Consider the following 57,671-nt stretch of genomic DNA (forward strand, 5'->3'; position numbering starts at 1 on the left):
CACAGTTAAGCCCTTGTTGAGTCCATTGATTGATTTGCGAGCAGACTTTTTGTATCACCAAATCCGTTAAACGGCTGATCATTCGGTACTCTTCTGCGATAGGGATAAATACCGCTGGTGATACTGTACCTAAAATGGGACTGTGCCATCGAGCCAACGCTTCAAGGCCGATACATTGTCCTGATGCCGTTACTTTAGGTTGATAATAAACGGTTAGCTCACCTTGCTGTAGTGCTTCATCGAGCAACATCGATATTTCATATTTCTCTAAAAAGCTTTGTGAATTGGTTTGGTCATATAAGCTAAATACATCGTTGGTATTGGCTAATTTAAGCGCCTCGATAGCATGAGCGACAACTTTACAGCTTGCATCCCCGTGTTCAGGGCAATGGGCAATACCAAATAGAAATGATTGCGAAGACTTAATTCCTAGTAAGTTGTAATCTTCATCTAAAGTATGTTTGATTTTAGGTAAGGCGCTATACAGATCGGTTTCGTTAAGGCTACCAAGAATAAAGGCAATTTTCCCAGGTCCAATATGAGCACATAATAAAGGTCCTTCAATATTGTTACGCAGGCGTTTAAAGGCTGTTTTAGTAATGGCTTGAGAATTATGGTTACCAAATTTTATATTTAAATAGTCGTTATTGGCACTTTGAGCCACAACCACATAAAAGCCTTTTCGATATTTTGCAATTAGGCGGTCACATTGCAGTTCAAACCAATCTCGATTCGGTAACTGTGTTTGTGTATCGCGATAACGTAGACGTCTGTTCTCTTGTTCCATGGCGGCCAAATTACCTTTAATGCTCTGTTCTGCACTGCAATCATGAAATTCATAAACACAAAAATTAGCATCGGTCAGTTGCTGATGGACAACACGCTGATAGGTATTGTTGAAGTGCAATATTTGTTCTTGTTTGCCTGCGTTACAGGTTTTGATGTTTGGCATGACAGATGAAAGCAATAACGTTTCGCTTTTTAATGGTTTAGGTAATTTTAGTAAATCAATCGCTTGTTGGTTAGCATCAGTAATCTTTCCCAGATCATCGACAATAATTTTGGGGATAGTCGATTCTGCAAAAAAAGTGCGGTATAGCTCATTTTTGCTTTTCAAATAAGCGTTTGAGCTTAGCGTTGCTTTATTGAGACGTTTAGCCGCGACAATGGTTCTTGCTACTGCTAAAGGCACGCAGATATTAAAAAATAGAAAAACCACTCCAGTAATATACCAACTCGCATCAGGGAGTTGCTTATCTATGTGGGTGTATTGAGACAGGTCGATATCATGCAATATCATATAAAATGGCACGATATTTAATAAGGCGAAACAGATTGCTACTCGGTGCCCTAACAACATTAGCGCAATAGAAGGGCATACAAACATCAGCATACTACCTATTTTGGCTAGTCCTAAGTCTGGAAGCGACAAGTTGATTGCTAAACTCGCCAATACCAATGCAGCGAGGAGGATATGAGCACATAAATGATAGAATCGCTTACTGGCCAGTAACAATAAAAATAACACCGAAGTGAAACCAATAGTAAGCGCGATTATCCATAAGTAATTTAATTGTAAGGCAGAATTGAATGTGTCAAACGCAATAGCTAAGCACAGCAACATTCCCGAAGAGAGGATTATTCGTAGTGCACTTATTCGCCAGTTGGGTATCGATTCATGTGCGTTTTTATCATCGTTTAGCAGGAAAAATTGGTTAATGAAATTCATGAAAACACATATTTTGATTGCCAGAAATTAATTAAATAGCATTTACTTTTATAAATCAATGGACTGTATGATTATTCGTGACAGTAAAATGTAAATATCTATTATATGTAATGCTATTTCTTTGAGGGGACAGTTTTGTGGTTAAAAATTGTTCATCGATTTAATGCGCAGAATATTTTTGCTCGAAGGTCTACCTGTATGAACAATAAAATGACAGTGAAGATTTAAAGTATTGATGCTGAGTCGGTGGGGTATAACCGTTATTACCTATATTTAGCAGCAATCTTTCGTTTGCGAAGGGGCTGCAACATTGTGTCAATTAAATAGCCATATGTTGCGACCTAGATGTGTATTTAGCCTAAAGGATAGGGGCAGTTATTTAATGGCGCTAGTTATGCGAATGTTCTCGCTTTAGTTTTACGCATCACTTCTTTTTGTGGGTAAACGGCATCCATAACAAGCCTGTTAACCATGCATTTTGTTTCGCGTTTGGGTATTCGATTAATCCTATGTCGATATCCTCGTCTGCTTTACTGGCCTTAGCAGAATAACTACCAAATAACCGATCCCACCACACAATACTAAAACCAAAGTTAGTGTTACTTTCGGCCATCACTTGGCTGTGATGTATGCGGTGCAGTATTTGGGTTACCACCACATATCGGGCAATATGTTCCATTTTTTTAGGTAAGCGAATATTAGCGTGGTTAAAAATGGCAAATCCATTAAGCAAGATCTCAAACAGTATCACCGCCTCAGCAGGTATACCTAATATGATAATCGCTAGCGCTTTAATCCCAAGACTAGCGATGATTTCTAAGGGGTGAAAGCGCAAAGCCGTACTGCTGTCGACATGGCGATCTGCGTGGTGCACTTTATGTAAACGCCACAATAACGGTATGCGATGAAATAACCTATGTTGCCAGTAAATAAGCATGTCCAGTAACAACAGACTACTTATAATATTGACCCAATGGGGCAGATTAACCCAGTGCAATATGCCCCATTGTTGTTGTGTGGTGTACAAGGCAAACCCAGCTAAACCCAGTGGTAATAGTAATCTTGCTACCACAGAAGCGATTATTAATAAGCCAAAATTGCCAAACCAACGAGTGACTATAGAGGCTGTTTGTGGTGTTTTGGTTAGTTTCCTTGCCGGGAATAGGCATTCTAGACTCATCATCAATGCCAGAATCGTTAAAAACACACCTAAGCGTATCGCTACCATCTCATCTATCATGTTGTTGGCTCCTTAACGGCTGATTTCTGAGTCTTTGCTCCTTTGACAAGCTGATTTTTAAGTGTGTAGTAGCCGCCATGAATGCGAGTAAAAATGGTAATGGCCCCTAAAAAGGCAAAACTATAGGCAAGTTGTGGAAAATAAGTTGGCCATAAACAAAATGCCACAAAGAAAGCGATGGTTTCGGTGCCTTCGGTTAAGCCATTTAAAAAATAAAAGCTCTTATTGGCAAATTGTGGTCGAGGCAAATTCAGCTTTTCAGCCGGTATGGCAAAGGCTAAAAAGCTTGAGCCTGTGCCGATGAATACGCTTAACAACACAGCTGCGGCTAAGGCGTTTTCATTAGGGTTGGCCAAGGCGAACCCTAGCGGAATGGCGGCATAAAATAAAAAATCGAGGCAAATATCCAAATAACCACCCGCGGCACTGGTGTGTTTTTGGTGGCGAGCAAGCGCGCCATCAAGGCCATCGATAATTCGATTAAGTGCGATAAAGAACAAGGCGCCGTACCAAAATTGTAATGCCAACAAGGGAACAGACAACATGCCTAAACCGAAACCCACTAAGGTGAGCTGATCAGGGTGGACATTTTTTTTATCGAGTAACAGCACCGCAGGCGCTAACAGTGGCTTTATTACTGGGGTGATAAATCTATCTAGCATGATGTCATTCCAATTAATCTATTGATTATCGTTCAATTCTTTAACGTCGCGATTTTGTTACGTCACGGCTTATCTATATCTATAACTGTTCTACCCATATCAGTACTGCTGATTACAGTATCATTTCTCAAAGTGAAATGACTTGGCCTTGGGCTGCGTCGGCATCAGTTTGATCGTGAGTCACCATAATCGCGGGTAGCTGGTGCTGGCGTATTTGATCAAAAACGAGTTGCCTGATTTCTTGGCGTAATTGACTGTCGAGCTTACTAAAGGGTTCGTCTAATAAAATGGCTTTAGGTTGGCTAAGCAATACCCGCAGCAATGCTACTCTAGCTTGCTGGCCGCCAGATAAACTTTGTGGATTACGCTGCTCTAATCCGCCCAGACCGACTTGGGTTAATGCCTCACTAATTGCGGTTTGTCGCTGTGCTTTAGGGCTCGGCGGCATGGCAAAGCCGATGTTTCCTGCCACAGATAAATGCGGAAACAATAATGGGTCTTGATAGAGCAAACCAATATGGCGTAAATGACTGGCTGTCGTAGTGATATTTTGGCCGTTTAAATGCAATTGTCCTTCAGCACTAAAACCCGCTGGTAACATGCCAGTTAACCAGTTTAATAACGTCGATTTTCCGCTACCAGATGGTCCCATAATCGTCAGTATTTCACCGCCACGAATGGTTGCACTTAATGATAATAAGTCTTGTTGCTGACGACGCAAGATCAGCCCATCAATGGTGAGAACTGATGCTGTAGTTGTACTTGAGCTTTTGGCTGTACTGGCGAATGTTTGCATTATTATCCTTGTTGGTGGCGCTTGATTAACATTTTGGTAATCATTTTTGGCAATAACCAAGCTAATAAAAAACCTAAAGCGGGGAGGATCATTTGCATTAACGCATATACAGCACTAATCCTGCGGCTTCCACCATTGGCGAGTGCAACTGCTTCAGTGGTAATGGTGTTAATTCGCCCGCCACCAGTAAGCAAAGTGGGTAAGTATTGGCTAAAGCTAATGGCTAAACCGAGCGCGCAAGCAATGAATATCGGCCCAATTAACATGGGCAGTTTAATCCTAAAAAAGATTTTCGCTTTGGTCGCACCAAGACTGGCGGCAACAATACTAAAGCGTGGGTCTAAACGTCGATAGCTGCTAGCCAGTGATAAAAACACATAAGGTAATACAAACAACAAATGGGCCAGTACCACATTGGTAAAGGTATGCTGACTGTTGACTTGCTCAAGTAACCACACCAGACCAAATAAAAACGCGATGCTTGGAATAAGCAAAGGCAGATAAATTAATACACTCCCCAGTAGCGATAGCGATTTTCCGCTGTGCTGCTCCGCTTCTAAAGTGAGTAAGGTTAAGCTTATCGCTAGGGCTGTGGCGCAAAGGGCAATCAGTACCGTGTCGATAAGTGGCGTGTGCATTTGTTGTAATGCCGTTTGCCAATGCAGCATGACAACTTGTTGCGGCAAGGTATCAGGGAAATGCCAGAAACCAGCAAAAGACCATAGTAGCATTCCCACTAATGCCAAACCTATGATGGTCATCATTAAGGCGGTGATCACATGGGTTATCTTTTGGATGATGGCGCCGCCGTAATCGCGCCGGCCATTGGTTAACATCGATTTAGCGAATTGACACACTAAGCCTTCTAGTAGCCACCAGCAGGCTAATACGAATAAGGTGAGTTGAATTTGTAATATTGCCCCTGCTGATGCTTTAATCCGTAGGCTTAAGTCCACATCATGAAACCACTGCATAATCGCTACAGCCAATGTCGGTGGATTGTTAGGGCCTAAAATTAAGGGGATTTCGACGCTAGCACTGGCGTAGGCCATTACTGCTAATATTGGTAAGCGTAGGTGAGGATAGAGGCTTGGCAACACCACTTTAAAAAATGCGGTTATTGGGCAATAACCTAAGCTCAATGCCACTTTATGTTGTGCCCGCAATGTTTGCCCAAGATCGGGTTGCGCTAACACGCCCAGCGCCATCAGCAATAAAAAAGGCAGCTCTTTTAATGTTAGGCCAAGAATAATACTCAGCCCCATCGCATCGTGTGGGTATAACCAATCGGGAGGTGCATTCCAACCACTTAACCAAGGTGAGACTAAGCGCGATATCATGCCCGACGGGGTGATAAGAAATCCAATAGCAATGGCCGCCGCGGCATGAGGGATAACAAGGATTGGCCCTAAAAGCCGTTGAATATAACCCAGCCAAGGACTGGTAAAGTAACTTGCTAGGATAAGTATCGTGATCAAAAAGGCTAAGAAGGTGCTGACAAAGCTGGTGCCGATGCTCAATAACGCCATGTGACCAATACCCGGTGTTTGCCATAATTGGCTAAAACCATTCAAGCTCAACGAGGTTTGATCTAATGCTGGGATCCAACCAAATGCAGGCAACATTACGCCAATCAAGCCACCCATTACCGGCATAACTAACAATGCCATCATGATGAATGGACTGATGCGTACAATAGGATTAAACAACCTAGCTACCGTGCTCATTGCATCACTCCATAGCGTTGTAACCATAGCTTTGCAATCACTTTACTCCAGCTTGGATCGGGCTCGCTCAACGCTGGGCTGATTGCTTGGTTAGCGATAGTTGCACTGGGATGTGACTGAGCGGATGGATTAAACCAGGCTTGTTGCTCGGCAGTCAGCTTAGATGTTGCCAACACGCTGATGTCGCCCCATACACTGGGTTGTTGTTTTTTTGCTTGTGCTTGTGGGCTAAGTAAAAAATTGACGAGCAGTTTAGCGCTATTAGCGTGAGCAGCATTATAGGGGATGGCGATAAAATGGACATTACTCAAGCTGCCATCTTGCATACGATAGCTGCGGCTACTGTCGGGTAATTCAAAACGCGCCACTGCCGCCGGAATTTCGGCGGCAGAAAAAGTAAATGCTAGGGCAAGTTCGCCATCGCCGATTAAACGACGTAATTCCATGCCGCTGGACATAAAGTGGCGGCCTTTGCGCCATAAATACGGGTGTAACTCATCTAAATATTGCCACAACACCGGCAATAACAGAGCTTGGCTTTGTGCCGTGGCAGGTTGATAAAGTCGATTTTTGATTGCCTCAGGTTGAGCGTTATTCAGTACAATCAGGGCATACTTTAAAAAGCTGGTGGCCAAAAAGTCTGGTGGCTTAGGGTAGGTGAACCTGCCTGGATGTTGTTTGACCCATTCGCTTAATTGTTGCAAGGTTTGCGGTGGTGATTGTGTCGCTAGGCTGTCGTAATAAAAAGTCAGTGCAGCTTTACCCCATGGCGCTTCCATGCCTTGTGTTGGTACGCCAAAGTCGCGGGTCATTGCTGGGTTGTTGTCTGGGTCAGTTAAGCTAAAGTTGGGTAATTGTGCGACCCAGTTTGGCGCAAGGAGTTGATGCTTGGCCATGGCGGCAAAGTTTTCACCGTTAATCCACACTAAATCGACTTGGCCTTGAGTGTTATTACCTGCTGACTTTTCTGCTAATACTCGACTGACCGCTTCGCTGGTGTCGGTGAGTTTTACATGGTGTAAATTGATCTGATACTGCTGCTTAACTTGCTTGGCAACCCACTGAATATAACGATTGATTTGTGGATCGCCGCCCCAAGCATGAAAGTATACGTCTTGGTTTATTCCACGAGCTTCAATATCTGACCATGTTGCTGAACCAGTAGTTTTGGCATCAGCTTCACCAGTCCAAAGACAGGCGCATACACTGATAATTAACGCCGTTATGGCAATGATATGCACTTTAGGTTTAGGTGTTTTGCTGAATAACATCCACTTAGCGAACCGCATTTAATGACCAGTCATAATCTAAAAAATCGATATTCAATTGCTGTTTTTGTGCCGCGGTTTGAAGTGCCGGACTGAGCTTTAGCCCACTAGGATAGAGTAATAAAAATGCGTCAACAGAATCAGCTCCGCCAAAGCCTTTGGTAAAATCGTCGCCATACCATTTAAAAATTGCAGACAAATAGACTGTGTCGCCTTTGGCGTAGTTGCGGCTGCTATCGGCAAGGAAACGTTGGGTTTGCGCATCGAGTTGCATGTCGAGTTTAGCGCCAGTGTAAGCTTCTTCGCGCAGTGCAGGGCAACCAATGCTGGCACAATTTACCGCAAAATGAATTCTAGGATCATTGTAACGATCGCTGCCGCGGATCAGTTTATGCTCAATATCATTGAGACTGCGGGTTTTACCCAGTAATGGGATAAAACTCTTGTCCCATGGTGAGCTGAAAAATCCACCTAAGTCTTTGATTGAGTCGATATCAGGGTACTTGGTTAAGATAAGTTCAACTGTCCAGGCGTTGTAAGCATTGATGAGCATGGCCAGTTGTGCCGGCTTATTCCAAGCATCAAATTGAGTTTGAGTAATTTGACCGAGTTGTTTGAGATACAGGGTCAATATCGTTCGGTCTTGCTGCATGGCGGCGTAGTCTACCGCGCTACTGTGACCTTGGTTTATCGGCTTAACATGACGGCTGAGTAATGTATTCCAGTTATCGTGTAGCGCCATGATCTGGTTATCTAGTGTATTGTTATCAGCAGCTTGGTTGTTGATCGCCTGACTAATAGCCGGACTCTTTATAGCAGAAATAACGTCAGACTGATCCACTGCCGCAATAGCCGCATGACTAGCAAGCAAACTCAGCAATAAACCGACAGTCAGCATAAACGATTGAGCATATCGCGTTAATCTTTTCATTATCTGAGACCTATTCTTGTTATATAGAGTCGCTTTATAACAGCCATTATCGAGAGTTATGTTCTAAGAATCATCATCAGAACGATTATTTAAGGCCTATAACCTAAGGCCCATTTTCATAAACCCAAGTGATTACTCAGTAGGGTTAGCCACGACGCCAAGTGTGGTATTTTTCTAACCAGCGCAGCACAGTTGCTGGAGCATGGTTTCGCTTCCATTCACCAGCGGCGTACTTGTTGCCTTCGGCCCATGTTGGGTAGCTGTGAATTGTGCCCAAAATCTTATTCAGTCCCAAGCCGTGTTTCATTGCCAACACAAATTCTGCAATTAAATCGCCAGCGTGTTCTGATACCACGGTCACGCCTAAGATTTTATCTTTACCTTTAGGGGTAATCACTTTAATAAACCCTTGGGTGGCACTGTCGGTAATGGCACGATCAAGTTCAGCAAAATCAAAGCGAGTTACTTCGTAATCAATGCCTTGCTGCTGGGCTTCGTATTCATTTATACCCACTCGAGCCACTTCTGGATCGATAAAGGTGGTCCACGGGATCACGCGATAATCGACTTTGAATTTTTTCAAATGACCAAACAGTCCATTGACTGCCGCGTACCAGCCTTGATGCGCTGCCACGTGAGTAAATTGATACGGGCCAACAATATCGCCTGCCGCATAGATATTTGGGTATAAGGTTTCTAAGTATTCATTGGTGACGATAGTGCGCTTTGTCTCAATGCCTAGCTCTTCCAAACCGTAACCGCTTAAGCGGGCACTACGACCAACAGCACATAATAGCTGGTCGTACTCTAACGCTAATTCTTGCTGTTGATGCTCAACGATAAGGTATTTTTTACCATCGCGTAGTTCACAGCGCAGTGCTTGATGAGAGGTTAAAATATTCACGCCACTTTTTTGTAAGGCTTGGGTGGCAAACTCTGACACTTCACGATCTTCTTTGATCATGATGCGTTCAGCCATTTCAACTTGAGTGACTTGCGATCCTAAGCGGGCAAAGCTTTGCGCCAATTCAGATCCTATAGGGCCGCCACCTAATACCACCAATTTTTGCGGCGCAGTGTCGAGTTTGGCAAATTCATCCCACAAGGTATCACTGGTGACATAGCCGACTTCTTCTATGCCTGGTAACGGTGGCACAAACGGGCGAGCACCTGTTGCGATGACAATACTGCGCGCGGTTAAGCGGCTAGTGTTACCGTCTGGGTGGCTAATTTCTACTGTCCATGGGTCGACTAATTTTCCGTAGCCTTTGACGACGTCGACACCTAAATTGGTGTAACGCTCAATGCTGTCGTGGGGAGCAATATCGGCCACCACTTGATGCACGCGCGCCATGACTTTTTTAAAAGAAAACTCAGGTGTAGTGTCTTCTAGGCCGTAATGATGGGCGTTTCTTATTTGCTGAGCAATTTTAGCGCTTTTAATAATCGCTTTACTGGGCACACAGCCATAGTTTAAGCAGTCGCCGCCCATTTCTCCGGCTTCAATTAAGGTTACTTTGGCTTTTACTGCGGCAGCAATATAGCTAGTAACTAGGCCTCCGGCACCTGCACCAATTACAATTAAGTTGCGATCAAACTTAGCGGGTTTAGTCCATTGACTGTATACGCGGCGTTTTTTAATGGTATTGACTATCGCTTTAGCAATAAGAGGGAATAAGCCTAATAGTGCAAATGATATAATCAGATTAAACGATAAAATGTTCGTTAAGCTGTCAATCTGCGCCAGCTGAGTACCGGCATTAACGTACACAAAGGTGCCCAAAAACATACCAACCTGGCTTACCCAGTAAAAAGTCCACGATTTAAATGAAGTGACGCCCATCAATAAATTAATCATGAAAAATGGGAATATGGGCACTAAGCGTAAGGTGAATAAATAAAAGCCCCCCTCTGTTTCAATGCCTTTATCAATCGCCGCTAAACGTTCAGGGAAGCGCTTTTTGATTGAGTCGCGCAATAAGTAGCGTGAGACTAAAAAGGCCAATAATGCGCCAATACTTGAAGCAAACGAAGCAATAATCAACCCTTCAACAATACCAAATAGTGCTCCAGAGGCAATGGTGAGAATGGCTGCGCCGGGAAGAGACAATGCCGTCACAGTTACATACAGTATAAAGAATCCGCCAATAACTAATAATGGCGATTGCTCGCGCCATTGGTGGAAATCATTCATCGAGGCTTTTAAGCCTTCTAAGGTCAGTAAATGATGCAAGTCGAAGTAGAAAAACAGTACTACTAATAATGTAGCAATGAGTAATAGGATAATTTTTTTAATCATAAACAGTCGCCTTAAAATGAATGTTGCAAGGTCAGCGTGGCGTTAACAGGTAGCTCAGGGAAAACCAAGGTTGAGCCAAAATAACCGCCTTCAAATACAGGGCGCCAGTTGTTTTGATTGGTCACATTATTCACGTCCAGCCTTAAGCTTGTTTGCGGTGTAAAGTCATAGCGAGTGTTGATATTAAGCGTGTATTGATCGCGGATGTACACAGTCGCTAAAAAATCTAATGGGTAACTCTTGGTATATAGACCGGAGAAACCTGCTTGCCATTTTTCTGTAATGGCAATACCACCATTAATTGTCAATGTCTGCTCAGGCAAGCCTTGAACTCGACGATTTGACGGTGCAAATGAGGCAAAGTTTGGCGCTCCAATTCCAGTGCCTTGGATGATATCCGGGCGCGAATTGTCAAAGCTGTCGGCCACTTGCACTGTGTCTTGGCTACTTGCTGAGTCATCATAGCGAGCGTCTAAATAGCTGTAACCTGCGCTAAACCAATATGGATCGGCATCAAAAAAGGCTTGAGCCTCAAATCCCTTGGTGCGAATGCCGGTATTGCTGCCATCTCGGTTACGCAGGCTGCGTTTTTGATCAAACACAGCGGCATCGACATACCAAGCGCTGTCTGTTGGTGAGTATTTTATACCGACTTCATTAAGGGTATTTTCAGTGGCAAAGTTTTGACGACTAATTTGGTTGTTTGCACCTAAGGTATTGCCACCGCCCATACTGTTTGAGGTTGATTCATTATAACTAGCGCTGGCATAGGTGGTGATAGCATCGGTGAGTTTATAGCTGAGACTAATTTGTCCAGACTCTAGCATTTCATGAATAGAATCGCTGGCCGCAATTTGACCTTGTGGCGCAATAGGATCGCGTGCCTGGACATCATAAAAATCAGCTCGATAACCTATGCTGGTCGAAAACTTATCTGTCCATTGACTGTTGTGTTGGATCGCCAAGCCGGTTTGCCAACTGCTGGAGTCTGTGGTGTCAGACAATGAAAAGTTGCCACTGCCATCACCGTTGGTATCGTATTGGGCTCCGGGTGACACAAACACACCTGGGCGCAGCTCAACTAGCCTTGCTTGCTGCTCAGCAGTCAGTGGAATACGGCGGTTTTCAATTGGACCCGTCAAGTCGATAGGTAAGTCAGCTTCGGTGGTAAATTGGCTGTAACCTAACACTTTGTTGTAGCGAAGATCCACCGCGGCAATGGTACTTTGGCTGTCATTCCATTGATAGGCTAATTCAAGGCGGTTTTGGGCTGTGTCAGCACCATCAATGATTTCAACAAAACTGTTTTGAGCGATTTCTTCACGTTCTAAATGCTGATAATAAGTGATGTTTTTAAGAGTGGCGTTATCACTAAGTTGGCGCACATATGTGCTGTGCAGCAAAAAGGTTTGTGCGTCGTTAGTGTTATCGGGATCGGTTAATACTTGGCTGCGATCTATCTCAACTAAGCCGGTTGGCGATACGATGGCATTGGCTCCAGCAATAGTACTGCCATTAGGTTGAACACCTTGACCAGTAATATATAAACCGTTGTCGATTAATGCTTGAGTAGGGCGATTAATCCCCGCGTTGTCGGTAAATTCAACATCATAGTATTCGACGTTAATATCCCAAGTACTGACATCGTCGGGCAGTAATCGAAATGCCACAAAAATACTGTCACTTTTAAAGCCTGAGTAATCGTAATAGCTGCCGTTATCTATGTGTTCAGCGCTTAAACGTATGCCACTTTGGTTGGCGACTAGGTCTGTGGCGACATCTAATTGAGCGCGATAATGGTCCCAACTGCCACCCGATGCCGTGATCTTGCCAAATTTACTGTCAGTTGGCGCAGTTTTCGAATGTAAATTAACAAAACCACCGTTACGTTGACTGGTACCGAGTAGCACTGGTGGTGCACCTTTGACGACATCAATTTGCTCTACTGCATTAAACGACATGGGAATCCCAAAGCCGTTATTACCGGCCTGGCGACGAACACCATCTTGGTACAGTTCACCTAATTGACCGCGAATGGTTGGCAAACTCGATGCACCGAAGCCGCTGGCTGAATAACTGTTAGGGCTGACTTTTTGAATGTCTGATAAATCAGTGATATTAAGCTGTTCAATCATTTCACTGGTGATAGGCGTGACCGAGCGGGCAATATCTTTTAATGCTATGCCATCCCCAAAGGGGCCGTTGATCTTAGTGCTTTTAGGTGACATGCCTTTATCGTTAATCGCTTTACCTGATACTTGAATCACTTCGATAGTGGAAGTGTCTTCAGCTGCAGTTGTCAAAGATGAATACAAGGCTAGGCTAACCGCTAGCGCGATAAGTGAACGATTTTGATGGCGATGAGTAGGCATAATATTTTCTGCTGTGATGAACATGGTTAAAGAGACCTTCTAATTAACTTTTTTGTTTCAACCATGTTATGCCTATTTTTATAGGCTTAGGTCTAAATGGCATAGATGACAGTGCAACATAGTTGCGCGTTACTCGGTCAATTAGTGGCAAATGCGATTTTTGATTAAAAAGTCAGTTTAGCCTATTAAAAGCTCATTAGTTTTAGATAGATACCACTTTATTATTATTTTTTAAGGAATGATGATGCAAACAACACTTAGCGGCGATGTTCAACGCAAATTGCAATGGTCATTACTGGCTTTACGTTTAGGCGTATTTTTGGTGATGCTAGTGTGGACATTGGATAAGTTTGTTAATCCTGGCCATAGCATGAAGATATTTGAAAAGTTTTATGGCATTAGCGGCATGAATGAAGTTGCCGCCTATATTATGGGCGCACTGCAATTAACCTTAGTATTTGCGTTTGTATTGGGGTTTAAAAAGCATATTACTTACGGGATTATCTTTCTCATGCATGGCGCTTCAACCTTGTCGGCATTTAATCAATATTTTGATGCGTTTAATAACTTATTGTTTTTTGCTGCATGGCCAATGTGGGCCGCGTGTTTTGCGCTGTACATGTTAAGAGATGAAGATACTAAGTTTACTGTGCAATAAATGACTAACCGCTTTTAGGCACAAAAAGGCCGGCTAAATATATTTAGCCGGCCTTTTTATTGGCTGCTCAATGTTAAACTCGAATACAAAACACCAAACTTAAGGGGTAAGCACTCAAGGTCATGCTGTCAATTTTGGATATTATTTGGCGTAACGATTACGAATAACCAAAAAGCTAAATAACACCACAATTACCATTTGCGTACTTAAGCCTTGCCATGTCGACGCTATACCTAACCAGCTAATCGACACATCTAAAGGGAAGGGCGTAAGGCTAATTACCGCAGCTTCTTGTAATGCTGAAATACCTTTGCCTGCCAAGATAAACGCTAGAACCAACATGAAGTATGAACTCACCGCAAAGAAGCGGGCTAATGGCAATTTAACTGAGTAGCGCATCATTAACCAAGCAATCACAGCTAAAATAGCCATACCGGCTAGCAAGCCGTAAACTAGGTAACTGACTTGTTCATTACTGCTATCAGAGCCTATGGCTTGAGTCAGTAATGACTGATAGAACAAAATGGTTTCAAAGACTTCACGATAGACCGAAATAAACGCAAGCCCTGTGAGACCCCATAAGGTACCAGTGTTTAAATGACGATCAACATTATTTTTAATGTAACTTTGCCATTTGGAACCTTGGGTTTTACTGTGCATCCAATAACCGACATAGAACAACACCAGAGCAGCCATTAATGCGGCGCCGCCTTCCATTAACTCCCTCGATGCGCCGCTAATGCTAATCAGATTATCTGCTGCCCACCAGGTTAATACTCCCGCAGCGAGTGCCGATATCCAACCAAAATGAACAAATTTAATCGCATCATGGCGCTCGGTTTTAATTAACACTGTCATTAAGGCAATGATCACCAACAGTGCTTCTAAACCTTCGCGCAACAGAATAATTAATGCCGCCGAAAACATGGCATTATTTGATAACGATTGGCCTGTTAATACAGTGTCAGCTTGATTAAGCTGAGTCATTATACTGGCAAACTCTTGATTAATCTGTGTGGTTTGGCCTGGTACTTTCAGTAAGTTTCTAAAGTTAAGCAGTTGGCTCTCGATCGATTTTCGTAAACTACTGTCATGAGCATCTAAGGTATTTTCAATTAACTCAAATCCATCTAAGTATGCACTTACCGCCAAGGTTTGTGCTTGCGCTAACTCATTGGCGTGATAAGCCTCTACTGCAGCTTGCAAGTTTGTGCGTGCAGTTGAAATCGGCGACTCGGCGTGTTGAAACAGTAATTCAGGTTGTGAGCGTAATAACTCAAGTTGGCTACGATCAATGCCGACATCTTGCTGAAGTAATTGTATTGGATTGTTATTGACCCATTGTTGTAATTCAACATTAGTATCATGTTTGCTATGTTCAGTTGCCGTGGCCGTTGGCTCAAATGCTAAGCTGCCAACATAGAAAGCCAGTGACCAACGTTGTTGATCATTTAACTCACTAAAAGCCCGCATCGCGCTGCCATCTAAACCATCAGAAATTGCGTCATACAGTCCCAGTAACGAACGATTTAACGCACGTTCTTGATCGGTGAAATTGGTTGGTTCAGGTGCTAATGATTTGGCTAATGGCCCATTGCCTTGGCCTAAATCACCGTGACAGCTTGAGCAATTTTCGATAAACAATTGCTGAACATGATCTTTGGTTAATAGCTGTGATGGCAGTATTAAGGCCGGAGACTGGCTTAATAACTGTTGGCGGATTTGTTGGCTAAATCCTTGAATAACAGCCAGTGGCGCTTTGTCTTCAATGGCTTGTTGTAATTGCAATGCATCTGTCATTACTGAATTTTGCATATCATTCGCGAGCAGGTTGGTTTTTTCAATAATAATGCTGGCAAATTGCTGCATTTCAGCAAATTCATCAGGATTAGTAATATTACCTGCTGTAACCGCTTCTGAGTAGTCCACCCCAATATATTCAGCTAACTGGAGAATTTGTCGTGTTTGTTTGACAATATCGTCAGATGTCATTGCCGGGCTCTGCGCCCATAGCGTCGTTGAAAAAATCGCACTAATAGCAAGCAATAGGCATCGATTGAAGAAGGATGAGTTGAGCCATTGCCGTCTTAACGTCAAGCTGTTTAAGAAAGTATTCAAGGTATTGCCCCAATAGGAATAAAAGAATTATTCTCTAAAATAAACCAAGTAAATGATAATGATTTGTATTCTACTTATTTGTTAGTAGCTTATCAATCACTGTGAAAGCTTGTTGGTGAGGCTGGTGAGTATTAATCCAGTTTATTTGCGCAAGTATGATCTGATTTCAGGGGGAGGAAATGATTCTGCAATAAATTATTTATTATTATAGTCACTAAAACATTGAGTTATGATTAGTTGCTGTGCAGTATTCATTATTACTGTTTGGTATAAGTCACATTCATTTAAGATAATAAACGGTGTGGCAATCGTCCTTTATCTTGCCGTCTGCGTTATCTGGCCATTTATCCGATTTGAATCTGGCTCGGGTTAGCTATAATGAGCAAAATAAGATTATTCTGTTTATTATAGCTATTCTGACGAGATGTTTTGATAACACACAGGCCGATAATGACGAGTTATATAAGAGCAGGTAGTCAATGACTACCCCAGCAAGCGCTCCAATTTATGGTGATCTTAGTTTGATCGACATAGGCATGGATTTATTTATTGAAATTCATTTTGCCAATGGCAAAACCGTCCAATCACGTTCGAGTATGATTGGTTATCAACTTGGGCGTTTTATCTTAATTGAGTATCCAAACAAAGGTCTTTCTGAGGCTTATCAGCATATGCTAGTGAATGCTGAAATTGTTGTAAGAGCCATGACCAATAGCGGCTTTAAAGACATCATTGCGTTTAAGTCATCTATTTTATCTATCGTTAATCAACCTATTAAGATGTTATGTCTCAGTGTTCCGAAAATCATCATTAAGAAAAAGTTACGCGATCAGCTCAGAGTTAATATTGAACAAGATGTATTTGTTATTCACAATGACGCTAAAGTGAGCACCAAAATGGTTGATTTTTCATTTTCGGGGTGTTTGCTGACCTTAGATGCCAACGCGGTAAGTTTTGCCGAAGGCGAGCAAATACACGTGTCTATTTCGATCAATACTGAACTTTCTGGCATTTTATCTGGCAGTGCGGTAAAAGTTAAAAATGTTCAAGGGCTATTACACGTGGGGATCAAATTTTCAGATGATAATTCGTTATTAAAAGACAATATCTTCAGCTATTTTTTAGTTAATTCGACTCGACACTCATAATTAACAGTGAGTCATAGTAAAAATAAACTAAAAAAAGCGCATCATAAGATGCGCAAAAATTCACAAGCAAACACGTTATAACAGCTTGTTATTATCAAGCTAACCTAGAATGTCTATCCTGTTAGGCTAGCAAGCTATTAATCTAAATAGTTTAAAATCCCTAATGCCGCATCTCGACCTTCTGCAATCGCTGTCACGACTAAGTCAGAGCCTCGCACCATATCTCCGCCAGCAAACACTTTTGGATTGGTGGTTTGAAACGGGTTGTCATCTGTTTTATTGGCTTTCACTAGGCCCCATTCATTGGTTTCGATACCAAAATCACTAAACCATGCGGCAGGGCTAGCTTGGAAACCAAAGGCAATAATCAGCGCATCAGTTGCTAACACTTGCTCACTACCTGGAATGATTTCAGCGCGTTGACGTCCGCTGGCATCAGCTTCGCCCATTCGGGTTTCAACGCACTCAATCCCGACCACTTGACCGTTTTCAGCTTTAATGGCCACAGGTTGACGATTAAATAAGAAATTAACGCCTTCCTCGCGAGCATTTTGTACTTCACGACGTGAACCCGGCATGTTGGCTTCGTCACGGCGATAAGCACATGTCACGCTTTTAGCACCTTGACGAACAGCTGTTCGTAAACAGTCCATTGCAGTATCACCGCCGCCTAGCACCACGACATCTTTACCTTCGAGGCTTAGATACGGTGTCGCTTCGTCTTGAGTACCCATAATGTGATGAGTATTACCAATAAGATACGGCAGGGCTTGGATCACGCCTTGGGCATCTTCATTAGGCAGTTTTGCTTTCATGGCGGTGTAAGTACCCATACCCAAGAATACAGAATCGTATTCGTCTAACAGGCTTTGGAAGCTCACATCTTTTCCGACAGTGACACCCATTTTGAATTTGATGCCCATACCTTCAAGCACTGAGCGACGTGTCGCCATGACCTCTTTATCAAGCTTAAATGACGGTATGCCGTAAGTGAGCAAACCACCAATTTGTGGATACTTGTCATACACTACTGTTTGCACACCATTGCGTGCCAGAATATCAGCACAACCAAGACCTGCAGGACCCGCTCCAATGATGGCAACACGCTCTTTACGAGGAGTCACTTGAGTCATGTTTGGGCGCCAACCTTGTGATATTGCAGTATCGGTAATGTATTTTTCAACACTACCAATAGTCACGGCACCAAAGTCATCGTTTAAGGTACAGGCACCTTCACATAAGCGGTCTTGTGGGCACACTCGGCCACAAATTTCTGGCAGCGTATTGGTTTCATGCACCAAGTCTGCCGCCTCCATAATCCGGCCTTCTTCTGCCAGTTTTAACCAGTTTGGAATGTAGTTATGCAGTGGGCATTTCCATTCGCAATACGGGTTACCACAGTCCAGACAACGATCGGCTTGCTGCTTGACTTCTGGTTGTGTAAACGGCTGATAAATTTCAATAAATTGTGTGGCACGTTTCTTGGCTTCATGTTTAACCGGGTCTACTCGACCCACTTCGATAAATTGAAAGTCATTGCTCATAATAATTACCCTGCTTTTACCACTAATTCCGGACTCTTCTGCTCAATTTTTAGCAGGTCAGCAACGGCAATATTCGTTGGTTTAACTAATACGAAACAATCCAACCAGTTTTCAAAATCACTCAATATCATTTTGGCATGCTCACTGCCTGTTTCTTCATAATGAGTTTCAATAAGACCTTTTAAGTGCTGCTGGTGGATTTTTGATTCTACTTTATGGGTGTCGACCATTTCGGTGTTTACCCGACGATTAAAACGCCCAAATTGGTCAAACACATAAGCAAATCCGCCTGTCATACCTGCACCGAAGTTAACTCCAGTTTTACCTAGGATAACCACGATACCACTGGTCATGTATTCGCAACAATTATCGCCACTGCCTTCAACGACAGCGATGGCGCCAGAGTTACGCACAGCAAAACGCTCACCCGCTTGGCCTGCGGCAAATAATTTACCGCCCGTTGCGCCATACAAACAGGTGTTACCCATAATGGCACTGCGTTCACTCTGGAACGGGCTACCAATAGGCGGATGAATAACGATTTTACCGCCTGACATCCCTTTACCAACATAATCATTGGCGTCGCCGCAAAGCCTAAGTTCAAGGCCTGGGCTATTCCAAACCCCAAAACTTTGTCCTGCGCTACCGCTAAAACCAAGGGTTAACGGTTGTTTTGCGCCCGCGACCCCGACTTTAGTGGCAATATAGCCTGACAGTGTTGCGCCAACAGAGCGATCGGTATTATTAATTTGATATTGATAAGTAAACGGTTCACCGAGATCAACTGCCGTACGACAATCAGCTAACAAGGTTTGGTTTAACTGACCCACATCGGATGGCGGATTGATTTCTTTCCATGTCAGTGACGTATTTGGCTGCACTTTAGGCTTGTATAAAATCGGCGCTAAATCTAAGCCACGTTGCTTGTCTGTTTGACCTTCAATCGCATACAACCAGTCGCTGCGTCCAACTAAATCTTCGAACTTGGTGACACCTAATGCTGCCATCCATTCACGCACTTCTTGAGCAACAAACTCAAAGTAGGTCATGACACGTTCTGGTAAGCCGTGATAGTGATTATCACGTAAGTTTTTATCTTGAGTCGCAACACCTGTGGCACAGTTATTAAGATGACAAATACGTAAGTATTTACACCCAAGCGCAATCATAGGCACAGTGCCAAATCCAAAGCTTTCAGCCCCGAGTAATGCAGCTTTAATCACATCAGTACCGGTTTTTAAACCGCCATCCACTTGTAAGCGAATTTTATGACGTAAGCCATTTTCTACCAGTGACTGATGCACTTCCGCTAAACCGAGTTCCCAAGGAGAACCAGCATATTTCACTGAGGTGATTGGGCTTGCACCAGTACCGCCATCGTAACCCGATATGGTGATCATATCGGCATAGGCTTTGGCGACACCCGTTGCAATAGTGCCCACGCCTGGTTCTGAAACCAGCTTGACCGACACCAAGGCTTTTGGATTGATTTGTTTTAAATCAAAAATCAGCTGAGCCAAATCTTCAATAGAATATATATCATGATGTGGTGGCGGTGAAATGAGGGTCACACCAGGACGTGCATGACGTAATCCGGCAATTTCCACACTCACTTTATGACCAGGTAACTGGCCACCTTCACCGGGTTTTGCCCCTTGTGCCACTTTAATTTGCAGCACATCTGCGTTAACCAGATAGTGAGCTGTCACTCCAAATCGACCAGATGCAATTTGCTTAATGGCTGAGTTACGTTCGCTATTGAAACGACGCGCGTCTTCTCCGCCTTCACCTGAGTTTGAGCGACCGCCAAGACGATTCATCGCAACCGCTAATGCTTCATGGGCTTCAGGGCTTAATGCGCCAATACTCATGGCAGCACTGTCAAAGCGTGAGTAAAGTGTTTCAGCGCCTTCAACAGTCTCTTGCTCAACTGCGTCAAGCTGGCCTTTAATGCCAATTAAATCGCGCAGTGTTGCCACTGGGCGATCATCAACCAAGCGAGTAAACTTTTTATACTCAGCGTAGTTTTTGTCTTTTAGCGACGCTTGCAAGGTATTGACAACATCTGGGTTAAAGCAGTGATATTCGCCGCCTTCAACATACTTAAGCAAGCCACCTTGTGGTAGCGGTACATGGGCGCGATAGGCCGCAGTATGGAGTATTTTTTGGTCATCGGCGATATGGTTAAAGCTAACCCCTTCAATACGGCTTATTACGCCTTTAAAGCACAATTCAATCACATCACTGGCTAAACCGACGGCTTCAAACTGTTGGCTACAACGGTATGATCCGACGGTACTAATGCCCATTTTTGACATGATTTTACGCAAACCTTTTTCAATGCCATAACGGAAGTTAAGCATTAATGGGGTCACATCATCTATCTGATGCAATTTAGCCATCGCAGAAATAGATTCGTATGCTAGGTAAGGGTAAATAGCTGTCGCGCCAAAGCCGATTAGTACCGCAAAATGATGTGGGTCACGAGCCGATGCGGTTTCAACAATAATGTTAGTGTCGCAACGTAAACTTTTATCGACTAAACGTCGCTGCACAGCTCCGACAGCCATTGCGGCTGGGATCACTTGAGCATTTTTTGCAACAGCGCGATCAGACAAGACTAATAATGTTGTGCCACTGCGCGCTAAGCGTTCTGCTTCGTCTGTTATACGACGAATAGCCTGCTCTAAGGTTTCTTGAGCATCGTAGTTCAAGTCAACTGTATTGGCGCGATAGTTAGTGCTATCGAGTCCAAGTAATTGGTTAAAATCGCTGAATAATAAAATTGGCGAATTAAACATCACTCGGTAAGCATTACCTGTGGTTTCGCTAAAAAGATTTTGTTCACGTCCTACACAGGTCGCGAGCGACATTACGTGTTTTTCACGCAAAGGGTCAATCGGTGGGTTAGTCACCTGAGCAAATTTTTGACGGAAATAGTCATACAAGGAGCGTGACTTTTTCGACAATACAGCCATAGGTGTATCATCGCCCATTGAGCCAATGGCTTCTTCGCCTTTGCTGGCTAGTACCCAAATAACTTGCTCTAATTCTTCACGAGTAAAACCAAACTGTTTTTGATATTGCAGCAGTGTTTTGGCATCGAAGCCACTTGAACCTTGTTTTGTCGGCGCAATTTGCTCTGCAGGGATCAATGTCTGACTGTTTTTAGCCATCCACTCTTTGTAAGGATGACGACGCTTTAGGTCATTATCAATTTCAAATGAGTGATACAAGCGACCATTTAAGGTGTCTAAGACTAATAACTCGCCTGGCCCAACACGGCCTTTTTCAATCACTTCATCGGCGGAATAATCCCAAATACCCACTTCAGACGCTAAGGTGAGGATACGATCCTTGGTTATAACGTAGCGAGAAGGGCGTAGGCCGTTACGATCAACTGCACAGGCAGCATGGCGACCATTGGTCATTACAATGCCTGCAGGGCCGTCCCACGGCTCCATGTGCATTGAGTTAAAATCATAAAAAGCTTTTAACTCGTCATCCATTTCAGGATTAGATTGCCATGCTGGTGGAATAAGCAAACGCATTGCACGGTATAAATCCATGCCACCGGATAACAGCATTTCGAGCATGTTATCTAAAGAAGACGAGTCTGAACCGGTTTCGTTAACAAAAGGGGCCGCTTGTTGTAAATCGGGTAATAAAGGCGAGTTGAATTTATAAGCACGCGCTCTTGCCCATTGACGGTTGCCGGTTATGGTATTGATCTCACCATTATGAGCGAGATAACGAAACGGTTGTGCTAATGGCCATTTTGGCGATGTATTCGTTGAGAAGCGCTGGTGAAATAAGCAAATCGCACTTTTTAAACGAATATCTGCTAAGTCTGTATAAAATGATGGCAGGTCTGCTGGCATCATTAATCCTTTATAGACTATGACTTGCCCAGAAAGACTAGCAACATAAAAATCTTTATCGTCTGTTATTTGTTGCTCAAGACGGCGACGAGCCATATATAAGCGACGTTCAAGATCTTTCTCACGCCATCCCACTGGCGCGTTAATCAATACTTGATAGATTTGTGGCAAGCTTTTCCGGCCGATCTCCCCCAGAACATCTGGATTGATCGGAACTTTACGCCAGCCAGCGACACTTAACGTTTCTCTTTGTAATTCTTTTTCTAAAATGAACTTCGCTTCATCAGCGCGTTGCTCATCTTGGCTAAGAAATAGCATACCCACCGCAAATTTGCGGCTTAAATGCCAATCATTTTCAGCCGCAATAGCTTCAAAAAAATCTGTAGGCATTTGCATTAATAAACCACAGCCATCACCTGTGCGTCCGTCAGCTGCAATACCACCACGATGCTTCATTCGATCGAGACCATGAATCGCGGTACGCACAATACGGTGACTCGCGTCTCCGTCCATTTGTGCAATCAAACCAAATCCGCAATTGTCACGCTCAAAACTGGGATGATACAAGCTCATACAAAAAACCCCCTAAACCTCTACTAGATACGACTCGGGGTAAATTTGAAGAATATCCATAGATATGCACCCGAACCATCCAAATTAAACCGAGAATGCATAAAGGTCAAACCAAAAAAATGCAACAAACTGAAATATAATTACTAGAAAAAGGTAATAAGCTGTCAAGTTTACGTTAACGTAAACTGTGTTTTTAGCGCTATAACGTTATGAATAAAAAGAATTTTAGAAAAAAATTAAATTACTGATTACCTTTTTATAACAATGGCGGTTAATTGTTTTTGAAACAAAAATAATGAATTTTATTTCAAACACAGTCTTTGGGTAAAAAATTATTATAAATGAGTAAATATTCACTTTTTTGTCGATGTAAATAAACTAAATTGTTTTAAACGTTATTTAGTTTGTACATAAGTTTATAACTCGCTTGAGTTAATAGACGGTTTTATTGATTTAGCACCAAGACAGGTGTTTATCGACTGACTACACTGGCGAACTTTGGCGTAATAATGAGACTGTATTTTGGGTTTAGATGACTACGTAAATACGTTTGGCGTGTATTGCAAACGTCTATATGGACAAAGGGTAAAAAAATTAACCATTGATGCCCAATTTACTTGTCCTAATCGTGATGGCACCTTAGGGGTGGGAGGGTGTACTTTTTGCAACGTTGCCTCATTCAGTGGTGAACGAGGTAGAGAACAACCGATAGCGATACAATTAACTGAAGGCAAAGTACGTGCGCAATCGGCAAAAAAATGTACCTCTTCGGTGAATACAAATACTGCACCCACAGCTAAATATATTGCTTATTTTCAAGCTTACACTAGTACTTATGATGAGTATGAAGTGCTTAAGCAAAAATATGATCAAGCGCTGGAGGATAGCGATATTGTAGGGTTACATATTGGTACTCGTCCTGATTGTGTTCCTAATGAAGTAATTGATTTACTGGTTGAGTATCAACAACGAGGGATAGAAGTATGGCTAGAATTAGGCTTACAAACAGCCAATGATCATACTTTAAAGCGGATTAATCGTGGCCATCTGTTATGCGAATATCGTCGGACGGTAAAAAATGCCCGCGCTAGAGGCATTAAAGTGTGTACTCATTTGATATTAGGGCTCCCAGGCGAAACGTCGATTGACTATTTTAATAGCTTACAAACTGTATTAGGCATTGGTGTAGATGGACTTAAATTACATCCTTTACATGTTGTTGAAGGCAGTACGATGGCGAAGCAATGGCGTTATAATGCTATGCCATTATTGACCCTTGAAGAGTATGCCGCTGAAGCTGCAAAACTTATTCGACATACCCCAAAAAATATTATCTTTCATCGGGTAACTGCTTATGCCAAAAAACCAATCTTACTCGCCCCAGATTGGTGTGCTTTTCGTTGGGATGGCTTGGTTGCGATCGTAAGCGAGTTACGTGAATTTGGTGGGCAAGGCAGTGCATTAATCGCTAGCCAACCTAAAACCTCCTGGGGCGAGTGATCGCTGCGGGTCGATTATTGGCAATCAAATAGGTTCAACATTTAGGTCGATTTTTGTGATGTTATATAGGAGTGATAACTATTATCACTAAAAATTTGGCTGAAAAATTATCAATGTGAGGTATTTTTAAACATTGGTAATACCAGTTGAGTAGTTATGTTGAAAAAATGTGATATTTTGTCATTAAATAGCGGTTAAATATTAGCAAGCCTTGCATAGGGTATTTTACTCGGTATCATATTTATAACTTTATAGCGTTATATTTGATAGAGGTGCCTTAATGGCCACAACGCAGTTAGACTCAATATTGGATCTCAATACGCTTGAGCAATATATCAGTGCCATTGGAGCTGGAACGTTATTGAAAAGCGTCGTGTTATTCGAGCAGCTAATGCCTGAATATATCAGCAGCCTAGTGAAAGCGGGTGATGCAAATGATAAAGACACCTTATGTGCAGAAGCTCATAAATTTAAAGGTGCAGCAGGGTCTGTTGGCCTGAAACGCATTCAGCAATTTTCACAGTTATTACAACACGGTGAAGAAGCTAAATGGGAAACCGAACACAAGGTATGGCTTGCTGCAATCGTTGAGCATGCTGCCAAAGATTTACAACAGTTGAAAGTATACTTGGAAGCAAAAGCGTAATTTCCATTATGCTAGTCACTATCTGTTTAGATAAATACCTAGACGAGTGCTGAAAGTCATGCTGTTTAAGTGCCTCTTATTTAAGGGGCATTTTTTATGGACTTTTGTTTCGATTAGCCCATTGAGTCTTGTTTTTTTGGCTTATTTAATTCACTATTTGAATTAACATAGATAAGGGTAATCGTTTATATGAAAAATCTTCCTAGCCTTAAAAACCTTTATTATTTAGTTCATTTACATCAAGAACAAAATTTTAATCGCGCTGCCAAGATATGCTTTGTGAGCCAATCAACATTATCAAGTGGGATTCAAAATCTTGAAGAGCAACTGGGTTACCAGTTAATTGAACGCGATCATAAATCCTTTATGTTTACTGCTATTGGCGAAGAAGTGGTTGAGCGAGCTCGCAATATTTTAACCGATGTCGATGACTTAGTTGAGTTAGTTAAAAATCAAGGCGAACCCATGACTGGAGAGATCCGCTTAGGGTGTATTCCGACCATAGCGCCATTCTTACTCAGTCGAGTGGTTAAATTATGCCAGCAAGATTATCCCAAACTCAGCTTGTTATTAAAAGAAGATACCACTGAGCGTTTGTTGGATGCGTTAGCCAAAGGAGAGTTAGATCTATTGATATTGGCGTTACCCGTGGACACGAGTGGTTTTCATAGTATGAAAGTCGGTATTGATCCGTTTAAAATGGTAATGCATAAAGAGGTATCGCAACAATTAGTGCAACCTATCGACTACCAAAAAATGCCTGATGAAAGTATTTTTTTACTCCAAGCTGAACATTGTATTACCGGACACGCAATAACAGCATGCCAATTGGGTGATAGTGCCAAGATTAATCCCTTTGCTGCCACGAGTCTGCATACTTTAGTACAGATGGTAAACAGTAAACTTGGTACTACATTTTTACCCCAAATGGCTATTGATACAGGGATTTTAACGGATACCGATCTGGTTGCTATCGATCCACCTGGCGAAGCCCCTTACCGTGATATCGGTTTAGTTTGGCGTCAAACTACCAGTCGTATTTCAACGTTCAGAACCTTAGGTTTGGCCATTCAGAAAAAGCTGTTAGCACAAGTGTTACCGAATAAGATCGGTTAGATACTCATTTGGAGAATGTTGAAGCCTCAATAAATGGCAAGTCGTAATACTTGCCATTTTTGTTATTAACTGACTTCAACTAGTAGAGGGAACTATTTTATTGGAGCAACACCGTACACTTCAGTTGGATGCTTTTTACCCTTTAGCATAATAGGCCCTAAGTCAGTCAGTTGATACTGGCTATTTTGCTGTTCAAGTCGATGCACCACATCCCCTGAGAGCAACATTCTTTGACCGAGTGGGTTACATTGATCTTGTAGTCGAGCCAGAGTGTTTAATACATCACTAAAGAAACTAATTTCTTGCTTATGAACACCAACAACTGCGGCGACAACTTGGCCACAGTGGGCTGCTGCTTTGAATTTGGGCACAAAACCATATTGCTGTTCAAAGTATTTTCTCTGCCACTGAAGTTGCTGACAAAACTCAAAATAGATATTCATGCAACGGTCATGTTTAATGCCTTGTTCTAACGGCCAGTGGATCAATACTGCATCACCCATATAGCGATAAATTTCCGCTTCATTATCGGTCACCGTATCTGCAAGCATACTAAAGCTGTCTTGAATCAAGCGGCTAAAGCGATAGTCACCTAACGTTTCTGCATGAGCGGTTGATGACACCATATCGATAAACAAGAACAATTGTTGCTCATAACGTGGCTTGTGATATTTACCCATGCCAATATTCAGTAATACTTTTGGGCCTACCAACAGCGACATTTGTTCAATAAAAGCTAAGCTGACCCGCACCACAACAAGGTAAACCACTAATGCCTGGAATGATGGGCTGTAAATAATTTGCACCGTAAGCATTTGCCGCAATGTCACCATGTGATTCTCTATGGCCCACATGTTTAAAAATTGTGTCACATACGCTAAGGTCGTCGCCCCGAGTAATAGAAACAAGCCTTTAAATACGACTGAAAATAAATAAGGTAAACGACTGATGGCGCTAAAGTCAGCAATCAGGTTCGACATCCAATGCAAACAGCCAAATACAATGCCCATCATCACAGCAAGTGTGGCTAAATCGGCACTTCCAACTGCCCACTCAGGTAGTTGCGATGATTGTGAGTAACGAAAAAAAACGAAAGAAGCCATTGCTACACACCAGGCAAAAATAGCGAACAATAATTTTTGTGTTTGACGGCGTGCTTTCACGGAGAATGTGGTTGCCTAAATGACTTAGTATATAAGAGGGGTAGTCTATAGAAATTTTGCTTACTTGTGATATTTTATTTCTGATTTAGATCAATAGAAGTGAAGAAACTGCTGCAGTAGTACAAGTTTTTTCGATATTAATAATCATAGTCAGGGTTGTGATTGTGGCAGATTATGAGAATGCATTAGCTAAGATCTGTTGCGTAAAGTTAATTTTAAGGTAAAACCCTCGAGGATTGGATAATTGTATACTGCCATCTTCGGCGATGCTTTCTGTGAGTGCTTTGCTATTAGCCGCTTTTGGTCGTAATTGCAGTACCTCTCCATGACGGGCGCTAATTTTATCCACCTTGCCTAAGGCAATAAGCTCCATTATCTCTTCCCAATCTTGTTGTAACTGTCTGGCTTGATCTCTGTTTGGTTGCCACAGTATGGGTGTGCCTATGCGTCTTTGTCCAACAGGAATACTCCGTTCACCTTCAACAGGAACCCATAACACTCTCTGCAATTTATGATAAACCAGACTATTCTCCCAAGTCATGCCTTGAATATTCGTCAGTGGGGCCACAGTAACATAAGTCGTTTCTAGTGGTTTGCCGTTATGATCAATCGGGATCGTTTTCAGCTCAACGCCTAAATGCAGAAAGTCTTGTTCAGGTTTTGAGCCCGCAAGCGCACCTAATTCAGATTCAATAAGTTGACCTACCCAGCCTTTATCTCTTCGCAAATCCACCGGTACTTCTATTTGATTATCTCTGGCAATATCCGCTAAACAAATGCCTGCCATATTGTGGGCTCTTTGCATTAATTCATTGAGGTTTAAGGGCGATGATTTAGCCATTTGATGATAATTTACCTTTGAGAACGTGGGGGGCGCTGGCGATTAATACTGACACGCTATGCTATCAAGTAATATTGATTGATAACAAGTTTAGTTAGTTGTACCTGGGTTGGTTGAAAAATAACCGCATTTTGTTTGGGTAAAGTTATTCGCTTAAAATCTTCTGTAGGATGCTGTTTTAAAATGAATTTTTTAACTATGACTGTTTTTATAATATACTTGTCCCAAGTTACACTCGTTTTTCCCCTACATTTCACACATACTTATCCACAGATTTAATGGATAAGTACAAGTTTATGGCTCTTTAACTGATTAAAAACCCCAAGTCAACGTAATAAAATGGCTTTTTTACGGGTTTAATTTAAAATAAGCCTTGTTATTTGTGTATAACTTAAGTTGCTAAATGAGTGATTAGCTATCTCAATTAGGCTTGTGTGTTTTTTGTACCATTGCGGCGATCTAGCATTTTTTGAATTTATTTAAAATTTTAAGTTACTGTTTATATAGAATTATAATATAATTCTCAGCAGTTTTATTCAAAAGGATATTAGTTGGTTTTTAGCCTGTTATTAAGGTTTACCAAAGTTTCGAACAGAGATATCCACAGATTTTGTGGATAATCCACAAAGTGGTTTTGTATAATTGTTGATAATTTTGATTTATTCACATTGTTATTCAATTATCCACAGTAAATAGAGGTTTGCCGATAGGCATGCTTTGTGAAACAATCAAACGATATAAAATTTGTTATTTTCGGAGTCCATGTGATTGATAGCGACGGCTTTCGCGCAAATGTGGGCATCATTATCTGTAATAAATTTGGACAAGTTATGTGGGCCAGACGTTTTGGCCAACATTCATGGCAGTTTCCACAAGGTGGGTTGGATGATGGCGAGTCTGCAGAAGAAGCCATGTATCGAGAACTTTACGAAGAAGTGGGGCTAAGACCTGAACATGTTCAAATTTTAACGTCCACGCGCTCTTGGTTACGTTACCGTTTACCTAAGCGTTTGGTACGCCAAGAAAGCAAACCTGTTTGCATTGGCCAAAAACAGAAATGGTTTTTACTACAATTGAAAGGTCACGATAATACCATTAACTTGAATTCTTCAGGTCATCCAGAGTTTGATGATTGGCGTTGGGTCAGTTATTGGTATCCTGTTCGTCAGGTAGTGTCTTTTAAACGCGACGTATATAGAAAGGTAATGAAAGAGTTCGCATCGACGACATTAGCGCTACAAACGCGCGAATTTAGTAAAAAACGAAGCAAACAACGGAGTTAACTGATTTCAAAGAGGATTGGAACAGTGTTAAATATGCTCAGGGATATTACTCAAGCTGTTGCGAGAGCCAACAGCCTTGAAAGTGCATTAACCATATTAGTGTCACAAACTCGATTAGCGATGGCTACCCATTGCTGTTCTATCTATATCCTTGAACAACAACATCTTGTGTTATCGGCCACCGAAGGGCTAGAAAAATCTGCTGTTGGCCGCGTCAGTATGCCACTATCTGAAGGGTTAGTTGGCTTAGTTGCCGAACGTGAAGAAGCTATTAACCTTGCTGATGCCCGTATTCACCCTCGCTTTAAATTATTCCCAGAAGCTGCAGAAGAAGAATATCGGGCATTTTTAGCTGTACCGATCATTTTTCAAAAACAGGTTGTCGGCGTTATTGTGGTGCAACAGCCCGAAGCGCGTCAGTTCAGTGAAAACGAAGAAGCATTTTTAATGACCTTGGCAGCGCAACTTGCTGTCGTTGTGCGAAGCTTAAAGCACAAGGCGGCCATTACCAATGTGCAGCAACAAGTTGTTTTCAGTGGTGAAACAGCGTCAAGCGGTATTGCGATTGCTCATGGTCTAGTGTTGGGTGGTTTGATTTCACTGGAACAGGCCGAGATCCGATGTACTGATGTTGATGTTGAAATTCTGCGCTTAAAGTTAGCCGTACAGCGTTGTAAAGACATGCTGACGTCAATATCGCAACGTTTTGAACGCGAAAAATCTGCTGATGTTGCCTCTATATTTACTGCATTTCAATTACTGCTCGATGATTCGAGTCTCGGTGGCGAGTATGCCCGTGAAGTCGCATTAGGCTGGCAAGCTGAGTCTGCTGTCAGTCGGGTGTCTATTCGCTATATTGAGCAGTTCTTGGCGATGGAAGATCCTTACCTCAAAGAGCGCGCCAGTGATATTCGAGAGCTCGGGCAGAAGTTGCTTCGACAACTGATAGAGCCTGGCCGACTGGAATTAGAACCGGATAAACCGGTTATATTAGTCGCAAAAGAAGTGGATGCCACTTTACTGGCAGAGTTTCCGCGGCAAAAGTTAGCTGGGATTGTCACCGAGCGTGGTGGGGTAAATGCTCATGCCGCTATTTTAGCGCGTGCGCTAGGTGTACCAGCCATTGTTGGCGTTGATGAAGTCTTATCCATCGATATTGATCAAAAGCTATTAGTATTAAATGCTAATCGTGGTCAGCTATTGGTATCGCCTTCACCCGCTGTGATAGAAGAGTACCAATTACTGATTGATGCTGATGTTGAAAAACAAAAGCAATTTTCTGCCGAGTTGGGTTTACCCTCTATTACCACCGATGGTGAGCGGATCCATTTGTATCTCAATGCAGGGTTACTCAGTGGTATCGCATCTGAAATAGCAGAATGTGCCGATGGTATTGGGTTGTATCGAACTGAAATCCTATTTATGTTGCATCAACGCTTTCCGAGTGAAAGTGAGCAAATCAATGTCTATCGCCAAGTATTAGATGCTGCAGGTGATAGACCTGTGGTGATGCGTACATTGGATGTGGGTGGTGACAAACCACTACCGTATTTTCCGATTAAAGAAGATAACCCATTTTTAGGCTGGCGCGGCATTCGGTTATCACTGGATCATCCTGAATTATTTTTAGTGCAATTACGGGCGATGCTACAAGCGGCAAGTCACGGTAATCAATTGCAAATATTACTGCCAATGGTCAGTAATTTAGATGAAATAGATCAAACCTTAAAATATTTGGATCAAGCATTTATTGAATTAAGCCAAGAGTTAAATACTATTTTGGTTAGGCCAAAAGTTGGTGTAATGCTTGAAGTACCAGCATTATTATACCAGTTACAAGATGTGGCGAAGCGAGTTGATTTTGTTTCTGTCGGTAGTAATGATTTAACGCAATATTTGCTGGCTGTCGATCGTAATAACCCGAGTGTGAGTTCGCTATTTGACAGTTATCACCCAGGTATTCTTAGAGCCCTTAAACGCGCGGTCGATGAGTGTAAACTGTATAATTTAGATGTGAGTGTGTGTGGTGAACTTGCTGGAGAACCCTACGGCGCATTGCTTTTAGTTGCTATGGGGTATAACAAACTCAGTATGAACCAAGGCAGCTTAGCGAGGATTAATTTTTTACTTAGACGTGTCTCAAAACAACAGTTATCTGAATTGCTGGAGTCTATTTTACAGCAATCAAATGGTAATCAAGTCCGAGGCTTACTCGCTCATTTTTTACAACAGCATGATTTAGCAGACTTAATTAATATGGATTAGTCGTTTGATTTAATCGGCTTGATAACTCGCTGTTGTGGTTTTTGATAATATTGCCAAGTGTCGCTCTTAAGGATGTCATCGTGGATAGTTTACTGCAGGTCTTTTTAATATGTCTTTTGCTGGGATCCGTTGTGGGTTTTTTAGCCGGCCTTCTAGGTATTGGAGGGGGATTAATTATTGTGCCTGCTCTGTTGTATATCTTACCCTCAGTGGGCATTAGCTCGGTTCAACTCACTCACGTCGCTATCGCTACATCACTGGCGTCGATTATTTTAACGTCTATGTCTTCAGCTGCTGCCCATCATAAACGCGGTAATATTCCTTGGGCGTTATTTAAACCTATTTTACCCGGCATTGTGATTGGTTCTTTAGCGTCAGCATTTGTGTCTGAGCAAATTGCATCGGATGATTTACAGCAGGCCTTCGCCATTTTTGTCGTGTTAATGGCTGTACAAATGGCGTTTCCGTTTAAAGTGAAAACGGGAAGTAGTCTGCCTAATTTTGCCGTGCTATTTATCATCTCAATTTTGATAGCGCTAACCGCTGGGCTAATGGGAATTGGTGGTGGAGTACTGCTAGTTCCATTTTTGAGTTATTGCGGTTTACAAATGCGCCAAGCTGTTGGGTTTTCATCGGCCACCGGAATGCTTATTGCTGTATCCGGTACCATTGGTTATATCATCGCGGGATTTGATGTACCGAATTTACCCGAGGGCTCGGTGGGATACATCTATCTACCCGCATTAATCGGGATTATTATTAGCTCAATGTTGTGCGCGCCTATCGGTGTAAAAGCGGCAAGCTCTTGGCCCACGCCAGTGTTGAAAAAAATCTTTGCTTGCTTGCTTGTTGTTGTAGGATTGAAACTACTAACGAGTTAAGCCTAAACAATAACAAAAATGGCGTTGTTCAAGTATTTGAACAACGCCATTTTTGTTATGAGCGAAAGCAGATTATACGGCGAAAGGATATTTAATCGCGTCGTGATGCTGATAATCTTCTACACTAAAATCATCCAAGGTCACCCAAGTTTCAATGTCTTTTAAGGTTTTAATCTGTGGATTAATGATTAATTTAGGTGAGGCAAAAGGCTCACGTTTTAGCTGAATATCGCGCATGGGTTCAAGCTGATCTTCGTATATATGAGCGTTGACAATTTTATGGTACGCCTTACCAGGTTTGTGGCCCGTTATTTGTGCCATTAATGCCAGCAATACGTAAACCTGTACCATATTGAAGTTCAATCCTAATGGAACATCACAACTTCTTTGGGTGCTATTGAGATATAAGGTATCACCAAGTAATGAAAAGTGATGCTCGTACATACATGGACGTAAGCAACCTAAGTCAAATGCGCCTGGATGATAGAAGGTTAAAATCTCACCGCGATTATCGATACCGTTAGTTAAGTCATCAACAATTTGTTGCAGTAAATCGACTTGGCCACCACCCGCTTTTGGAAAAGCACGCCCCAAGGCTCCATAAATCAGCCCCATATCGTCGTGACCTTTACGGTTTGGGTTATCTAACCAAGCTTGGTTTTCATTGGCATTGGCATCCCATGTTTTGGTGCCTAATGATCTAAAATCAGCAGCATTTTGATAACCGCGTAAATAGCCAAGGATTTCTGCAATGGCCGATTTCCAGAAACTTTTACGTGTAGTCACTAATGGAAATTGATTATTTGCAACGTCATAAACAAGATCGGCATTAATGACGGTGAGGCATTTTTTGTTAGTGCGAGCATTATTGACCCATTCGCCTTCATCGACAATACGCTGGCACAAATCTAGATATTGTTTCATCTGTTTAATCCTTTTTCCTTTTCGAGATTATACCCAAACCAAGGTTAATTAACACGTTCTAATCTGTAGAAAAAGACCCAATCTACGCTATGCTTCACAGTGTCAGCATAACTCGAATAAAGTATAAAGCAGACTTGTTACCGCTTGATACCTCGGAAATACCGAGTTAATATCAAGAAACAAGCGATTATTATAGTTTCAATGATTCAGATAGACTTATCTTATTGTTTTTTTTGGAGTGTTATATGGAACGTGCAATTAAAAACTTTTTAAGCCAAGAGTCTGCCGGTGGGATTTTACTGATGATCGCCGTGGCTTTGGCGATGATTCTTGCCAATTCACCATTAGCTGGGATATATCAAGATTTCTTAGCCACTGAAGTCCAGTTTAGGGTAGGTGATCTTGATATCGATAAGCCACTTTTACTGTGGATTAATGATGGTTTGATGGCATTGTTCTTTTTATTAATCGGCTTAGAAGTGAAGCGTGAATTACTGGAAGGAGCATTGTCTAGTGTCGCAAAAGCATCCTTACCCAGCTTTGCTGCTATTGGTGGCATGGTTTTTCCTGCGTTATTTTACTTAGCATTTAACTACTCTAACCCTGAAACTCAGGTTGGCTGGGCCATCCCTGCGGCAACTGACATTGCCTTTGCGCTAGGCATTATGGCACTGCTGGGTAGTCGGGTTCCGGTGGCCTTAAAGGTATTTTTGCTGGCGTTAGCGATTATTGATGATCTTGGCGTGATTGTGATTATTGCGCTGTTCTACAGTACCGATTTATCAATGCTTAGTTTAGTGATTGCGGCGATATCAATCGTGCTAATGGTCGCGTTGAATAGAAAAGGGGTCAGTTCGATTCTACCTTATGGATTACTGGGCTTTATTTTGTGGGTTGCGGTATTGAAATCTGGCGTGCATGCGACTTTGGCCGGTGTGATTATCGCATTTTGTATCCCTTTACGTGCTAAAGATGGCTCTTCACCGTCTGAGCATTTAGAGCACAAGTTACACCCATGGAGCACCTTTATGATTTTGCCGGTGTTTGCTTTTGCTAATGCTGGTTTATCATTAACCAATATGTCATTGGATACATTTGCTGAACCTATCACCCTAGGTATCATCATGGGTCTGTTGTTAGGTAAGCCTATTGGAGTGCTGCTATTTAGTTATTTAGCAGTAAAACTTAAATTAGCTGAGTTACCACTAGGCATTGGCTGGAGGCATATCATCCCTGTTGCGGTTATGTGTGGTATTGGATTTACCATGTCGGTGTTTATTGCTTCACTGGCATTTGAGAATTCACCCGCTGCGTTTGGTGATTATGCAAGGCTCGGTATTTTAACTGGATCGTTATTTGCGGCTGTGATTGGTTATTTTTGGTTAGCCAAGGTACTGCCTAAAAATGGAGGGAAATCATGAAATTCAATACATTAACCTTGGGAATACTCGTGAGCAGTCTAGCTATTCCTGTATCGGCGGAATCATTTAATGTTTGTCTTGAATCATCTGACTCACCCACTTGCCAAAGTTATTTGGAAGGCGTTGTGGATGGAGCATTAATGTTTCAAGATGAACTGGCTAAGAAACGAATTGATCCCAATGATTATGAATCAAGAGCATTGAAATACCGAGCGGGGAAACGTTATCAAACAGCGAATGTGAATTATTGCTCTAGCCACATAATCGTAAAATCTGAAGTTGTCTCAGCACTTACTGAGCAGGTGTCGTTAAACAATGTCAGTAACAGTGATGAGCTGGAATCAGTGATCACGAGTTTAATGGATTGTCGCCGCAGTCAGTAATTTGGTCAATAGATTAACGCAGCCCTTGGGCTGCGTTTTTTATGCTTGATTTTTGGCTAATCATTCAGATGAATTAATCTAGTGGTTCAGGAACTGTTGATTTTTGATGATGAATGTAGCAACCGTTTGTTATGGCGGATTAGCTTTTTAGATCCTGTGTTTTTAAGATTTAGACTGCAGGGTTAAATCACCTGAATTTGAGATGGCAAACCACGCTAAAATAGCCCTTTGCCTTGCTCATTGCGTTGAATTAACGAGTAATAAATTTGCTATTGGAAGCATCAATTCGCTTGTAGGAAAACGAGTGACAAGTTTGATGGTAGCTAAGACTATGATTTTTATTATTGTATTGTCATATCTTATCCTTAGTTTAAGTTAAATAAACCACTAACGCGTTTTCTCTAACCCACGTTAACCACCTAAGATATACAGCCCAGCTACTATCAATTAATCAACAGCGCAGTTAAGTGTTTATTTGCTATAGTAGCTGTAGTGATTTTTGTAGGGTTAGTAATTGATATGCAGCATTTAAATTATAATCATTTATATTATTTTTGGATGGTACAAAAGAAAGGCTCTGTAACCAAAGCCGCTCAAGTATTATGTCTTGCACCTCAAACCATTACCGGGCAGATCCGTTCATTGGAGGAAAGGTTAAAGGGCGCTGTGTTTAAACGTGTAGGGCGCAATTTAGAGGCTACTGAGTTAGGAGAACTGGTCTTTCGTTATGCTGATAAGATGTTTAGTCTTAGCTATGAAATGCTTGATATCTTAAATTATCAAAAAGATGACTCCTTGTTGTTCGAGGTCGGAGTGGCGGATGCATTATCTAAAGCCCTCGTGAGCCGTGTGTTATTAACCGTTATTCCTGCCGATGGGTCTGTACATTTAGCCTGTTATGAGTCAACTCACGATAGCCTTATTGAACGTTTACGTGAGCATAAGCTGGATATCATTGTATCGGATTGTGCCGGAGGCTCGTTGAAGTATCCTGAGATTTTGTCGAAAAAGTTAGGCGAGTGTGGTGTGAGCTTTTTTTCTGCGGAGTCTATCTCTACGCCTTTTCCTGCTTGTCTTGAGCAGAGTAAATTATTAATCCCAGGTAAACGAACCTCATTAGGACAACAGTTACACGGTTGGTTTGCAGAAAAAAATCTTAATGTCAGTATTTTGGGAGAATTTGACGATGCCGAAATGATGAAAGCATTTGGTTACTTTAATCGCGGTATTTTTGTCGCACCGTCTATTTATCGTCATGATATACTGTCACAAGGTATGGTATTGCTTGGTGAAACAACTGACATCAAAGAAGAATACCATGTGATGTTCGCTGAGCGAATGATCCAACATCCCGCGGTAAAATCATTATTAGCAACGGATTTTGGAGAATTATTTGCTGGACGAGATAAACAAGTACAAGATTTTGAGAACCGTATAAGCTAACTTGTGATACAGACATCAGGAGATTTGTGTTGGAATTAATGAATATAGCTCGTGTCCGCTGGGCATGTCGTCGCGGAATGTTAGAATTAGATATCTTGTTTCAACCTTTTGTCGAAACTCAATATGAAGCAATGACCGATGATGATAAAAATACCTTTATTCGTCTATTAGAGTGTGAAGACCCAGAGTTATTTGCTTGGTTTATGGGGCATGAACAATGCCAAGATCCATTGTTAGCCGATATGATAATAAAAGTCCGTGGAAGACCAGCACCTTAATTCAATAGCCGTTTCGTCGTCTAATACTAGCACTCATATGCAGCAATTTGCGTTGAGTGCTTCGTTTTTACAGCGTGCTGGGTTAACAGTATTTTTTGCCGTTATTTTAAGTAGCTTTTTGGCTTGGCCCAGTTATTCCTCCCTGATATACCACATTATCCAAACATTACTTTTTATTGTAGTAATGCTTATTTTTGTTGTTGAATGGCGCAGATTGTCTCATTGGCGTTGTTTATTTTCTTTGGGAAATAAGAGGGCTGGTACTCTATTATACGGTACTGGTGTACAAGCGAGTAATATCAACCTAAGCAAAAAAGCGTTCATTTGCCCACTAGTGTGCATTATTTTTTTACAGGTGAGTAAATCTGGAGAGCAGCGGTTATTACTGGTGTGGAGTGATATGTTAGACGACACAGCGTATCGTGATCTGTGCCGTCTATTATTGAGCCATCAATGAGCTTATTTAAGCGTAAATCGTCCGATAATGATTAACGATTAGGTTGTAAGATAGTAGGTTTAGGATTGTCGACTTGTTCAGGATAATCAATATTATAGTGAAGTCCTCGACTCTCTTTTCGCTCCATCGCGCATCGAATAATCAACTCTGCAACCTGGACTAAGTTACGCAACTCTAACAAATTGTTGCTGACACGGAAATTTGAATAATACTCTTCAATTTCTTGTTGCAGCATTAAACATCTTCTGAGCGCTCGCTCCAATCGTTTATCAGTTCTCACAATACCGACGTAATCCCACATAAATAACCGCAGTTCATGCCAGTTGTGGGCAATGACCACTTCTTCATCTGAGTTACTGACTTGACTTTCATCCCACACAGGCAATGGACAAGGCATTGGAATTTTATGTAACAGTCCCTCTATATCCTGTGATGCTGCCCGCGCAAAGACTAAACACTCAAGTAACGAATTACTCGCCAATCGGTTAGCGCCGTGTAAGCCAGTGTAAGCCACTTCGCCAATAGCGTATAAGCCATTAATGTCAGTTTGACCATGAAGATCCGTCATCACACCACCGCAGGTATAATGTGCTGCAGGCACTGCAGGGATCGGATCTTGAGTAATATCAATACCTAATTCTAGGCAACGTTGATAAATGGTGGGGAAATGCTTAATGATAAAATCAGCAGGTTTATGGCTGATGTCTAGATAAACACAGTCTGCGCCTAAGCGTTTCATTTCATAATCGATTGCGCGGGCGACAATATCACGAGGGGCAAGCTCTCCGCGTTCATCGAAGTCAGGCATAAAGCGGCTACCGTCTGGGCGGCGTAAATATGCCCCTTCACCACGTAATGCTTCGGTTAATAAGAAATTTCGCGCGTTAGGGTGAAATAAACACGTTGGGTGAAATTGATTAAATTCCATGTTTGCGATGCGGCAACCCGCACGCCAAGCCATAGCAATACCATCGCCACTGGCAATATCAGGGTTGGAAGTGTATTGATAAACTTTAGAACTGCCGCCGGTTGCTAAGGCCACAAATTTTGCCTTAACGGTTTCAACATGCTCCTCATCTCGATTCCACACATAAGCGCCAAGTACACGGTTACCCGGTCGATGTAATTTACGAGTGGTGATTAAGTCGATCGCATTGTAACGTTCTAATACTTGTATGTTTGGGTGAGCCATGGCTCGTTCTTGTAATGTGGTTTGTACTGCTTTACCGGTTGCATCAGCTGAGTGTAGAATTCGTCTATGGCTATGCCCGCCCTCACGGGTAAGGTGATAAGGTGCCGCGCTATTATCGACTCCTGCTAAAGTTTCTTCTTTATCAAATGCCACCCCACAATTTATTAACCATTGCATTGCGCTTTTGGCGTTTTCTGCGGTGTATGTCACAACCGATTTATCGCATAATCCGGCACCAGCGATTAACGTATCGTTGACATGTGACTCAATTGTGTCGCCTTCATCAAAAACGGAGGCTATTCCACCTTGAGCATATAGCGTGGACCCTTCTGATAACGGGCCTTTAGAAAGAAGAATTACTTTTGATTTTTCAGCAAGATGTAGCGCTAAAGTTAGTCCAGCAGCTCCGCTGCCGATGATCAAAATGTCACATTGGTGTTCAACTGCTTGTTTCATCAGGTATCATGGTGTGGCTTAGTGGTTTTATTATAGTAAATCAAATAACCTAAGTAGGGTACTTTTACAGCGGGTTTTATTGTGATTTTGCTTAGATATTTTATTGATAAGTGAAATAAATTAACTTTTTTTAATTCAAAATCGAACTTTCTTCATATTGGTAGGTCTACTTATATGAACAGGATTCGAGCGACTGAGAAATCAGTATTACAGATTAGGAGTAGTCGGCTCGGATGAGTGGACAATATAGTGATCAACAATTAGTTGAACGAGTACAGCAAGGCGATAAAAACGCATTTAACCTGTTAGTGCTAAAGTATCAAAATAAAGTGATGAGTTTGATTTCCAGGTATGTTCGCAATCAAGCGGACGTGGCGGACGTGACACAAGAAGCCTTTATTAAAGCTTACAGAGCTTTAGCAAACTTTCGTGGTGAAAGTGCATTTTATACTTGGTTGTACCGTATTGCGGTAAACACCGCAAAAAACCATCTTACATCGCAAGGGCGCAGAGCACCTGCAAACGATGTTGATATAGAAGATGCAGAATATTATGAAGGCAGTGATGCACTTAAAGAGTTTGCATCACCAGAGCAATTATTAATGAAAGATCAAATGAGTAAAGTGATCTTTAACACGCTCGACACTCTGCCTGAAGAATTAAAAATGGCCATATCGCTCAGAGAGCTAGACGGCATGAGTTATGAAGATATTGCCAATATAATGGATTGCCCAGTAGGCACAGTTAGATCGCGTATCTTTCGTGCTCGAGAAGCAATCGACAAACAGCTCCAGCCTTTGCTGGAAAAGTAACAGCCTTAACCTTAGATAGGTGAATAATGCTTAAATCAAGTCAAGAATGGGTATCTGCAGCAGTTGATGGTGAAGTCGATGATAAAACATTGGCACAGCTTTCTGCTGATGTTGATTCACATGATGAATGGCAACGCTATCATATGATAGGCGATGCAATGCGCGGCGAACTGCCTGCGACCATTGACTTAGACCTTTTTGCCAGCATCACTGCAGCGATTGAGCTTGAGCCAACAATTATCGCGCCTCAAGCCAAATCAACTGAAGTTGACCAACAGCGAACTACTGCTTCCAATGTAGTGCCATTTTTCAAGCAGTTTGGCCAATATGCTATTGCTGCAACTGTCGCTATGGTGGCGATTGTTGGTGTGCAAAATTATAACCAAAGCAATGATGCAGAATCGCCATTACCAGTGTTAATGACACGTCCTTTAGTGGGTAGTGTATCTCCGGTAAGTTATCAGACTGGTGCAGCACAAAATCAGCAAAGCTATTCCAACGAGCAAGTGATTGAACAGCGTCGCCGGATTAATGCTTATATTCAAGATCACATGTTGCAACAACGCTTAAATCCAGGTGTTGCTGTTGATAACAATAGCGTGCAAGATGCTACGGTAAATCCATAATAAATTGGAATAAACCTTATCTTACGTCTTACTTTGTTAGGAGTTAGCTTGCGCCTTATCCTGCTAGCACTATTAGCGTTAACCTTTCCAACACACGCTGAAGAAGATTTATCTGCTAAAGCTTGGCTTAATAACATGAGCCAAGCGATGCACGATAAACAATATAAAACCTCAATTATTCAGCTACAAGCTGACCATATTCGTCCGCTCGTCTATATTCATGGCATTGTCGACAACAAAGAAGTTGCTTTACTTGAGTACCTCAATGGCTCACCTAAAAATGCTGTACGAGTTGATAATCGAGTTACGTTTATAGAACATGACCAGCCGGCTTACAGTGTTTTGGCTCCTCGCATACAGGGTATTTGGCCTGCGGCGTTGGCGGGAGATTTAAATCAACTCGAAAAAGGCTATCAATTTGTTATTGGCGGTCGCGCTCGTATAGCTGGACGTCCAGGGCAGATGATCCGTTTATTGGCTAATGACGATAACCGTTATGATGCGCAAGTGTGGATCGATATGGATACCTACCTGCCATTACGTTTTGACACCCTCAATAAAGACAAACAATTGCTTGAACAAACCATGGTTATTGAACTTATTGAGTTAACTGAACCAGCAAATATTTTAATTGAAGCCGCCAAGCAAGAGTGGCCAGCAGTGATGAATCAAGCTGAACGCACTGATGGCAAAAATTGGCAATTTACTTGGTTACCTGAAGGTTTTGACGTGGTTGTTCGCGATCATCATCGTTTAATTGGTATTCATGAACCTGTTGAATATATTGCATTAACTGATGGTTTAGCTAATATTTCAGTGTATGTTGCCCGTGCAGGAGAAAACCCTATGCCTAATGAATTACTTATTCGTAATGGCTTATCAATGGTAGTGGTAAAAGTAGGTACTCTTGAGGTCGTGGCTATTGGTAAGGTGCCTTCAGAAACCTTAGATAAAATTGCTAATAGTTTAGTATTAAAGTAACCCTTATGCTTTATTGAACCATAAGCCGTGACAAGAGCTTCTTGTATCACGGCTTATGTGTTTTCAGGGCCAGCAGAGCGTTATCAATGATATAGCTTAGTGGTAAACTTGCTTAGTCATTGCGCCGCATTGTGCTAAAATTACTCCATTATTTATCGGTTGAGTGTGTAAAATGACGAGTAAAATATCCGAATCAACGGCACCGACTATGATGGAAGAAATTGCCCGAGTGGTTGATTATCAACAAGGTTGGGCAACAGTTGAAGTTGAGTTGAAAAGTGCCTGTAATCATTGCGCTAGCAGTGAGAATTGTGGCACATCAACCATTGCAAAAGCTTTTTCTGTTCAAACGCAACGTTTTTCATTGCCAAGTGATAAACCTTGCCATAAGGGTGATTTACTTAAAATAGGCTTACCTGAAAGCGTTATCATTAAAGCGGCTGCATTAGTGTATTTATTGCCGTTACTAGGATTGTTTCTATCTGCATTAGTGGGGCAAATGTTAGCCGCTGGCCTAGGATTGAGTACTAATGGTTTTGCTATGGTTTTTGGTGCATTAGGAGCATTGGTTGCTTGGTTTATTGGTAAACACTTCGCCGCGCAACTTGAAGCACAAGCTACACCCGTTATCATTGCCTATTTGGGGCAAGAAGTGGGCATTATTAGTGCGAGCCACTAGTTATTATTAAGGATAACTTATTAGCCTGTGGTGCATCTTGTACTGACTGATTGAGTCCGTAAACTCATTAGCCAATGCTTGAAAACAGCATCTTATGGCCAACAATTACACCAAAATAGATACTATTGTTTAATCTGATTGGTATTAACCCCCTAATCAGGTACAATTTGCCACCTCGATTTTCATCATATTTAGTAGTAGTCATTGCAGCATAATGAAACACATTAGAAACTTCTCGATTATTGCCCATATCGACCATGGTAAATCAACTTTATCCGATCGCCTGATCCAGGTATGTGGCGGCTTAACTGACCGTGAAATGGCTGCACAGGTTTTAGATTCAATGGATCTAGAACGTGAGCGTGGCATTACGATTAAAGCCCAAAGTGTCACCTTAGATTACCATGCAAAAGATGGTAACACTTATTTACTCAACTTCATTGATACCCCAGGACACGTAGACTTTTCTTATGAAGTTTCACGTTCTTTGGCAGCATGTGAAGGTGCATTATTAGTGGTTGATGCAGGTCAAGGCGTAGAAGCTCAGACATTAGCAAACTGTTATACTGCACTAGAAATGAATTTGGACGTTGTCCCAGTACTCAACAAAATTGACTTGCCTCAGGCTGAGCCCGATCGTGTCGCTGCAGAGATTGAAGACATCGTTGGTATTGATGCCATGGATGCGGTGCGCTGTTCTGCAAAGACAGGTATCGGTGTTGATTTAGTCCTTGAAGAAATTATTGCAAAAATTCCTCCTCCAGTGGGTGATGAATCTGCGCCTTTACAAGCCTTGATTATTGACTCATGGTTTGACGCTTACCTTGGTGTGGTGTCGTTAGTTCGTATTAAGAATGGCATTCTTAAAAAAGGCGAAAAATTCAAAGTGATGTCCACCGGACAAAACTATAACGCTGATCGTGTTGGTATTTTTACTCCAAAAGAAAAAGACAAAGCAGAGCTTCGAGCCGGTGAAGTGGGTTATGTTATTTCTGGTATTAAAGAAATTCATGGTGCACCAGTTGGCGATACGTTAACTCATGCAAAGCATGGCGCAGACAAACCATTACCCGGTTTTAAGCGAGTTAAGCCCCAGGTTTATGCTGGTGTATTCCCGATTTCGACTGATGAGTATGAAAGCTTCCGCGATGCATTGAACAAGCTTAGCTTAAATGATGCGTCCCTGTTTTTTGAACCTGAAACATCTTCAGCGTTAGGCTTTGGTTTCCGCATTGGTTACCTCGGTTTACTGCACATGGAGATTGTTCAGGAGCGCTTAGAGCGTGAATATAATCTCGATTTGATCACTACAGCACCGACAGTGGTTTACGAAGTTATCATGAATAACGGTGATACTATTTATGTTGATAATCCATCAGGATTACCTGCGCTGAATAACATCCAGGAAATTCGTGAACCGATTGTTGAAGCCAATATTTTAGTGCCTAAAGAATACCTAGGTAACGTGATTACCTTGTGTATTGACAAGCGTGGTTCGCAAACCAACATGGTGTATCACGGTAATCAAGTGGCCGTGACCTATCATTTGCCTATGGCTGAAGTGGTAATGGACTTCTTTGACCGTCTTAAGTCTACGAGCCGGGGTTATGCTTCATTAGAGTATAACTTTATTCGCTTCGATCCAGCGGACATGGTACGCCTAGACATATTAATCAATGGCGACAGAGTTGATGCACTTGCGATGATTATTCACCGCAGTAATATTCGTCATCGCGGCTTGGCTTTGGTTGAGAAGATGAAGGAATTAATCCCTCGCCAGATGTTCGATATTGCGATTCAGGCTGCTGTTGGCAGTCAGATTATTGCTCGTTCAAGCATTAAAGCATTACGTAAAGATGTGACCGCTAAGTGTTATGGTGGTGACGTTTCACGTAAGAAGAAACTGCTTAACAAGCAGAAAGAAGGTAAAAAACGCATGAAGCAAGTGGGGAACGTTGAGGTGCCACAAGAGGCATTTTTAGCGGTACTGAAGCTAAACGATTAATAATAATTAATCGAGTTTATGTGCAGAATAACGCCGCATATTGCGGCGTTATCGTTATTTTTACTATATATTTTGTAACACTCAACTGGGTGAATGTTTATTCGTTAATCACCATACTGGATTGAGTTATTCTGAGCTTTGCTCAAGCCATATGGATCCAACACACCCAGCAGGAGATAAATCAGTAATGGCAGCCTATTTTTCGCTTATTTTAGTGCTCGTAACCTTGGTCAGCGGTCTTATTTGGTTAATTGATGTGGTTTTCTTTGCGCCTAAACGCCGTGAAAACTTATTAGCAGCACAAGCTAACTCAACCCAGTTAAGCGCAGACGCTATCGATAAAATCATTCGTGAGCCTGTGCTAGTTGAAACGGCGCATTCTATTTTTCCTGTCATCGCCTTTGTCATGATTCTGCGCTCATTTATTTATGAGCCATTTCAAATTCCTTCTGGCTCTATGATGCCGACACTCTTGGTCGGTGACTTTATTTTGGTTGAAAAGTTTAGTTACGGATTACGTGATCCGGTATGGCGCAGTAAGTTGGTTGAAACTGGTGAGCCTGAACGTGGTGATGTATTTGTATTCAAATATCCTGAAAATCCAAAGATTGACTACATAAAGCGTGTAGTTGGCCTGCCAGGAGACAAAATTTTCTATCGAAATAAGCAGCTTATGATCCAAGAGGCATGTGATAGCCAAGTTGACTGTCCTGCGGCAAAAACGATTGAACATGTCGAAATTAATCGTGGAGAGTTTAGCCATAATGGCGTGCCATTAATTCGTTCGACTGAACAACTTGGCGATGTTAAACACGATATATTAATTGATCCGTCACGACCTGATTTTAGACAGCACTTTTATCCTCAAGCAGGCCTTCCTGCCGGTGAGTTTGTTGTGCCTAAGGGAATGTATTTTGCCATGGGCGATAATCGTGATAACAGTACCGACAGCCGTTTTTGGGGCTTTGTACCGGAAGAGAATCTTGTAGGTAAAGCCGTAGCAATTTGGATTAGTTTTGAATTTGATCGTCAGCCGAGTGATATGTTACCTGCATGGGTACCAACCGGTGTACGTTTTGATAGAGTAGGTGGAATACATTGATGGAACCCATTAAAAATTTGCCGCGTTTGTGCCGTACTTTAGGTTATGAATTTAATAATATTGAATTACTTATCCAGGCATTAACTCATCGTAGCGCAGCAAATAAACATAATGAGCGTTTAGAGTTTTTAGGTGATTCGATTTTATCGATAGTCATTTCAGATGCCTTATATCATCAGTTTCCAAAGGCAACTGAAGGCGATTTAAGTCGTATGCGTGCGACCTTAGTTAAAGGCGATACGCTGACTATAATCGCCAAAGAATTCAAATTAGGGGATTATTTATATCTCGGCCCTGGAGAACTTAAAAGCGGTGGATTTAGACGCGAATCGATTTTAGCCGATGCAGTAGAAGCTATTATTGGTGCTGTCTACCTCGATGCCGACATTGAAGTGTGCCGTAAGCTATTATTATCATGGTATCGAGAGCGTTTAGCTGAGATAAAGCCGGGCATTAATCAAAAAGATCCCAAGACTATTTTACAAGAATATTTGCAAGGTTTTAAAAAGCCATTGCCCGATTACCAAGTTGTCGCGGTAGAAGGCGAAGCGCATGATCAAACCTTTACTGTAGAATGTAGCATTAGTGAATTAGATAAAGTTGTCACCGGTGTGGCAAGTTCAAGAAGAAAAGCTGAACAGCTTGCCGCTGCTCAGGTATTGGAGTTACTGAATAAATGACCAAGAAAACAGACTTGCCAGCAGGTGATAATCAAGAACCTAGCTTAGATGAACTGCTAGCAAGGATGAACCAAGCAGCACCTGTCGCCACTGCCAAATACGATGTAACTTATTGTGGCATGGTGGCTATTGTTGGTCGCCCAAATGTGGGTAAATCAACGCTTTTGAACAAGTTACTTGGTCAAAAGGTGAGTATTACCTCAAAGAAACCGCAAACGACTCGTCACCGTATCATGGGTATCCATACCGATGGCCCAAGCCAAATTATATTTATTGATACCCCTGGTCTGCACATTGAAGAAAAACGTGCGATTAACCGCTTAATGAATCGTGCAGCTGCCAGTTCTTTAGCTGATGTTGCTATGGTTATTTTTGTGGTTGATGGCATGACATGGACTGCTGATGATGAGATGGTATTACAAAAGCTACAACATCGTAATGATGCTCGTAAAATCATCTTGGCTATCAATAAAGTCGATAATATTAAAGATAAAGAAGCATTATTTCCTTACCTCAATCAATTAGCACAAAAATTTGATTTTGATGAGATTTTGCCAATATCAGCCAGTAAAGGTACTAACGTACAACGCATTTTGGATATGGCGCGCGAGTCGTTACCTGAAGCACCATTTTACTTCCCTGAAGATTATGTGACAGATCGCTCACAACGTTTTATGGCATCTGAAATTGTTCGCGAAAAGCTGATGCGCTTTTTAGGCGACGAGCTTCCATATGATGCGACTGTAGAAATTGAACAGTTTAAAATGATGGAGAATGGTGTTTACCAAATTAATGCGTTAATTTTAGTCGAACGTGAAGGCCAAAAACGCATGGTTATTGGTAATAAAGGCGAACGTATTCGGACGATTGCGACTCAAGCCAGATTAGATATGGAAACCCTATTTGAGAATAAAGTTTTCCTTGAAGTATGGGTAAAAGTCAAATCAGGTTGGGCTGATGATGAACGTGCATTGAGAAGTTTAGGCTATGGCGATAACTAAATCGACTTTAGCGTTATTGATTGTTAGTTTATAGACATGGCCACTATGAAACGTGGCTATGTGCTTCATCATCGACAATTTCGCGAATCGAGCGTGATTGTTAATTTGCTAATTGAGGGCGAAGGGCGCGTTGATGCCATCACTCGAGTTGGCTCGGGTAAACGGTCGATTAAAAGCATATTACAACCTTTTCAACCACTCATAATCCAGTTTAGCACCAAATCTGAGTCCAAAAATTTAGGGTTAAAAAACATTACCCAAATTGAGTCTGCAGCGCCCGCGATGCCCTTAAGCGGTAATAGTCTTTATTCAGGTTTCTATTTAAATGAATTATTAGTTCGTTTATTGTCCGTGGAGCACCAAGCTGAAGGGATATTTTTAGATTACCACCGCGCATTACTCGCATTAGCTAAACAGTTTTGCTCAAGTCACCTGCGTTATTTCGAAATGGCACTGTTATTAGAGTTAGGTGCGCTGCCTTCTCTTGCCTATGATACACAAGGTGATTTACTCGATAATAATTGTCACTATCGATTTATTGCCCAGAGTGGCTTTATACCTATTTTAACAAGCCAAGAGAGTCATTTTACTCATGGCAAAGGCAGTTTATCGGGGGCCATGTTGCTAGCATTGGCATCGCAAGAGTTACAACCTGAACAGTTTAATCAAGCCAAAGGATTAATGCGTTATTTACTTACGCCATTATTGGGTAATAAACCGTTATTAAGCAGACAGTTATTCACTAAAAAAACGGATTAGTATAATGTTTTTTTAGATTTAATACGTGAACCAAGCACGGTCTAAACCGCATATAAAGCTTGGTAAGCATAAGTCATTATTGTGTTATTTATTACGTTAAGGAGCTCGATGTGAGCGGAATACTATTAGGCATTAACATCGATCATATCGCGACATTGCGCCAAGCTCGCGGTACTCATTACCCCGATCCTGTTCACGCAGCGGCAGTAGCAGAACATGCTGGCGCCGATGGGATCACCATACATTTACGTGAAGATCGTCGCCATATTCAAGACCGCGATGTGTATTTATTGGCAAAAACATTGAAGACCAGAATGAACTTCGAGTTTGCCGTCACTGAAGAAATGATTGCCATCGCTTGTGATATAAAACCAGCCTATGCCTGTTTAGTCCCAGAGAAACGCGAAGAGCTCACAACTGAAGGTGGCCTTGATGTTGCTGGTCAGTTAGAGAAGATCCGCTCAGCCGTCACTCGTTTGGCTGCAGAAGGTATTAAAGTGTCATTGTTTATTGATGCCGACAAAACGCAAATTGATGCAGCAGTTTTATCTGGCGCACCTTACATTGAGATCCATACCGGTTGTTATGCTGATGCGATCACTGATGCTGAGCAGGCAGATGAGTTAGCGCGTATTACTGAAATGGCACAATATGCTCACAGTAAAGGTTTAGTGGTTAATGCGGGGCACGGTTTGCATTATCACAATGTTAAGGCCATCGCGGCTATTCCTGAGCTTTATGAGCTTAATATAGGTCATGCTGTGATTGCCAGAGCCGCTATTGATGGTTTAGATACTGCCGTTAGAGATATGAAGCAACTCATGCTTGCAGGCCGCAGAGGCGAGTAATGGCAATTGTTGGTATCGGCACAGATATTGTAGAGATTGCCCGCATCGGTGAGCAACGACAGCGCCTTGGTGATAGATTAGCCAAAAGAGTGCTTACAGAGTCTGAGCTTGCGACTTACTTGCAATCAAAGCAGCCTGAGCGATTTCTAGCGAAACGTTTTGCAGCCAAAGAAGCCGCTGCCAAAGCGTTAGGTACCGGAATAGGCAGAGGAGTGTCGTTTCAACATATTCATATCGATAATGATGCTAACGGTGCGCCTTCAATCCGCTTTACTGATGGAGCATTAGCAAGACTAGAACAGTTAAGCGGTCGCTGTGGGTTTATCAGTATTGCCGATGAACAACATTATGCAGTAGCCACTGTGGTATTAGAAAGTTGATGTCAATACATTAAATGATTTATCAAAGGCGCATTAGCGCCTTTTTTTGTGGTCTTTTAAAATCGGCCTAATTGGAGTAAATTAACAAGATAACAACAATTAAAGAGACTTAAAATGAAATCTGCAGTAGAACAACTTTCAACTTACAAAAGTGTGCATTTAAATCCGCAAAATATTAAAACCCACTTTATTGGCGTTCCGATGATTATTTGGTCAGCATTTTTAATGCTGGGGACCATTCGTTTTGACTGGCAAGATTATCAAATCAGTGTAGCGATGATATTAACAGTGTTGGTGTTGGGCTATTACATGGCGCTTCACATGCGACTGGCGCTTGGTTTAGTGTTATTTATTCTGCCTGTGCTATACACCAGTGAGCAGGTTGTTCATACTTCACACCCGTTTATTATTGCCATCAGTATTTTTGTTATCGGCTGGGTGATGCAGTTTATTGGTCATCATTATGAAAAGGCTAAGCCTGCTTTTATGGATGATCTTAATCAACTTCTGATAGGGCCATTTTTTTTAATGGCAGAGTTATATTTTATGATGGGTTTAGAAAAAGACTTAGCGGCACAAATCACTCCCATTGCACGTGAAAAGCGCCGAGCATTAGAAGCTAAACTTTCCAACTAATGTGGATGAATTAATGGTCATAAAAAAGGCGCTATTAGCGCCTTTTTTATCGATTGGAGTTTACTCGGTATCTTCAATTAACTCTAAATTAGTCGGTAACACTCTGACAGTCTTAATCATGTTATCCGCCACATCGATGACTTCTATTTGGTAATCAACGATCCGCAAACTGGTGTTTACAGCTGGGATATCTTCAAGAAACTCAATGATTAAACCGTTCAATGTTTTAGGACCATCTATGGGTAAGTTCCATTTCATTTCTTTATTCAGGTCTCGAATGTTAATCGTGGCATCAATTAAGAAACTACCATCTTGCTGAATATTAATGTCTTCACTGGCAGTGGTCATCATTGAGGTAGTGAAATCGCCAACAATCTCTTCCAGAATATCTTCTAATGTCACTAATCCCTGAATATCACCATACTCATCAACAACTAAGCCAATACGCTCTTTATTTTGTTGGAAATTAGTCAACTGGACGTTTAGTGGGGTGCCCTCTGGAATGAAGTACAACTCTTTTACTGCGCGTAATAATGATGATTTACTAAATTGCTGTTTTGATTGCAAACGTAATGCATCACGCAAATGAATGAAGCCAACGGCATCATCAATATTATCGCGATACACTAATACTCTAGTATGAGGACTTTGAACCACGAGCTTATTAATTAATCTGAAATCATCATTAACGTTAATTGCGTAAATATCTGAACGTGAAATCATGATGTCTTCGACTGTGACTTTTTCTAAATCCAAAATTGACAGTAACATCTCTTGGTGACGCTGTGGGATTAAGGCTCCCGCTTCATGAACAACAGTGCGCAGCTCTTCTTGGCTTAATGCATCACTTGTTTTGACAGTTTTGATGCCCATCAAGCGTAAAAATAGCGACGTAATTAAATTGATTGCTTTAACAAAAGGCGACAATAAAATTAATAGCCAACCTAATAAAATACTAGATGGGAAGGCAATGCGCTCAGGATGCAAGGCGGCAAATGTTTTAGGGGTAACTTCAGCAAACACTAACACCACAATTGTGAGTACACCTGTAGCAATCGCAACACCCATATCACCAAACAAGCGCATACCAATAATAGTGGCAATGGCTGAGGCAAGGATGTTGACCAGGTTATTACCTATAAGGATAAGCCCAATAAGCCTATCAGGGCGATCGAGTAACTTTAAGGCTCGTATAGCGCCTTTATGGTCATTGGATGCAAGGTGTCGTAAGCGGTATCGGTTGAGGCTCATCATTGCGGTTTCTGAACCAGAAAAATAAGCAGAAATCACGATTAAAACCAAAAGGAAAATAAGGAGTGCGCTGGTAGATATAGCGTCCAAAAAAGGGGCCCCATGAAGTAGTGTGAAATTGGCCTAAAGGCCAAATTGTCATTAATTTAACGGCCATTATTTATTATTGGCCGTTAGAGTCAAGTTATCTCGGTTATTTTTAAATTGTATAGATTAGGCTATACACGTTAAAAGTAATTAAAATTAGTTTAATATCAATTCTTTAACAATCCTTGCACCAAAATATGCAAGTGAAAGTAAACTCGCGCCAGATAAGCTGTAAATCACTGCGGTGCGGATCCTACAGCCGACAGTATATTGTTGCCACAACATAACAGCGTAAACCACCCAAGCGATTATTGATAATATGGCCTTGTGCCCTTTACCGTCACCGAACATATCTTCTAAAAAGATAAAGCCGGTTACCAGCGATAAACTCAGTAAAATAAATCCAATAATGATTAGATGATAAAGCTGTTTTTCTACCGTCATTAATGGCGGCATAGCAGGGCTCATCATCATCTGTTTTTTCTTCAGTTTATTCTGGATGAATAACAGTTGAATGGCGTACATAGCCGCTATCATCAATGCGCTGTAGGCCATTAATGATAATACTACATGCGCTAGGAGCTCCGGGTGTATTTCAAAGTGAGTAATAAACTGCGGTGGCACTAACCATAGAAGTGCTACAGAGATAATTGAACAGGCATACACAACGGGTACAACAATGATGACTTTAAGTCGAGGCATTGTGATAGTGAACGTTAATGCAATAATCCAGTTAACCAAGGAGATAACATTAGTTAAACTAAAGTTTTGTCCATCGACGGTAAACACTGCATTCGAAAGCGCAAACCCGTGCATGATGACGGCAATACCAGAAGCCACCATAACGGCCTTACGATTAGGCCCTTCAACATGAAAAAGTCGGCTCGTTACTAAAACCAATGCTAAACAATAAAAAAGCATGGCTGCCGCGGAAAAAATAACCATTTAGAATCAACCTATCTTAGTCGTTAATGCTGAAAAAACTGCGCCTGAGTAATGAACAATACTATTAAAGCATGACCTTTTCATTATTTGTATTAGATTAACATGATCACGGCCTAACATGGCAGTGACCTAAGACCCAAAATTTAACAGTTTCATCGCGTTTTCGATAATTATTTTGTACAAAATTGGCTAGTGTTTGAGTTCTTCTCGTTGCAAGTATCGTAATTTAGAGTGGCTTGGGTATAATGGGCGCAATTATTGTTATGCTTAAAAGAGCCGCTCAATGTTTGAGAATTTATCTGACAGACTGTCACGCACACTAAAAAATATTAGTGGCCGTGGTCGCTTAACAGAAGACAACATTAAAGAAACTCTGCGTGAAGTGCGTATGGCGCTGCTTGAGGCGGATGTCGCTTTACCTGTTGTTAGAGACTTCGTTAACAGCGTAAAAGAACGCGCTGTGGGTCAAGAGGTGTCAAAAAGCTTAAGCCCAGGGCAAGCTTTTATCAAAATTGTTCAAAACGAACTTGAAAAAGCCATGGGCGAGGCGAATGAAGCCCTCGATCTCGCGGCCATTCCTCCAGCTGTAATCATGATGGCGGGTCTTCAAGGCGCAGGTAAAACGACCTCGGTTGCCAAATTAGGTAAGTTTTTACGCACACGCCATAAAAAATCGGTACTTGTGGTCAGTGCGGATGTTTATCGTCCTGCGGCAATCAAACAACTTGAAACATTAGCTACTGAAGTCGACGTTGAATTCTTTCCGTCTGATGTGAGCCAAAAGCCAGTTGATATTGCTAAAGCAGCAATCACTTATGCAAAATTAAAATTCATTGATGTGGTCATTGTCGATACAGCAGGTCGACTGCATGTTGATGAAGCCATGATGGATGAAATCAAGCAGCTGCATGCTACTGTAAACCCAATCGAGACATTATTTGTCGTCGATGCCATGACAGGGCAAGATGCGGCCAACACGGCTAAAGCATTTAATGAAGCTTTGCCTTTAACGGGGGTTATCTTAACCAAAGTTGACGGTGATGCTCGCGGTGGTGCTGCTTTATCTATCCGCAGTATTACCGGTAAGCCGATTAAGTTTTTAGGTGTTGGTGAAAAAACCGATGCATTAGAGCCTTTCCACCCAGACCGAATTGCTTCGCGTATTCTCGGTATGGGTGACGTATTGTCATTAATTGAAGAAGTTGAACGCGGTGTCGATAAAGACAAAGCGATGAAACTGGCTTCAAAAGTAAAATCAGGTGGCAGTTTCGACCTAGAAGATTTTCGTGAGCAATTACAGCAAATGAAAAACATGGGTGGAATGATGAACATGCTTGAGAAGCTTCCTGGTGTGGGTCAATTACCACCAGAAGCATTAGCTCAGGTTCAAGACGGTAAGATGACTGGACAAATGGAAGCCATCATTAATTCGATGACCGCCAAAGAGCGTAAAAACCCAGATTTGATTAAAGGGTCGCGTAAACGTAGAATCGCTGGCGGTTCTGGGACTCAAATTCAAGATGTAAACCGCTTATTAAAGCAATTTACCCAAATGCAGAAAATGATGAAAAAGATGTCTGCAAAAGGTGGAATGAAGAAGATGATGCGTGGAATGGGTGGAATGTTACCGCCTGGAATGAAGTTTCCGGGTCGATAATATAAGCATCTTTCGAGTGCTAAATTAGTTAATTTTAAATTCAATCAGTTGGTTAGGTTATATTTTTGACTTTATTACAACAAAACGGGTGAGCTAAAAATCATCAGTTTTGGTTGCATTAGTTCAAAAGTCAGGTAAAATCTTCCGGCTTTCTTTCTGGGACTCTTTGCGAACACGGAGTTCCAGTTTTTATTTTTGCTTCTAGCAAATCATTAGAGGAATAAAACGCATGGTTACCATTCGTTTAGCTCGTGGCGGCGCAAAAAAGCGTCCATTTTACAATATCGTTGTTGCTGATAGCCGCAATGCTCGTGACGGTCGTTTCATCGAACGTGTAGGTTTTTTCAATCCATTGGCTCGTGGCCAAGAAGAAACATTACGTTTAGATCTTGATCGTGTTGAGCACTGGGTTGCTACTGGCGCTGCAACATCTGACCGTGTTGCAAAACTGATCAAAGACGCGCGTAAAGCTGTTGCTTAATTGCGTATAAGGTATAGATAGATGAGTAGTAACCAAGAGCTAGTTGTACTGGGAAAGTTAGGCTCCAGTCATGGTATTAAAGGTTGGCTAAAAATCACTTCCTATACCGATTCTGTTGAAGGTATTTTCGATTATTCGCCTTGGCTTATAAAAGAACAAGGCGTTTGGCGTGAAGTTAAGGTTGCTCAGTGGCGTTTTCAAGGTAAAGCTGTTGTGGCTGAACTTGAGGGTGTTGCTACCAGAGAAGATGCGCAAATGCTCACAAATTGTGAGATTGCTATCAAGTCTGAGCAAATGAAAGAATTGGATGACAGTGAATTCTATCATCGTGATCTTATCGGCTGCGAAGTGACCAATATAAACGGCTATAACATGGGTATTGTTGAACAGATCGTGGAAACAGGATCAAACGATGTACTACTAGTTAAAGCTAATGCCAAAGATGCCTTCGGCAAAGCGGAACGTATGATCCCCTTTGTCCCTGAGCAGTTCATCAAACAGGTGGATTTGCAAGGGAAACAGATTTTAGTGGATTGGGATCCTGACTTCTAAGTCGAGGTACAACATATGTGGTTAGGGGTAATAACCCTGTTTCCAGAGATGTTTCGTGCTGTTACAGACTTTGGGGTTACGGGTCGAGCCGTGAAAAACGGCCTGCTTGAGTTGCAAACGTGGAATCCTCGTGATTTCACCCATGATAAACACAATACTGTAGACGATCGCCCTTATGGTGGTGGACCAGGTATGTTGATGATGGTGCAACCTTTGCGTGATGCTATCCATGCGGCAAAAGCTGCCGCAGGTGATAGGGCAAAAGTGATTTATCTGTCTCCTCAGGGACGCAAGCTGGATCAGCAAGGCGTTACTGAGTTAGCTAAATCAGAGAGTTTGATTTTAGTGTGTGGTCGATACGAAGGTGTTGATGAGCGCATTATTCAAACTGAAGTAGATGAAGAATGGTCTATCGGTGATTACGTACTTTCGGGTGGCGAGTTACCGGCAATGACATTAATCGATTCAGTGGCTCGTTTAGTACCTGGTGTACTTGGCAAGCAAGCGTCAGCAGAGCAAGATTCTTTCTCTGACGGCCTACTGGATTGTCCTCATTATACTCGCCCTGAACAATTGGATGGTCTTGACGTACCCGCAGTGCTGTTAAGCGGTGACCACGAAAAAATTAGACTCTGGCGTTTACAACAAAGTATCGGAAGAACTTTTTTGAGACGGCCAGAATTATTTGAAAATCTAGCTCTGACTGACGAACAATCGACTTTATTAGCGCAGTTCGTGAATGAAACGGACAAGTCCGCATAGTCAACGCTCAGTTATTACTAGGATGGAGTAATTATGAACAACATCATTAAAATGCTCAACGATGAGCAAATGAAAACAGATGTACCTGATTTTGGTGCTGGTGATACAGTAGTAGTTCAAGTACGTGTTAAAGAAGGTGAAAAAGAGCGTCTTCAGGCTTTTGAAGGTTTGGTCATCGCTAAGCGTAACCGTGGTCTGCATTCAGCATTCACAGTACGTAAAATCTCTAATGGTGAAGGTGTTGAGCGTGCTTTCCAGACGCATAGCCCGTTAATTGCTAGCATCGAAGTTAAGCGTCGCGGTCGTGTACGTCGTGCTAAACTGTACTATTTACGTGAGCGTTCAGGTAAGTCTGCACGTATCCGTGAAAAATTGGCAACTAAGTAATAGTTACCGATACAGAATAAAGATGCAGTGTTCGCACAACAACCCGCCGAAAGGCGGGTTTTTGTTTGTAGCGCTTTAAAAAAGTAAAGATCAAAAACAGTTCCGGGTTAGCGATAAGAGTGACCTAACCATAATAAGATATAAGCGGATCCCGTAATTAATGTCGTTTAGATGTATCGTTTTGTATAAAAAATCATCGATTAAATGATTTTTAACTTTTTGTATAAATAACCCTTGCCCTAATGCCATGGCACAGGCATAGTTGCTTTTAACTTGTAATGGTGTAGCGTTACAGTGTTACTGAGTTTAGCCATCAGATATCTAGAATATTAATCTATTAGTGACCTTAGGTCTGTCGTCAAAAGAGAGTGATAAGTATGCAACAAGATACCATTAATAATGTGCACATTAGTTCAGAGCAAGTGCTAGTCACTCCTGCAGAGTTAAAGCAAGAACTACCATTATCAACTCATGCTTATCAATATATCCTTAATGCACGCAAGCAAGTATCAGATATTGTTCATAAACGGGATAATCGCGTGCTTGTGGTCACTGGACCTTGTTCTATTCATGATATTGCAGCAGCAAAAGAGTATGCATTAAAACTTAAAAAGTTACATGATGAGCTCAGCGATGACTTTTACATTTTAATGCGAGTTTATTTCGAAAAGCCTCGTACAACAGTGGGCTGGAAGGGCTTAATTAATGATCCTGATATGGATGAGTCATTTGATGTAGAGAAAGGGCTTAGAATGGCTCGTGAGCTGATGATTTGGCTTGCTGAGCTTGAACTACCCATTGCTACTGAGGCACTTGATCCGATAAGCCCGCAGTATATGTCTGAGTTAGTTACTTGGTCAGCTATTGGCGCAAGAACCACTGAATCTCAGACTCATCGTGAAATGGCTTCTGGTCTATCAATGCCTGTTGGTTTTAAAAATGGTACCGATGGCAAATTGGAGGTGGCTATTAATGCACTTAAATCTGCTGCTAGTAGTCATCGCTTTATGGGGATTAACCAAGAGGGCCAAGTGTCATTACTACAAACTGCTGGTAACCCTGATGGTCATATTATTTTACGTGGTGGCTTATCACCTAATTATGACGCGCACAGTGTTGCTGAAAGTGAGGCTCAAATTCATAAAGCCAAGCTCAGTGCTCGGTTAGTTATTGACTGTAGTCACGGTAATTCATCAAAAGATCATTTACGTCAAAAAAACGTTTGTGAAGATGTATTTAATCAAATTGAAGCAGGTAATAAATCTATCATCGGTGTTATGCTTGAAAGTAACCTCAATCAAGGTAATCAGAGTTCGGATAAACCCTTAGCAGAGCTAAAATATGGTGTTTCTGTTACTGACGCCTGCATTGACTGGGAAACCACTGAAACTATTTTAAGACAAGGCGCTAACCAGTTGTCTGTAGTGTTACCAACACGTTTTGATTCGCTGCAGGTCGTCAACGGTTAATGGATAAACAGATGAATGAAAAAACCACAGCAGGCCTAGAGCATCTTCGTGATTTAATTGATGGCGTTGATCAACAATTACTGCATTTATTACGTAAACGCCTTGATTTAGTTGCACAAGTTGGCGCAGTAAAACATGCCGCTGGTGTGCCTATTTATGCTCCACAACGTGAAGCCTCCATGTTAGCAAAGCGGCGAAATGAAGCGCAAAGCATGAACATTTCACCACAGTTAATTGAAGATATATTACGCCGGCTTATGCGTGAATCTTATTTAAATGAGAAAGATGTTGGTTTCAAGCAGGTTAAACAAGATCTGGGTCATGTGGTGATAGTCGGTGGTCAGGGCAAACTTGGACAGCTATTTAGCCAGATGTT

Annotated in this window: 50 protein-coding genes (2 of these 50 cut by a window edge); 32 read left to right on the forward strand and 18 right to left on the reverse strand. The window is 41.9% G+C overall.

From position 1 onward, the window contains the following. The 9 genes from GW828_RS04990 to GW828_RS05030 form a co-directional block, all read right to left on the reverse strand. On the reverse strand, positions 1-1,729 hold the 5' portion of the coding sequence (locus GW828_RS04990) for a putative bifunctional diguanylate cyclase/phosphodiesterase (RefSeq protein WP_273057679.1). 536 nt of this gene lie to the left of the window's left edge; the window shows 1,729 of its 2,265 coding nt (coding positions 1-1,729); its start codon is at positions 1,727-1,729; its stop codon lies beyond the left edge, outside the window. 424 nt (positions 1,730-2,153) lie between these two features. Further along, positions 2,154-2,969 (reverse strand): sterol desaturase family protein, encoded by an 816-nt coding sequence (locus tag GW828_RS04995; protein WP_124017079.1) that lies wholly within the window; start codon positions 2,967-2,969, stop codon positions 2,154-2,156. Continuing rightward, the gene (locus GW828_RS05000) at positions 2,966-3,631 is read right to left on the reverse strand and encodes a CDP-alcohol phosphatidyltransferase family protein (RefSeq protein ID WP_273057680.1); all 666 of its coding nucleotides are present in this window, start codon (positions 3,629-3,631) and stop codon (positions 2,966-2,968) included. Before GW828_RS05000 ends, GW828_RS04995 begins: the two co-directional genes overlap by 4 nt. Before the next feature lie 127 nt (positions 3,632-3,758). After that, a complete protein-coding gene (locus tag GW828_RS05005) occupies positions 3,759-4,427 on the reverse strand; it encodes an ATP-binding cassette domain-containing protein (RefSeq protein ID WP_273057681.1) in 669 nt (222 codons plus the stop codon). A gap of 2 nt (positions 4,428-4,429) precedes the next feature. Then, positions 4,430-6,154, reverse strand: a complete 1,725-nt coding sequence (locus tag GW828_RS05010) for an ABC transporter permease (RefSeq protein ID WP_273057682.1) — start codon at positions 6,152-6,154, stop codon at positions 4,430-4,432. After that, a complete protein-coding gene (locus GW828_RS05015; RefSeq protein WP_420542419.1) occupies positions 6,151-7,425 on the reverse strand; it encodes an ABC transporter substrate-binding protein in 1,275 nt (424 codons plus the stop codon). Before GW828_RS05015 ends, GW828_RS05010 begins: the two co-directional genes overlap by 4 nt. A 4-nt stretch (positions 7,426-7,429) precedes the next feature. Then, positions 7,430-8,353: a DUF547 domain-containing protein gene (locus GW828_RS05020; RefSeq protein ID WP_273057684.1), complete on the reverse strand. Its 924-nt coding sequence runs from the start codon at positions 8,351-8,353 to the stop codon at positions 7,430-7,432. Between the two features lie 145 nt (positions 8,354-8,498). After that, the gene (locus GW828_RS05025; RefSeq protein WP_273057685.1) at positions 8,499-10,652 is read right to left on the reverse strand and encodes an FAD-dependent oxidoreductase; all 2,154 of its coding nucleotides are present in this window, start codon (positions 10,650-10,652) and stop codon (positions 8,499-8,501) included. Between the two features lie 11 nt (positions 10,653-10,663). Next, positions 10,664-13,024 carry a TonB-dependent receptor gene (locus GW828_RS05030; protein ID WP_273057775.1) on the reverse strand — a complete coding sequence of 787 codons (2,361 nt, stop codon included), beginning with the start codon at positions 13,022-13,024 and terminating at the stop codon, positions 10,664-10,666. A gap of 244 nt (positions 13,025-13,268) precedes the next feature. On the opposite strand from GW828_RS05030, the gene GW828_RS05035 reads away from it, so the two are divergent. Further along, a complete protein-coding gene (locus tag GW828_RS05035; RefSeq protein ID WP_273057686.1) occupies positions 13,269-13,682 on the forward strand; it encodes a hypothetical protein in 414 nt (137 codons plus the stop codon). A 141-nt stretch (positions 13,683-13,823) separates the two neighbouring features. On the opposite strand, the gene GW828_RS05040 is transcribed toward GW828_RS05035, so the two are convergent. Further along, entirely contained in the window at positions 13,824-15,674 is a 1,851-nt protein-coding gene (locus GW828_RS05040) for a cytochrome c/FTR1 family iron permease (RefSeq protein WP_124017086.1), read from the reverse strand. Positions 15,675-16,279: 605 nt separating this feature from the next. On the opposite strand from GW828_RS05040, the gene GW828_RS05045 reads away from it, so the two are divergent. Continuing rightward, a complete protein-coding gene (locus GW828_RS05045; RefSeq protein WP_182741372.1) occupies positions 16,280-16,948 on the forward strand; it encodes a flagellar brake protein in 669 nt (222 codons plus the stop codon). A gap of 137 nt (positions 16,949-17,085) precedes the next feature. On the opposite strand, the gene GW828_RS05050 is transcribed toward GW828_RS05045, so the two are convergent. Beyond that, a complete protein-coding gene (locus GW828_RS05050; RefSeq protein WP_124017088.1) occupies positions 17,086-18,492 on the reverse strand; it encodes an FAD-dependent oxidoreductase in 1,407 nt (468 codons plus the stop codon). A 5-nt stretch (positions 18,493-18,497) separates the two neighbouring features. Further along, positions 18,498-22,946, reverse strand: coding sequence for a glutamate synthase large subunit (gene gltB / locus GW828_RS05055; protein ID WP_182698321.1), 4,449 nt, complete (start codon positions 22,944-22,946; stop codon positions 18,498-18,500). Between the two features lie 522 nt (positions 22,947-23,468). On the opposite strand from gltB, the gene mnmL reads away from it, so the two are divergent. From mnmL to oxyR, 3 genes are all read left to right on the forward strand, one after another. Continuing rightward, the gene (gene mnmL / locus GW828_RS05060; protein ID WP_273057687.1) at positions 23,469-24,446 is read left to right on the forward strand and encodes a tRNA modification radical SAM protein MnmL/YtqA; all 978 of its coding nucleotides are present in this window, start codon (positions 23,469-23,471) and stop codon (positions 24,444-24,446) included. Positions 24,447-24,726: 280 nt separating this feature from the next. Next, entirely contained in the window at positions 24,727-25,092 is a 366-nt protein-coding gene (locus GW828_RS05065; RefSeq protein WP_124017091.1) for an Hpt domain-containing protein, read from the forward strand. Between the two features lie 189 nt (positions 25,093-25,281). Beyond that, positions 25,282-26,208 (forward strand): hydrogen peroxide-inducible genes transcriptional activator OxyR, encoded by a 927-nt coding sequence (gene oxyR, locus GW828_RS05070; RefSeq protein ID WP_124017092.1) that lies wholly within the window; start codon positions 25,282-25,284, stop codon positions 26,206-26,208. A gap of 92 nt (positions 26,209-26,300) precedes the next feature. Here oxyR and GW828_RS05075 read toward each other — a convergent pair whose 3' ends face one another. Both GW828_RS05075 and mutH read right to left on the reverse strand, forming a co-directional pair. Continuing rightward, positions 26,301-27,311 (reverse strand): adenylate/guanylate cyclase domain-containing protein, encoded by a 1,011-nt coding sequence (locus GW828_RS05075; protein ID WP_220487645.1) that lies wholly within the window; start codon positions 27,309-27,311, stop codon positions 26,301-26,303. A gap of 232 nt (positions 27,312-27,543) precedes the next feature. Next, positions 27,544-28,212 carry a DNA mismatch repair endonuclease MutH gene (gene mutH, locus GW828_RS05080; protein WP_182698323.1) on the reverse strand — a complete coding sequence of 223 codons (669 nt, stop codon included), beginning with the start codon at positions 28,210-28,212 and terminating at the stop codon, positions 27,544-27,546. A 764-nt stretch (positions 28,213-28,976) separates the two neighbouring features. Here mutH and rppH point away from each other — a divergent pair. The 3 genes from rppH to GW828_RS05095 all read left to right on the forward strand — a co-directional run bounded on the left by rppH (position 28,977) and on the right by GW828_RS05095 (position 32,641). Then, positions 28,977-29,495, forward strand: coding sequence for an RNA pyrophosphohydrolase (rppH, locus tag GW828_RS05085; protein WP_124017220.1), 519 nt, complete (start codon positions 28,977-28,979; stop codon positions 29,493-29,495). A 24-nt stretch (positions 29,496-29,519) separates the two neighbouring features. Continuing rightward, complete coding sequence (gene ptsP, locus GW828_RS05090) at positions 29,520-31,760, forward strand: phosphoenolpyruvate--protein phosphotransferase (protein WP_182741369.1); 2,241 nt, start codon at positions 29,520-29,522, stop codon at positions 31,758-31,760. 80 nt (positions 31,761-31,840) lie between these two features. Next, positions 31,841-32,641, forward strand: a complete 801-nt coding sequence (locus tag GW828_RS05095; protein WP_124017096.1) for a sulfite exporter TauE/SafE family protein — start codon at positions 31,841-31,843, stop codon at positions 32,639-32,641. A gap of 72 nt (positions 32,642-32,713) precedes the next feature. On the opposite strand, the gene GW828_RS05100 is transcribed toward GW828_RS05095, so the two are convergent. Beyond that, positions 32,714-33,565 carry a thymidylate synthase gene (locus tag GW828_RS05100; RefSeq protein WP_124017097.1) on the reverse strand — a complete coding sequence of 284 codons (852 nt, stop codon included), beginning with the start codon at positions 33,563-33,565 and terminating at the stop codon, positions 32,714-32,716. Positions 33,566-33,810: 245 nt separating this feature from the next. Between GW828_RS05100 and nhaA the strand changes: the two genes are divergently transcribed. The 5 genes from nhaA (at position 33,811) to GW828_RS05125 (ending at position 37,547) form a co-directional block, all read left to right on the forward strand. Next, positions 33,811-34,986, forward strand: coding sequence for a Na+/H+ antiporter NhaA (gene nhaA / locus GW828_RS05105; RefSeq protein ID WP_273057688.1), 1,176 nt, complete (start codon positions 33,811-33,813; stop codon positions 34,984-34,986). After that, positions 34,983-35,369, forward strand: a complete 387-nt coding sequence (locus GW828_RS05110; protein ID WP_124017099.1) for a hypothetical protein — start codon at positions 34,983-34,985, stop codon at positions 35,367-35,369. Before nhaA ends, GW828_RS05110 begins: the two co-directional genes overlap by 4 nt. A 519-nt stretch (positions 35,370-35,888) precedes the next feature. Then, on the forward strand, positions 35,889-36,812 hold the full coding sequence (gene nhaR / locus GW828_RS05115) for a transcriptional activator NhaR (RefSeq protein ID WP_182698327.1): 924 nt from the start codon (positions 35,889-35,891) through the stop codon (positions 36,810-36,812). 29 nt (positions 36,813-36,841) lie between these two features. Then, a complete protein-coding gene (locus GW828_RS05120) occupies positions 36,842-37,090 on the forward strand; it encodes an FAD assembly factor SdhE (protein ID WP_124017101.1) in 249 nt (82 codons plus the stop codon). Positions 37,091-37,127: 37 nt separating this feature from the next. After that, a complete protein-coding gene (locus tag GW828_RS05125) occupies positions 37,128-37,547 on the forward strand; it encodes a protein YgfX (protein ID WP_182741367.1) in 420 nt (139 codons plus the stop codon). Positions 37,548-37,578: 31 nt separating this feature from the next. Here the strand turns inward: GW828_RS05125 and nadB are convergent, their stop codons facing one another. Continuing rightward, positions 37,579-39,195: an L-aspartate oxidase gene (gene nadB, locus GW828_RS05130; RefSeq protein WP_182698329.1), complete on the reverse strand. Its 1,617-nt coding sequence runs from the start codon at positions 39,193-39,195 to the stop codon at positions 37,579-37,581. 233 nt (positions 39,196-39,428) lie between these two features. Here nadB and rpoE point away from each other — a divergent pair, with 233 nt between their 5' ends. The 12 genes from rpoE to GW828_RS05190 all read left to right on the forward strand — a co-directional run bounded on the left by rpoE (position 39,429) and on the right by GW828_RS05190 (position 49,704). Further along, positions 39,429-40,007: an RNA polymerase sigma factor RpoE gene (gene rpoE / locus GW828_RS05135; protein ID WP_124017104.1), complete on the forward strand. Its 579-nt coding sequence runs from the start codon at positions 39,429-39,431 to the stop codon at positions 40,005-40,007. A gap of 26 nt (positions 40,008-40,033) precedes the next feature. After that, entirely contained in the window at positions 40,034-40,633 is a 600-nt protein-coding gene (locus tag GW828_RS05140; protein ID WP_124017105.1) for a sigma-E factor negative regulatory protein, read from the forward strand. A 48-nt stretch (positions 40,634-40,681) separates the two neighbouring features. Then, positions 40,682-41,614 carry a MucB/RseB C-terminal domain-containing protein gene (locus tag GW828_RS05145; RefSeq protein ID WP_124017106.1) on the forward strand — a complete coding sequence of 311 codons (933 nt, stop codon included), beginning with the start codon at positions 40,682-40,684 and terminating at the stop codon, positions 41,612-41,614. 208 nt (positions 41,615-41,822) lie between these two features. After that, the gene (locus GW828_RS05150; RefSeq protein ID WP_165870133.1) at positions 41,823-42,293 is read left to right on the forward strand and encodes a SoxR reducing system RseC family protein; all 471 of its coding nucleotides are present in this window, start codon (positions 41,823-41,825) and stop codon (positions 42,291-42,293) included. Positions 42,294-42,507: 214 nt separating this feature from the next. After that, complete coding sequence (gene lepA / locus GW828_RS05155; RefSeq protein ID WP_273057689.1) at positions 42,508-44,298, forward strand: translation elongation factor 4; 1,791 nt, start codon at positions 42,508-42,510, stop codon at positions 44,296-44,298. A gap of 187 nt (positions 44,299-44,485) precedes the next feature. Then, positions 44,486-45,400: a signal peptidase I gene (gene lepB / locus GW828_RS05160; protein WP_182698330.1), complete on the forward strand. Its 915-nt coding sequence runs from the start codon at positions 44,486-44,488 to the stop codon at positions 45,398-45,400. Then, positions 45,400-46,080, forward strand: a complete 681-nt coding sequence (rnc, locus tag GW828_RS05165; protein ID WP_124017110.1) for a ribonuclease III — start codon at positions 45,400-45,402, stop codon at positions 46,078-46,080. Before lepB ends, rnc begins: the two co-directional genes overlap by 1 nt. After that, positions 46,077-47,081, forward strand: coding sequence for a GTPase Era (gene era / locus GW828_RS05170; RefSeq protein WP_124017111.1), 1,005 nt, complete (start codon positions 46,077-46,079; stop codon positions 47,079-47,081). Before rnc ends, era begins: the two co-directional genes overlap by 4 nt. A gap of 45 nt (positions 47,082-47,126) precedes the next feature. Next, entirely contained in the window at positions 47,127-47,840 is a 714-nt protein-coding gene (gene recO, locus GW828_RS05175; RefSeq protein WP_165870134.1) for a DNA repair protein RecO, read from the forward strand. Between the two features lie 110 nt (positions 47,841-47,950). Further along, entirely contained in the window at positions 47,951-48,688 is a 738-nt protein-coding gene (gene pdxJ / locus GW828_RS05180) for a pyridoxine 5'-phosphate synthase (RefSeq protein ID WP_124017113.1), read from the forward strand. Further along, positions 48,688-49,068: a holo-ACP synthase gene (gene acpS, locus GW828_RS05185; RefSeq protein ID WP_273057690.1), complete on the forward strand. Its 381-nt coding sequence runs from the start codon at positions 48,688-48,690 to the stop codon at positions 49,066-49,068. Before pdxJ ends, acpS begins: the two co-directional genes overlap by 1 nt. A gap of 114 nt (positions 49,069-49,182) precedes the next feature. Further along, positions 49,183-49,704 carry an Mpo1 family 2-hydroxy fatty acid dioxygenase gene (locus GW828_RS05190; protein ID WP_182722527.1) on the forward strand — a complete coding sequence of 174 codons (522 nt, stop codon included), beginning with the start codon at positions 49,183-49,185 and terminating at the stop codon, positions 49,702-49,704. A gap of 60 nt (positions 49,705-49,764) precedes the next feature. On the opposite strand, the gene GW828_RS05195 is transcribed toward GW828_RS05190, so the two are convergent. After that, positions 49,765-51,045: an HlyC/CorC family transporter gene (locus GW828_RS05195; protein WP_124017116.1), complete on the reverse strand. Its 1,281-nt coding sequence runs from the start codon at positions 51,043-51,045 to the stop codon at positions 49,765-49,767. Between the two features lie 153 nt (positions 51,046-51,198). After that, positions 51,199-51,987 (reverse strand): cytochrome C assembly family protein, encoded by a 789-nt coding sequence (locus tag GW828_RS05200; RefSeq protein ID WP_124017117.1) that lies wholly within the window; start codon positions 51,985-51,987, stop codon positions 51,199-51,201. A gap of 283 nt (positions 51,988-52,270) precedes the next feature. Here GW828_RS05200 and ffh point away from each other — a divergent pair, with 283 nt between their 5' ends. The 7 genes from ffh to tyrA all read left to right on the forward strand — a co-directional run. Then, positions 52,271-53,644, forward strand: coding sequence for a signal recognition particle protein (gene ffh, locus GW828_RS05205; protein ID WP_124017118.1), 1,374 nt, complete (start codon positions 52,271-52,273; stop codon positions 53,642-53,644). Positions 53,645-53,873: 229 nt separating this feature from the next. Further along, a complete protein-coding gene (gene rpsP, locus GW828_RS05210) occupies positions 53,874-54,125 on the forward strand; it encodes a 30S ribosomal protein S16 (RefSeq protein ID WP_124017119.1) in 252 nt (83 codons plus the stop codon). A gap of 21 nt (positions 54,126-54,146) precedes the next feature. Continuing rightward, a complete protein-coding gene (gene rimM, locus GW828_RS05215) occupies positions 54,147-54,677 on the forward strand; it encodes a ribosome maturation factor RimM (RefSeq protein WP_124017120.1) in 531 nt (176 codons plus the stop codon). 15 nt (positions 54,678-54,692) lie between these two features. After that, on the forward strand, positions 54,693-55,439 hold the full coding sequence (gene trmD, locus GW828_RS05220) for a tRNA (guanosine(37)-N1)-methyltransferase TrmD (protein WP_124017121.1): 747 nt from the start codon (positions 54,693-54,695) through the stop codon (positions 55,437-55,439). Positions 55,440-55,472: 33 nt separating this feature from the next. Then, on the forward strand, positions 55,473-55,826 hold the full coding sequence (rplS, locus tag GW828_RS05225; protein ID WP_011638365.1) for a 50S ribosomal protein L19: 354 nt from the start codon (positions 55,473-55,475) through the stop codon (positions 55,824-55,826). A 377-nt stretch (positions 55,827-56,203) separates the two neighbouring features. Beyond that, the gene (locus GW828_RS05230; protein ID WP_124017122.1) at positions 56,204-57,295 is read left to right on the forward strand and encodes a 3-deoxy-7-phosphoheptulonate synthase; all 1,092 of its coding nucleotides are present in this window, start codon (positions 56,204-56,206) and stop codon (positions 57,293-57,295) included. A gap of 11 nt (positions 57,296-57,306) precedes the next feature. Beyond that, positions 57,307-57,671, forward strand: the beginning of a protein-coding gene (tyrA, locus tag GW828_RS05235) for a bifunctional chorismate mutase/prephenate dehydrogenase (protein ID WP_182698334.1). It continues 775 nt past the right edge of the window; 365 of the gene's 1,140 nt are visible here — the first part of the coding sequence; the start codon lies at positions 57,307-57,309; its stop codon lies off the right edge, out of view.

It is taken from the genome of Shewanella vesiculosa (assembly GCF_009994065.1).
GTDB lineage: Bacteria > Pseudomonadota > Gammaproteobacteria > Enterobacterales > Shewanellaceae > Shewanella > Shewanella vesiculosa.

What these genes read in the sequence shown, in the direction of transcription:
- GW828_RS04995 (WP_124017079.1), bottom strand. Translation starts at nt 2,969, where the DNA reads ATGATAGATGAGATGGTAGCGATACGCTTAGGTGTGTTTTTAACGATT.
- GW828_RS05000 (WP_273057680.1), bottom strand. Translation starts at nt 3,631, where the DNA reads ATGCTAGATAGATTTATCACCCCAGTAATAAAGCCACTGTTAGCGCCT.
- GW828_RS05005 (WP_273057681.1), bottom strand. Translation starts at nt 4,427, where the DNA reads ATGCAAACATTCGCCAGTACAGCCAAAAGCTCAAGTACAACTACAGCA.
- GW828_RS05010 (WP_273057682.1), bottom strand. Translation starts at nt 6,154, where the DNA reads ATGAGCACGGTAGCTAGGTTGTTTAATCCTATTGTACGCATCAGTCCA.
- GW828_RS05015 (WP_420542419.1), bottom strand. Translation starts at nt 7,425, where the DNA reads ATGTTATTCAGCAAAACACCTAAACCTAAAGTGCATATCATTGCCATA.
- GW828_RS05020 (WP_273057684.1), bottom strand. Translation starts at nt 8,353, where the DNA reads ATGAAAAGATTAACGCGATATGCTCAATCGTTTATGCTGACTGTCGGT.
- GW828_RS05025 (WP_273057685.1), bottom strand. Translation starts at nt 10,652, where the DNA reads ATGATTAAAAAAATTATCCTATTACTCATTGCTACATTATTAGTAGTA.
- GW828_RS05030 (WP_273057775.1), bottom strand. Translation starts at nt 13,024, where the DNA reads ATGCCTACTCATCGCCATCAAAATCGTTCACTTATCGCGCTAGCGGTT.
- GW828_RS05035 (WP_273057686.1), top strand. Translation starts at nt 13,269, where the DNA reads ATGCAAACAACACTTAGCGGCGATGTTCAACGCAAATTGCAATGGTCA.
- GW828_RS05040 (WP_124017086.1), bottom strand. Translation starts at nt 15,674, where the DNA reads ATGACATCTGACGATATTGTCAAACAAACACGACAAATTCTCCAGTTA.
- GW828_RS05045 (WP_182741372.1), top strand. Translation starts at nt 16,280, where the DNA reads ATGACTACCCCAGCAAGCGCTCCAATTTATGGTGATCTTAGTTTGATC.
- GW828_RS05050 (WP_124017088.1), bottom strand. Translation starts at nt 18,492, where the DNA reads ATGAGCAATGACTTTCAATTTATCGAAGTGGGTCGAGTAGACCCGGTT.
- gltB (WP_182698321.1), bottom strand. Translation starts at nt 22,946, where the DNA reads ATGAGCTTGTATCATCCCAGTTTTGAGCGTGACAATTGCGGATTTGGT.
- GW828_RS05065 (WP_124017091.1), top strand. Translation starts at nt 24,727, where the DNA reads ATGGCCACAACGCAGTTAGACTCAATATTGGATCTCAATACGCTTGAG.
- oxyR (WP_124017092.1), top strand. Translation starts at nt 25,282, where the DNA reads ATGAAAAATCTTCCTAGCCTTAAAAACCTTTATTATTTAGTTCATTTA.
- GW828_RS05075 (WP_220487645.1), bottom strand. Translation starts at nt 27,311, where the DNA reads ATGGCTTCTTTCGTTTTTTTTCGTTACTCACAATCATCGCAACTACCT.
- mutH (WP_182698323.1), bottom strand. Translation starts at nt 28,212, where the DNA reads ATGGCTAAATCATCGCCCTTAAACCTCAATGAATTAATGCAAAGAGCC.
- GW828_RS05100 (WP_124017097.1), bottom strand. Translation starts at nt 33,565, where the DNA reads ATGAAACAATATCTAGATTTGTGCCAGCGTATTGTCGATGAAGGCGAA.
- nhaA (WP_273057688.1), top strand. Translation starts at nt 33,811, where the DNA reads ATGGAACGTGCAATTAAAAACTTTTTAAGCCAAGAGTCTGCCGGTGGG.
- GW828_RS05110 (WP_124017099.1), top strand. Translation starts at nt 34,983, where the DNA reads ATGAAATTCAATACATTAACCTTGGGAATACTCGTGAGCAGTCTAGCT.
- nhaR (WP_182698327.1), top strand. Translation starts at nt 35,889, where the DNA reads ATGCAGCATTTAAATTATAATCATTTATATTATTTTTGGATGGTACAA.
- GW828_RS05125 (WP_182741367.1), top strand. Translation starts at nt 37,128, where the DNA reads ATGCAGCAATTTGCGTTGAGTGCTTCGTTTTTACAGCGTGCTGGGTTA.
- nadB (WP_182698329.1), bottom strand. Translation starts at nt 39,195, where the DNA reads ATGAAACAAGCAGTTGAACACCAATGTGACATTTTGATCATCGGCAGC.
- rpoE (WP_124017104.1), top strand. Translation starts at nt 39,429, where the DNA reads ATGAGTGGACAATATAGTGATCAACAATTAGTTGAACGAGTACAGCAA.
- GW828_RS05140 (WP_124017105.1), top strand. Translation starts at nt 40,034, where the DNA reads ATGCTTAAATCAAGTCAAGAATGGGTATCTGCAGCAGTTGATGGTGAA.
- GW828_RS05150 (WP_165870133.1), top strand. Translation starts at nt 41,823, where the DNA reads ATGATGGAAGAAATTGCCCGAGTGGTTGATTATCAACAAGGTTGGGCA.
- lepA (WP_273057689.1), top strand. Translation starts at nt 42,508, where the DNA reads ATGAAACACATTAGAAACTTCTCGATTATTGCCCATATCGACCATGGT.
- lepB (WP_182698330.1), top strand. Translation starts at nt 44,486, where the DNA reads ATGGCAGCCTATTTTTCGCTTATTTTAGTGCTCGTAACCTTGGTCAGC.
- rnc (WP_124017110.1), top strand. Translation starts at nt 45,400, where the DNA reads ATGGAACCCATTAAAAATTTGCCGCGTTTGTGCCGTACTTTAGGTTAT.
- era (WP_124017111.1), top strand. Translation starts at nt 46,077, where the DNA reads ATGACCAAGAAAACAGACTTGCCAGCAGGTGATAATCAAGAACCTAGC.
- recO (WP_165870134.1), top strand. Translation starts at nt 47,127, where the DNA reads ATGAAACGTGGCTATGTGCTTCATCATCGACAATTTCGCGAATCGAGC.
- acpS (WP_273057690.1), top strand. Translation starts at nt 48,688, where the DNA reads ATGGCAATTGTTGGTATCGGCACAGATATTGTAGAGATTGCCCGCATC.
- GW828_RS05190 (WP_182722527.1), top strand. Translation starts at nt 49,183, where the DNA reads ATGAAATCTGCAGTAGAACAACTTTCAACTTACAAAAGTGTGCATTTA.
- GW828_RS05200 (WP_124017117.1), bottom strand. Translation starts at nt 51,987, where the DNA reads ATGGTTATTTTTTCCGCGGCAGCCATGCTTTTTTATTGTTTAGCATTG.
- ffh (WP_124017118.1), top strand. Translation starts at nt 52,271, where the DNA reads ATGTTTGAGAATTTATCTGACAGACTGTCACGCACACTAAAAAATATT.
- rpsP (WP_124017119.1), top strand. Translation starts at nt 53,874, where the DNA reads ATGGTTACCATTCGTTTAGCTCGTGGCGGCGCAAAAAAGCGTCCATTT.
- rimM (WP_124017120.1), top strand. Translation starts at nt 54,147, where the DNA reads ATGAGTAGTAACCAAGAGCTAGTTGTACTGGGAAAGTTAGGCTCCAGT.
- trmD (WP_124017121.1), top strand. Translation starts at nt 54,693, where the DNA reads ATGTGGTTAGGGGTAATAACCCTGTTTCCAGAGATGTTTCGTGCTGTT.
- rplS (WP_011638365.1), top strand. Translation starts at nt 55,473, where the DNA reads ATGAACAACATCATTAAAATGCTCAACGATGAGCAAATGAAAACAGAT.
- GW828_RS05230 (WP_124017122.1), top strand. Translation starts at nt 56,204, where the DNA reads ATGCAACAAGATACCATTAATAATGTGCACATTAGTTCAGAGCAAGTG.